This window comes from Brevibacterium sp. HMSC063G07 (assembly GCF_001810665.1).
Taxonomy (GTDB): Bacteria; Actinomycetota; Actinomycetes; order Actinomycetales; family Brevibacteriaceae; genus Brevibacterium.
Genome location: NZ_KV802363.1, coordinates 324,370 through 382,040, shown reverse-complemented (window position 1 = coordinate 382,040; position 57,671 = coordinate 324,370). Strand labels below are relative to the sequence as shown.

At 59.5% G+C, this 57,671-nt stretch carries 48 protein-coding genes and 1 pseudogene (1 of these 49 running past the window's edge); 23 read left to right on the top strand and 26 right to left on the bottom strand.

The annotated features are described in order from the left end of the window. The 4 genes in view from HMPREF2757_RS10235 to HMPREF2757_RS10225 are tightly spaced (at most 8 nt apart) and all read left to right on the top strand, a layout consistent with a single transcriptional unit that may run on beyond the window. Nucleotides 1-1,269, top strand: partial view of an aspartate aminotransferase family protein gene (locus HMPREF2757_RS10235; RefSeq protein ID WP_070576263.1) — the 3' portion only. Its footprint begins 72 nt before the window's first position; 1,269 of the gene's 1,341 nt are visible here — the last part of the coding sequence; the start codon falls outside the window, past its left edge; the stop codon is at nt 1,267-1,269. 8 nt (nt 1,270-1,277) lie between these two features. After that, complete coding sequence (locus HMPREF2757_RS11950; protein ID WP_176745926.1) at nt 1,278-1,436, top strand: hypothetical protein; 159 nt, start codon at nt 1,278-1,280, stop codon at nt 1,434-1,436. After that, nucleotides 1,433-3,097 carry a sodium/proline symporter gene (locus HMPREF2757_RS10230; protein ID WP_070576260.1) on the top strand — a complete coding sequence of 555 codons (1,665 nt, stop codon included), beginning with the start codon at nt 1,433-1,435 and terminating at the stop codon, nt 3,095-3,097. The genes HMPREF2757_RS11950 and HMPREF2757_RS10230 overlap by 4 nt, the downstream gene beginning before the upstream one ends. Next, entirely contained in the window at nt 3,090-3,668 is a 579-nt protein-coding gene (locus tag HMPREF2757_RS10225) for a hypothetical protein (protein WP_070576258.1), read from the top strand. Before HMPREF2757_RS10230 ends, HMPREF2757_RS10225 begins: the two co-directional genes overlap by 8 nt. A gap of 78 nt (nt 3,669-3,746) precedes the next feature. Here HMPREF2757_RS10225 and HMPREF2757_RS10220 read toward each other — a convergent pair whose 3' ends face one another. The 7 genes from HMPREF2757_RS10220 to HMPREF2757_RS10190 form a co-directional block, all read right to left on the bottom strand. After that, complete coding sequence (locus HMPREF2757_RS10220; protein ID WP_070576255.1) at nt 3,747-4,187, bottom strand: YtoQ family protein; 441 nt, start codon at nt 4,185-4,187, stop codon at nt 3,747-3,749. A 375-nt stretch (nt 4,188-4,562) separates the two neighbouring features. Further along, nucleotides 4,563-5,939 (bottom strand): NAD-dependent succinate-semialdehyde dehydrogenase, encoded by a 1,377-nt coding sequence (locus tag HMPREF2757_RS10215; protein ID WP_070576252.1) that lies wholly within the window; start codon nt 5,937-5,939, stop codon nt 4,563-4,565. A gap of 78 nt (nt 5,940-6,017) precedes the next feature. Then, nucleotides 6,018-7,415 carry an NAD(P)/FAD-dependent oxidoreductase gene (locus HMPREF2757_RS10210; RefSeq protein ID WP_070576249.1) on the bottom strand — a complete coding sequence of 466 codons (1,398 nt, stop codon included), beginning with the start codon at nt 7,413-7,415 and terminating at the stop codon, nt 6,018-6,020. Nucleotides 7,416-7,417: 2 nt separating this feature from the next. Beyond that, nucleotides 7,418-8,260 (bottom strand): ABC transporter permease, encoded by an 843-nt coding sequence (locus tag HMPREF2757_RS10205; protein ID WP_070576246.1) that lies wholly within the window; start codon nt 8,258-8,260, stop codon nt 7,418-7,420. Beyond that, complete coding sequence (locus HMPREF2757_RS10200; protein ID WP_070576243.1) at nt 8,257-9,186, bottom strand: ABC transporter permease; 930 nt, start codon at nt 9,184-9,186, stop codon at nt 8,257-8,259. Before HMPREF2757_RS10200 ends, HMPREF2757_RS10205 begins: the two co-directional genes overlap by 4 nt. Beyond that, the gene (locus HMPREF2757_RS10195; protein WP_256278313.1) at nt 9,183-10,256 is read right to left on the bottom strand and encodes a polyamine ABC transporter substrate-binding protein; all 1,074 of its coding nucleotides are present in this window, start codon (nt 10,254-10,256) and stop codon (nt 9,183-9,185) included. The genes HMPREF2757_RS10200 and HMPREF2757_RS10195 overlap by 4 nt, the downstream gene beginning before the upstream one ends. Nucleotides 10,257-10,359: 103 nt before the next feature. Next, nucleotides 10,360-11,532, bottom strand: coding sequence for an ABC transporter ATP-binding protein (locus tag HMPREF2757_RS10190; RefSeq protein ID WP_070576237.1), 1,173 nt, complete (start codon nt 11,530-11,532; stop codon nt 10,360-10,362). 277 nt (nt 11,533-11,809) lie between these two features. Here HMPREF2757_RS10190 and HMPREF2757_RS10185 point away from each other — a divergent pair, with 277 nt between their 5' ends. Next, nucleotides 11,810-12,283, top strand: coding sequence for an Lrp/AsnC family transcriptional regulator (locus HMPREF2757_RS10185; protein WP_070576234.1), 474 nt, complete (start codon nt 11,810-11,812; stop codon nt 12,281-12,283). A 26-nt stretch (nt 12,284-12,309) separates the two neighbouring features. Then, nucleotides 12,310-13,680, top strand: coding sequence for an aspartate aminotransferase family protein (locus tag HMPREF2757_RS10180; protein ID WP_070576231.1), 1,371 nt, complete (start codon nt 12,310-12,312; stop codon nt 13,678-13,680). A 401-nt stretch (nt 13,681-14,081) separates the two neighbouring features. Here the strand turns inward: HMPREF2757_RS10180 and HMPREF2757_RS10175 are convergent, their stop codons facing one another. The 5 genes from HMPREF2757_RS10175 to HMPREF2757_RS10155 form a co-directional block, all read right to left on the bottom strand. Continuing rightward, complete coding sequence (locus tag HMPREF2757_RS10175) at nt 14,082-15,485, bottom strand: GntP family permease (RefSeq protein WP_070576228.1); 1,404 nt, start codon at nt 15,483-15,485, stop codon at nt 14,082-14,084. Between the two features lie 26 nt (nt 15,486-15,511). Further along, on the bottom strand, nt 15,512-17,458 hold the full coding sequence (locus tag HMPREF2757_RS10170; RefSeq protein WP_218079096.1) for an IlvD/Edd family dehydratase: 1,947 nt from the start codon (nt 17,456-17,458) through the stop codon (nt 15,512-15,514). 181 nt (nt 17,459-17,639) lie between these two features. Then, complete coding sequence (locus HMPREF2757_RS10165; protein ID WP_070576225.1) at nt 17,640-18,347, bottom strand: GntR family transcriptional regulator; 708 nt, start codon at nt 18,345-18,347, stop codon at nt 17,640-17,642. Between the two features lie 128 nt (nt 18,348-18,475). Beyond that, entirely contained in the window at nt 18,476-19,222 is a 747-nt protein-coding gene (locus tag HMPREF2757_RS10160) for an SDR family NAD(P)-dependent oxidoreductase (protein ID WP_070576223.1), read from the bottom strand. Nucleotides 19,223-19,233: 11 nt separating this feature from the next. Then, nucleotides 19,234-20,082 carry a fumarylacetoacetate hydrolase family protein gene (locus HMPREF2757_RS10155; RefSeq protein ID WP_070576220.1) on the bottom strand — a complete coding sequence of 283 codons (849 nt, stop codon included), beginning with the start codon at nt 20,080-20,082 and terminating at the stop codon, nt 19,234-19,236. Between the two features lie 212 nt (nt 20,083-20,294). Between HMPREF2757_RS10155 and HMPREF2757_RS10150 the strand changes: the two genes are divergently transcribed. The 7 genes from HMPREF2757_RS10150 (at nt 20,295) to HMPREF2757_RS10120 (ending at nt 29,677) form a co-directional block, all read left to right on the top strand. Continuing rightward, the gene (locus HMPREF2757_RS10150; RefSeq protein ID WP_070576217.1) at nt 20,295-22,901 is read left to right on the top strand and encodes a UxaA family hydrolase; all 2,607 of its coding nucleotides are present in this window, start codon (nt 20,295-20,297) and stop codon (nt 22,899-22,901) included. Between the two features lie 64 nt (nt 22,902-22,965). Next, nucleotides 22,966-24,006 (top strand): Ldh family oxidoreductase, encoded by a 1,041-nt coding sequence (locus HMPREF2757_RS10145; RefSeq protein ID WP_070576214.1) that lies wholly within the window; start codon nt 22,966-22,968, stop codon nt 24,004-24,006. A 21-nt stretch (nt 24,007-24,027) separates the two neighbouring features. Then, nucleotides 24,028-25,089: a DctP family TRAP transporter solute-binding subunit gene (locus tag HMPREF2757_RS10140; RefSeq protein WP_070576210.1), complete on the top strand. Its 1,062-nt coding sequence runs from the start codon at nt 24,028-24,030 to the stop codon at nt 25,087-25,089. Next, the gene (locus HMPREF2757_RS10135) at nt 25,086-25,685 is read left to right on the top strand and encodes a TRAP transporter small permease (RefSeq protein ID WP_070576207.1); all 600 of its coding nucleotides are present in this window, start codon (nt 25,086-25,088) and stop codon (nt 25,683-25,685) included. The genes HMPREF2757_RS10140 and HMPREF2757_RS10135 overlap by 4 nt, the downstream gene beginning before the upstream one ends. Beyond that, complete coding sequence (locus HMPREF2757_RS10130) at nt 25,685-26,968, top strand: TRAP transporter large permease (RefSeq protein WP_070576204.1); 1,284 nt, start codon at nt 25,685-25,687, stop codon at nt 26,966-26,968. The genes HMPREF2757_RS10135 and HMPREF2757_RS10130 overlap by 1 nt, the downstream gene beginning before the upstream one ends. Before the next feature lie 110 nt (nt 26,969-27,078). Continuing rightward, on the top strand, nt 27,079-28,527 hold the full coding sequence (locus HMPREF2757_RS10125; protein ID WP_070576201.1) for an aldehyde dehydrogenase (NADP(+)): 1,449 nt from the start codon (nt 27,079-27,081) through the stop codon (nt 28,525-28,527). Further along, nucleotides 28,520-29,677 carry a fumarylacetoacetate hydrolase family protein gene (locus tag HMPREF2757_RS10120; RefSeq protein WP_070576198.1) on the top strand — a complete coding sequence of 386 codons (1,158 nt, stop codon included), beginning with the start codon at nt 28,520-28,522 and terminating at the stop codon, nt 29,675-29,677. Before HMPREF2757_RS10125 ends, HMPREF2757_RS10120 begins: the two co-directional genes overlap by 8 nt. A 102-nt stretch (nt 29,678-29,779) precedes the next feature. Here the strand turns inward: HMPREF2757_RS10120 and HMPREF2757_RS10115 are convergent, their stop codons facing one another. Continuing rightward, complete coding sequence (locus tag HMPREF2757_RS10115; RefSeq protein ID WP_083304240.1) at nt 29,780-31,183, bottom strand: MFS transporter; 1,404 nt, start codon at nt 31,181-31,183, stop codon at nt 29,780-29,782. 644 nt (nt 31,184-31,827) lie between these two features. On the opposite strand from HMPREF2757_RS10115, the gene HMPREF2757_RS11760 reads away from it, so the two are divergent. Both HMPREF2757_RS11760 and HMPREF2757_RS10110 read left to right on the top strand, forming a co-directional pair. Beyond that, the gene (locus HMPREF2757_RS11760; RefSeq protein WP_141750251.1) at nt 31,828-32,433 is read left to right on the top strand and encodes a hypothetical protein; all 606 of its coding nucleotides are present in this window, start codon (nt 31,828-31,830) and stop codon (nt 32,431-32,433) included. 222 nt (nt 32,434-32,655) lie between these two features. After that, on the top strand, nt 32,656-32,976 hold the full coding sequence (locus tag HMPREF2757_RS10110; RefSeq protein WP_070576195.1) for a hypothetical protein: 321 nt from the start codon (nt 32,656-32,658) through the stop codon (nt 32,974-32,976). A 39-nt stretch (nt 32,977-33,015) separates the two neighbouring features. Here HMPREF2757_RS10110 and HMPREF2757_RS10105 read toward each other — a convergent pair whose 3' ends face one another. After that, the gene (locus HMPREF2757_RS10105; protein ID WP_070576192.1) at nt 33,016-34,575 is read right to left on the bottom strand and encodes an outer membrane protein assembly factor BamB family protein; all 1,560 of its coding nucleotides are present in this window, start codon (nt 34,573-34,575) and stop codon (nt 33,016-33,018) included. A 271-nt stretch (nt 34,576-34,846) separates the two neighbouring features. On the opposite strand from HMPREF2757_RS10105, the gene HMPREF2757_RS10100 reads away from it, so the two are divergent. Then, nucleotides 34,847-36,226 carry a Fic family protein gene (locus HMPREF2757_RS10100; RefSeq protein ID WP_083304238.1) on the top strand — a complete coding sequence of 460 codons (1,380 nt, stop codon included), beginning with the start codon at nt 34,847-34,849 and terminating at the stop codon, nt 36,224-36,226. A gap of 27 nt (nt 36,227-36,253) precedes the next feature. Here the strand turns inward: HMPREF2757_RS10100 and HMPREF2757_RS10095 are convergent, their stop codons facing one another. From HMPREF2757_RS10095 to HMPREF2757_RS10085, 4 genes are all read right to left on the bottom strand, one after another. Further along, a complete protein-coding gene (locus HMPREF2757_RS10095; protein ID WP_256278312.1) occupies nt 36,254-36,838 on the bottom strand; it encodes an ATP-binding cassette domain-containing protein in 585 nt (194 codons plus the stop codon). Between the two features lie 65 nt (nt 36,839-36,903). Beyond that, nucleotides 36,904-37,500 carry an FtsX-like permease family protein gene (locus HMPREF2757_RS12165; RefSeq protein ID WP_256278311.1) on the bottom strand — a complete coding sequence of 199 codons (597 nt, stop codon included), beginning with the start codon at nt 37,498-37,500 and terminating at the stop codon, nt 36,904-36,906. 79 nt (nt 37,501-37,579) lie between these two features. After that, nucleotides 37,580-38,209 (bottom strand): hypothetical protein, encoded by a 630-nt coding sequence (locus HMPREF2757_RS12160; protein ID WP_256278310.1) that lies wholly within the window; start codon nt 38,207-38,209, stop codon nt 37,580-37,582. Next, the gene (locus HMPREF2757_RS10085) at nt 38,206-39,294 is read right to left on the bottom strand and encodes an FtsX-like permease family protein (protein ID WP_256278309.1); all 1,089 of its coding nucleotides are present in this window, start codon (nt 39,292-39,294) and stop codon (nt 38,206-38,208) included. Before HMPREF2757_RS10085 ends, HMPREF2757_RS12160 begins: the two co-directional genes overlap by 4 nt. Between HMPREF2757_RS10085 and HMPREF2757_RS12155 the strand changes: the two genes are divergently transcribed. The 3 genes and pseudogenes from HMPREF2757_RS12155 (at nt 39,295) to HMPREF2757_RS10075 (ending at nt 41,924) form a co-directional block, all read left to right on the top strand. Next, entirely contained in the window at nt 39,295-39,453 is a 159-nt protein-coding gene (locus HMPREF2757_RS12155) for a hypothetical protein (RefSeq protein ID WP_256278308.1), read from the top strand. A 425-nt stretch (nt 39,454-39,878) separates the two neighbouring features. Then, a complete protein-coding gene (locus tag HMPREF2757_RS10080; RefSeq protein WP_070576188.1) occupies nt 39,879-40,196 on the top strand; it encodes a nucleotide pyrophosphohydrolase in 318 nt (105 codons plus the stop codon). 267 nt (nt 40,197-40,463) lie between these two features. Beyond that, nucleotides 40,464-41,924: pseudogene (locus tag HMPREF2757_RS10075) on the top strand (DNA/RNA helicase domain-containing protein). A 446-nt stretch (nt 41,925-42,370) separates the two neighbouring features. Here HMPREF2757_RS10075 and HMPREF2757_RS10070 read toward each other — a convergent pair. From HMPREF2757_RS10070 to HMPREF2757_RS10045, 6 genes are all read right to left on the bottom strand, one after another. Then, entirely contained in the window at nt 42,371-43,537 is a 1,167-nt protein-coding gene (locus tag HMPREF2757_RS10070) for an AAA family ATPase (RefSeq protein ID WP_070576185.1), read from the bottom strand. 340 nt (nt 43,538-43,877) lie between these two features. After that, entirely contained in the window at nt 43,878-44,390 is a 513-nt protein-coding gene (locus tag HMPREF2757_RS12035; protein ID WP_218079095.1) for a restriction endonuclease, read from the bottom strand. A 72-nt stretch (nt 44,391-44,462) separates the two neighbouring features. Beyond that, complete coding sequence (locus HMPREF2757_RS12030) at nt 44,463-44,822, bottom strand: winged helix-turn-helix domain-containing protein (RefSeq protein WP_218079094.1); 360 nt, start codon at nt 44,820-44,822, stop codon at nt 44,463-44,465. A gap of 396 nt (nt 44,823-45,218) precedes the next feature. Then, a complete protein-coding gene (locus HMPREF2757_RS10060; RefSeq protein WP_141750250.1) occupies nt 45,219-45,584 on the bottom strand; it encodes a hypothetical protein in 366 nt (121 codons plus the stop codon). A gap of 78 nt (nt 45,585-45,662) precedes the next feature. Beyond that, nucleotides 45,663-46,043, bottom strand: coding sequence for an ACT domain-containing protein (locus HMPREF2757_RS10055; RefSeq protein ID WP_070576180.1), 381 nt, complete (start codon nt 46,041-46,043; stop codon nt 45,663-45,665). Nucleotides 46,044-46,665: 622 nt separating this feature from the next. Further along, nucleotides 46,666-48,240, bottom strand: coding sequence for a class I adenylate-forming enzyme family protein (locus HMPREF2757_RS10045; protein WP_070576175.1), 1,575 nt, complete (start codon nt 48,238-48,240; stop codon nt 46,666-46,668). A 156-nt stretch (nt 48,241-48,396) separates the two neighbouring features. Here HMPREF2757_RS10045 and HMPREF2757_RS10040 point away from each other — a divergent pair, with 156 nt between their 5' ends. The 4 genes from HMPREF2757_RS10040 to HMPREF2757_RS10025 all read left to right on the top strand — a co-directional run bounded on the left by HMPREF2757_RS10040 (nt 48,397) and on the right by HMPREF2757_RS10025 (nt 54,130). After that, complete coding sequence (locus HMPREF2757_RS10040; RefSeq protein ID WP_176745925.1) at nt 48,397-49,017, top strand: TetR/AcrR family transcriptional regulator; 621 nt, start codon at nt 48,397-48,399, stop codon at nt 49,015-49,017. 11 nt (nt 49,018-49,028) lie between these two features. Further along, nucleotides 49,029-50,735 carry a long-chain-fatty-acid--CoA ligase gene (locus HMPREF2757_RS10035; protein WP_070576172.1) on the top strand — a complete coding sequence of 569 codons (1,707 nt, stop codon included), beginning with the start codon at nt 49,029-49,031 and terminating at the stop codon, nt 50,733-50,735. 96 nt (nt 50,736-50,831) lie between these two features. Continuing rightward, nucleotides 50,832-52,022 carry an acyl-CoA dehydrogenase family protein gene (locus tag HMPREF2757_RS10030; protein WP_070576168.1) on the top strand — a complete coding sequence of 397 codons (1,191 nt, stop codon included), beginning with the start codon at nt 50,832-50,834 and terminating at the stop codon, nt 52,020-52,022. Nucleotides 52,023-52,570: 548 nt separating this feature from the next. Further along, a complete protein-coding gene (locus tag HMPREF2757_RS10025; RefSeq protein WP_070576166.1) occupies nt 52,571-54,130 on the top strand; it encodes an MFS transporter in 1,560 nt (519 codons plus the stop codon). Nucleotides 54,131-54,246: 116 nt separating this feature from the next. On the opposite strand, the gene HMPREF2757_RS10020 is transcribed toward HMPREF2757_RS10025, so the two are convergent. Then, complete coding sequence (locus HMPREF2757_RS10020; protein ID WP_070576161.1) at nt 54,247-55,284, bottom strand: glutathione S-transferase family protein; 1,038 nt, start codon at nt 55,282-55,284, stop codon at nt 54,247-54,249. 308 nt (nt 55,285-55,592) lie between these two features. After that, complete coding sequence (locus tag HMPREF2757_RS10015; protein WP_070576159.1) at nt 55,593-57,365, bottom strand: FCD domain-containing protein; 1,773 nt, start codon at nt 57,363-57,365, stop codon at nt 55,593-55,595. Nucleotides 57,366-57,671 lie beyond the last annotated feature (306 nt).

The window sequence follows — 57,671 nt, the reverse complement described above, 5'->3', positions numbered from 1 at the left end:
GCCCAGGCGCAGATCAATCCCATGACCGTCACGCGCGCCGAAGGTTCGCACGTGTGGGACGGCGAGGGCCGAAAGTTTCTGGACTTTTCGTCCCAGCTGGTCAACACGAACATCGGCCACCAGCACCCCAAGGTCATTCAGGCCATCAAAGACCAGGCTGATTCGATTGCCACGATTGCCCCGGCCCACGCGGTCAAGCCGCGCTCTGAGGCTGCCGCACTCATCACCGGCCTGGCGCCAGACGACATGGACTATGTGTTCTTCACCAACGGCGGGGCGGATGCGAACGAAAACGCCGTTCGCTTGGCGCGCCTGCACACTGGACGCCAAAAGGTGCTGTCGGCCTACCGCAGTTTCCACGGGGCCACGAGCCTGGCGGTGAACCTCACCGGCGACCCACGCCGCATTCCCAATGACACCCCGGGTGAGGGCGTTGTCCACTTCTTCCCGCCGCACACCTACCGTTCGCATTTCGGCACGGACAATGAACACGATGAAACCGAACGCGCTCTGCGCCACCTGGAAGACGTCATTGTGCTCGAAGGTGCGCAGAACATCGCAGCGCTCATCCTGGAGACGATTCCCGGCACCGCAGGCATCTACGCTCCCCCGCCGGGCTACCTGGAGGGCGTGCGAGAGCTGACCCGCAAGTACGGGATCATGTACATTGCCGACGAGGTGATGGCCGGCTTCGGTCGTTCCGGTTCGTGGTTCGCTTTTGAGCAGTTCAATGTCGTACCGGACCTCATCACCTTCGCCAAGGGTGTGAACTCCGGCTATGTGCCACTCGGCGGGGTCATCATGTCCAATGAGATCAAGCAGACCTTTGACGACCGCGTTTTCCCCGGAGGTCTCACGTATTCCGGTCACCCTCTGGCGACCGCGGCCGCGGCTGCGACAATCAAAACCATGCGGGAAGAGGAAATGGTCGAAAACGCCGCCCGGCTGGGAGAAGAAGTCATCCGGCCTGCGCTGGAGAAGATGCATGCCAACCACCCGTCGGTGGGTGATGTGCGCGGACGCGGCTGCTTCTGGGCCATTGAACTGGTCAAGAACAAGGAAACCCGCGAACCGCTGGCACCCTACGGGACGACGAGCGAAGCGATGAACGCCACGATCGCCAAAATCAAGGAGTACGGTGTTCTGCCTTTTGCCAACTTCAACCGCATTCACGTGGTGCCGCCGCTGAACACACCAGACGACGACGTTGTGGCAGGCCTGGACGCCATTGACCGCGCACTCGACGTGGCCGACTCATTCACGGAGTAAGGGGCACGATGTTCGGACTTCCTGTAACAACACTGCTCATCATCGTGGGCATCCCCCTGGGTTGGATTGCCTACACGCTCATCTTCTTCTTTTCATCATCACACTGGGGTGCCGAAGATGCGGAAGAAAGCGCACTCGGGACGCCTGAAGAAGGAGGTGCGCTGTGAGCATCGAACTGACATTCCTGCTGATCTACTTTGCCGCGATGATTGCGATCGGCGTGTGGACCATGCGGCGCAGCTCGACTGGCGAAGAGGGCTACCTCCTGGGTGGGCGCAGCCTGGGTCCGGCGGTGACGGCGCTTAGGCTGCAGTCGTCGTCGATGTCCGGCTACATGTTCCTCGGTGCGGGGTCACTCGGCTACACGCAGGGCTACTTCGGCATGTGGTACGCCATGGGCGACATCGGCGGTGGTGTGCTCAACCTGTCGATTCTGGGCAGGCGCATGCGGAAACTGTCGCAGATGCTCGGATCGCTGACTTCGATTGAGTATTTGGAGCACCGTTACCCGTCGGCGTGGACGCGGGCGGTGGCCGCACCGATCGCGCTGGCGTGCATGTTCCTGTACGTGCTGACACAGTTCATTGCCGGTGGGCGAGGGCTGGAAATGGTCACCGGAATTGACTTCAAGTGGTCGCTGCTCATTGCGATCGGCGTGATTGTTCTCTACACGTTCCTGGGCGGATACCTGGCTGTTGCGTATTCGGACTTCGCGCAGGCGATCATCATGCTGATCGGCATGCTGTGGATTCTCATTGCCACGCTCATGGCTGTCGGCGGTCTGACCGCGGGCAACGAGGCGGTCGGCGAGATCAACCCGAACCTGCTCACCATGTGGGGACCCGACGGCTTTGAGTCCGTCGAATGGGGTGTGATCATCGGTGCGCTGCTGATCTTTTCGATCGGCTACATGGGCTACCCGCACGTGAACGTCAGCCACATGGCCATGAAGAAGCCCTCGGTTGCGCGCACTGCGGCGCTGTACTCGACGGGCTTCAACCTGCTGTTCGTGCCGGCCCCGTACCTGGTTGGCGTTATGGCGCTGGTGCTGCTTCCGAACCTGTCGGATCCTGAACTGGCCGTGTTCGGAATTGCCGAGGCGGTGCTGCCGAACTTCGCTGTCGGCATCGTCATGGCTGCCATCATGGCAGCGATTATGTCGACAGCGGATGCGCTTCTTCTGCAGAGCGGCACGATTGCCTCGCACGATATTTTTGAGCGCTTCATCAGCCGCAGCGGTTCGCAGCGCCAGGCAGTGTGGGTTTCGCGCATCACGGTGCTGGTGCTTGCTGTGATCGGTTTCGCTGTTGCTTTGACGGGAGCGCCCGGTGTGGCTGACCTGGTCATCTTCGCCACCACGATTCTCGGCACGTCGTTTGTTCCGGCGTATGTTGCCGCCGTGTGGTGGAAGAAAGCGAACACTGCCGGAGCTATTTCGTCGATGATCGTCGGTGCTGTGGTTCCGGTTGTGTGGCAGCTGGGCGGTCTGACGGAGAAGACGTCAATCGACCCGATGGCAACGGTTGTTATCTCCGCGCTGACGCTTGTTGTGGTGTCACTTGCCACGCAGAAGGCCAACCCCGTGCCTGAGCACATTGTCGACGCTCTGAACGAAACTGCGAAGGTTGGGCCGATTCCGGCTCGCCTGGCCATGGGGCAGAACCCCGGTCTCGCCGCGCAGGTCCCGGTTGAGGATGAAGCTGGTGCTGGCGACGATGGTGCTGGCTCAACTGCCGCGGGCAGCGCCGGTCAGGTGACGGACGCTGACGGCTCCGATGGCGGTCAGGTGAGGAAGGCTGGCGAGGTGGAAGGCACCTCGCGTGACTGACCCGAACCTGGTGACGGGGTCAGCTGGGCTGCGTGCAGTCCGGCTGACCCCGTCGGTTTCGGCCGCTGAGGCCGAGGAGGTTGTTCGCCGCAGATTGGGCGGCGGGCAGGCTTCCGCGCGGCTGGTTCACCACCCGTTTTGGCATGTGCGGTTGTTGGTTCAGCGAGAGCGCGGGCGGTCGTTGGCGCGGCTGTTCGGGCGGGGTGACACTGGTGGTTTCGGCGCTGGTGGCGCGGCGAGTTCAGCGGCAGTCGACGTGCTTGTCGATGCCAGGGGCGGCACCTCGTTCATTGCGCACTTCCCGGTGGAGGGAACAGCGGTTGAGGCCAGCGGCGCTTTGGCAGAGGCTCCGTCTGAAGCGGTTGCGCGGCAGGCGCGCGACCTCGCTGCCGCAGCCCTGCGGAAGCGCTACCGGCTGGGCATGGTGTTCGACCTGGAGCCGGAAGAACCCCGCGGCGTGCTCAAACCCAATTGGGTGGTTGAGGCCCGCGGGCGCGGGATGAGCGCGCGGATGCTGGTCGACGGTTTCGATGGTTCCCATTGGGTCATCGAGGCGAAGAAGACCAACTGATCGTATTTACACGCAGTCGTTTTCACAGAGCCGTATTCACGCACAGTCGGGCACGGGGAATGTTGGAGTCTTGCGAGCTCAGGCTTTGAGTACGTAGCGGAGAGTTTCGACTACCTGTTCGGTGGTTTCACACCACGCCTGCGCGTCGGCGTCGACTTCTTTGAGCGGGTGGATGATGTCAGCATCGTGCAGTGTGATGTACGGCTTGCCCAGCCCTGCGGCGTAGCCCGCATCGAATGCGGCGTTCCACTGCTTGTATTTATCCCCAAAGCGCACAACAACTATGTCCGCTTTTTCAATGAGCGTGCGAGTGCGGATGGCGTTGACCTTGGCGGACTGGTTGTCACGCCAGAACTGGGAGTGGGTTTCAGCCAGGTGGTCACCAGCGGCGTCACTTGCCGGATGGTCGGTCACGGGTGCAGTGAACGTGATGTCGAGGCCTGCGCCTTTTGCGCCGCGTTCGATTTCTTCACGCCAGTCAGTGTGGATTTCACCGGACAGGTACACGTTGAACGTCATGGGGACTCCTTTGTCGAATGTGAGCTGGATTCGTCTGAACAGTCTGCCTGGACGGCTTGTCCATTAACTGTCTCACATTGCGCAACACGGCACGCCAACAGTCCAAAACCGGGCCAGCCCGACCCGGCGCTTCGGCACTCCACACCCGGCCCTCCACCTCGTCGGCCTTCGGCACTCAGCCCGGCGGCCCGACCCGGCGGCCTCCGGCACCTGGCCCGGCGGCCCAGCCCCACCTCGTCGGCCTCCAGCCAACCCAGACTCACGCGCTAATGCAGGTTTGCGCGGTAATGCGCTGCATTAAAGCGTGACTCTGCATTACCGCGTGCGCAAGGGCAGGTAAGGGGACGAGGTGGAGGTCGGCTGGGCAGGGCCTGGTTACTTCGCTACGAAGTACATCCGCTTATTGACGAACTCATCCATGCCAAGCGGTCCGAGCTCACGGCCAAAGCCTGAGCGCTTGACACCGCCAAATGGGAACTCCGCGCCCTCACCGGCGAAGGTGTTCACGTTCGACATGCCGACGTCAAGCTGCTGAGCTATCTTCTGTGCTCTGTCTTCATCACGTGAGAACACAGCCCCGCCGAGCCCGAACTCGGTGTCGTTTGCCAGCGCAAGGGCTTCTTCATCCGACGACACCCGATAGACGACAGCCACGGGGCCGAACAGCTCTTCCCTGTACGCAGCCATGTCCGATGTGACGTCGGTGATGACTGCCGGCGAAAAGTAAGCGGCCTCACCTCGCTCACCGCCCGCGTGCAGAGTTGCACCGTCTTTCACCGCCTGCTTGACCTGCTTGTCCAAGCGCTCCGCGGCAGCCAATGACGACAACGGGGTGTAGCTGTTCTCGTTTTCGTCTGCGGGCCCGCCCGGATACATATTCTCAGCGAGCGCTTTGAGCTCTTCAACGAACTCGTCGTAGATGTCATCCATAACGATCATTCGCTTGTTTGCGTTGCACACCTGGCCGGTGTTGATCAGCCGGGTTTCCCACGCTTCCTTGGCTGCGGCTTTGACATCGGCCGTATCGAGAATGACGTAGGGGTCTGAACCGCCCAATTCGAGTACAGCTTTCTTCAGGTGCTGGCCCGCTAAGGCTGCAACCGCTGCGCCTGCACGCTCGGAGCCCGTCAGGGAAACTCCTTGAACCCGTGGATCGGCAATGATGTCTGCCACTTGGTCGTGACTTGCAAAGACGTTGTTATATACGCCCCCGGGGACACCTGCATCGTGCATGATCTTTTGGATTGCCAGGGCAGACCGGGGGCAGATCTCTGCGTGTTTGAGGATGATCGTGTTGCCGAGCATGAAGTTCGGGGCGGCGAATCGTGCCACCTGATAGTAGGGGAAGTTCCACGGCATAATGCCCAGAAGCGCTCCGATTGGCCTGCGTTCGATGAAGGCTCGGCCGGACGCATTGGTCGGAATCTCCTGGTCAGCAGACAGTTCTTCAGCATTGTCTGCAAAGTACTGGAAGATCTCTGCACTGAATTCGGCTTCTTCGATGCCCTCAGACACGGGCTTGCCCATCTCTTCGGAGATGATTTCTGCCAGTTCCTGCTTGCGCTCGGCGAACAGCGCTGCAACTCGGTACACGATTTCTCCGCGCTCGGCCGTAGACATCTTGCGCCACGACTGGTACGCGTTATGTGCCTTGTCAAGCGCTGACTCGACCTCTGCACTCGACGCGCTGGTGAACTCTTCTACAACTTCTCCAGTTGCTGGATTCTGCACTCGGTAAGACGGTGAGCTCATAACGTTTCCTTTCTCGACGGCGTGCTTCGCTGCACGCAGCTTTGAGCTGTGGTTTCGACTGATTTCCGCGGCAGTCGGCTACGAAGCGAAGCCGACACCCATTGCATCGAGAACCCGCAGCAGCGGTCCTCGTTTGCCCTCGTTCTGATCGGATTTGATGAGAGCCTTCGTTGTGAGCTTCGCGCCAACCCACATAAAAGGCTCGGGCGGGAACGGCAATGGCTTCTTCTTGACCATCTCCAGTTCGGTAATCTCCGTCTTCGCTCCCGCCAACAAGTCGAGCATGACCTCAGCGCCGAATCGGGATGCGCCCACACCGAGCCCGGTGAAACCGGCTGTGTAGGCCACCTTGCCGCGAAAGGCGGTGTCGAAGAAGGCGAAGAATCGGGTCGAGGCGTCAATTGCCCCGCCCCAGGCGTGGGTGAACTTCGTGCCCTCAGCTTGAGGGAACGTTTCGAAGAAGTGCCGGGCAAGCGTTTCGAATGTCTCCTGCCTGGTGTAGAGCTTTGGCGACACTGCCCGCCCGTAGTAGTAGACCGCGTCCCAACCGCCGAACAGGATCCGGCCGTCGACTGTGCGGCGGTAGTAGTGGAACTGGTTTGCAGCGTCTGCGAGCCCTTCGCGCCCGGCCCAGCCTATTTCCGACCACTGTTCGTCGCTCAGCGGTTCTGTCATGAGGGCGTAGTCATAGATCGGCGCGGTATGCCATTTGACTCGATTCAGAAGAGCGGGAAAAGCGTTGGTGCCCAGAGCCACTTGGCGAGCGGTCACGGTGCCGTTGTCCGTGGTCAGCTTTACCGTGTTCCCTGCATTTTCCAAATTCCTGACGACAGAGTTCTCGTAGACTTCAACCCCGAGGTCACGGCAAACCCGCAGCAGACCCCAACAGAGCTTGGCCGGGTTGAGGATCGCGCACTCGCGTTCCATAAACAGTCCCGCTTTGTATGTGGGGGATTTGATAGACGCCTGAAGTTCTTCTTGCGACAGAAAGACGGCATCCTCATCCGGGTTGTGAGCTTCCCTGAGACCGGCGACCTGGTAGTCCTCCGTCGCAATGTCGATGAGGCCGGTGCGCTCGAAATCACAGTCGATCCCGTAGCGAGTGATGGCGGCTTCGATTTCGTCAAGGTTGCGGTAGCCAAGGCGAGTGAGCTGGGCGTTTTCATTTGGCAGGTGCTTTTCGCCGTTGTCCGCACCGTGAGTCAGACTCGCTTCGCAGAACCCGCCGTTACGGCCCGATGCTGCCCAGCCGACCGTGCCGCCTTCAAGAAGAACAACGTGTCGGTCGGGGTCGCGTTCTTTGGCAAGCAGGGCAGTCCAAAGTCCCGTGAAGCCCCCGCCGACAACAGCGAGATCACAGCTTCGGTTCGCTGATAGCGGGGCTGTTGCCTCGGGCCGTTCTGGGCTGTCTAGCCAAAATGCTTCGTTGGAGACGTCGGCAAGACTTGATCTGATCTGAGATTCCGAAACGGGCATTTTTACCTCACCATTGTTTTGACGATGTCGGTGGATGATTCACCTGAGCGCCGCAGGACCAGTCCCACGACCCCAAGGGCAATGAATGTCAGGACGAGCATGACGGTCGAAATTGCGGCCACTTCCGGCCGCAGCGCCACGCGCACGGCAGAGAAGATGTAGACCGGCCACGGCGTATAGCCCGGCTGTTGGACAAAGCTGGACAGAATTGTGTTGTCTAAGCTCAGAGTGAAGGACATAAGAGCACCAGCCAGAATCCCCGGGGCTGCAATCGGCAGCGTCACTCTGCGGAAAGTCGACCATGGCGTAGCCCCTAGGTCGGCCGCCGCCTCTTCCAGCGAGCGGTCTACTCCTGCCATACGCGTGCGGACAATGAACGTGACCACCGCTACGGAGAACATGGCATGCGAAACGGTCAGGCGCACGAGGCCGTTATTGAACACCCCTAAATGCGCGTCGACTCCCAGTGTTACAAACCACGGCAGAAAGGCGATGCCGTCAACGATCTCCGGCGTAACGAGAGTGACCGCCAACAGCGCAGTCAGCCCTGCAGCCCACCAGGTACCACCTCGTGCACGTGCCAGCGCGATTCCGCCCAGCGTGCCCAGCAGTGTCGCCAAAGCTGCTGACCCCACCGCCGCTTGAAGACTGGTCACCACAGAGGACACGATGACATCGTTGTTGATCCCCGACACATAGGCATCCAGGCCGAAGCCCTGCCAAGACGCCAACATGCGACCAGTGTTGAACGAATAGGCGACTATGACTGCGATGGGAGCGAACAGGTAGACGAATACGAGGACTCCCCAAATAAACAGCCCTGCGTTGCGAGCTGAACTTCTCATCGTGTTCCGCCTTTCAAAGCAGTGATTTCCTCAGCTTTGAGGTGCACCGAGTTGATTCGCTCCATCATCCGCCGTCCAAGGAACATCAATACCGCTCCGAGACCGAGGACCAGCAGTGTGGCAAGCATCAGAGTCACGGCCATTGCGGAACCGAGAGCCCAGTTCTGGGCCGTGTTGAACTGGTTCGCAATCAGCTGGCCAACCATCGAACCGTTCGCTCCGCCAAGCACGGTCGCCGTCACGTAGTCGCCGTTGAGCGGAATGAAGACAAGCAGGCAGCCAGACACCACACCCGGCATAGCCAGCGGCAAAGTCACTCGGAAGAAAGTTGACCAGGGCCCTGCGCCGAGGTCGTAGCTTGCCTCTCTCAGCTGTCTCCCGGCCGCATCCATTGCTACGAACAGCGGAAGAATCATCAACGGCAGGTAGTTGTAGACAACGCCGATCTGCACTGCTGCCCGCGTGTAGAGAATATCGAGGCCGCCTTCGCTGAGCCCGAGCGCTTGGAGCGCTTTTGACACAAAGCCTTCGCTCGACAGCATGATCTGCCATCCAAGGGTTCTGACCAAAAAGTTCGTCCAGAACGGAACCATGACCAAGGCCAAGAGCAGTCCTCGACGCTCCGGTCTGACCTTCACAGCCAGCCAGTACGAAAAGGGAACCGCAATCAGCAAGCAGATCAGAGTGCCGAGTATCGAAATCCGCAGCGTTGACAGGAAAGTCGACAGAGCCGAAGAAGACAGAGCCTCGCCGTAACGATCAAAGCTCAGCCTGTCCATTGCTACCGTCGTGAACGCATCTGGCTTATAGCCGAAGCTGTACCACAGCACGAGGGCCACCGGGATGACGAAGAAGAAAACAGCGTAGGCCCACGTGGGAAACGAGAGGGCCCCGGGGCCGAGGATTCGGGATGCTATGCGCTTCATGCTGAGCTCCTAGTCCTTGCGTCTGCATAGATATCGACCCTGGGCTGAATGCCCTTTCCTTCTTCTGAGGGAACCAGCCGATCCAGGATTGTTTGTTCTGGGAAGATCAGTTCGGGAAAGTCGAAGTCGCCCGCCGCCTCTTTCAGGCCCTTCGTCCCAACGTGATAGCCGATGTAGTCGACGTTTCGCAGCGCTGCTTCGGGAGTCAGCATGTAGTTGATGAACTCATACGCAGCATCTGGGTGGGGCGCCCCGGTTGCAATACACCAGTTGTCCATCCACAGGTTTGCAACCGGAGTGGGGAACACGAACTTCCAGCGGTCAGGGTCGTCGGCTTCTAAAAGCCCTTGGCGTGCATCTCCGTTGAATGCGTGCAGAAGACTCAGCCCGCCCTGGGCCATACCCTGGGCAACTGTGCTTGAATACGCGCGAATGTGAGGGGCGATGTCGTCGACGACAATCGACCGGGCCTGCTTCAGGACATCGGAGTCTTCTGTATTGACGTCCTCACCCATAGCTGCCAGCGCGATTGCGGTGAGTTCCCACGGGTCTTCGAGGACGGCAGTCCGGCCAGCGGCCTCTTTGCCCGCAGCGTCGATGAAGTCCTGCCAAGTAGTCAGGTCCCGTTTGATGACCGTTCGGTCGTATATGTAGCCAGTGGTTCCCCATGCCTTGCATATTGAATACCTGTTTCCAGGATCAAACTGCTGGTCGATGAAGTTCGGATCCATATTCGCAAAGTTGGGGATCCGGTCGAGGTCGAGCGGCTGAATGAGATTGTGCTCGATCATCAGCGGTATCCGCGAACCGGTTGGGACCACGATGTCGTAGCCGGAGGTGCCTCGACTGCCGGCAAGTTTAGCGACAAGTTCGTCGTTTGAGCCGTAGGAGTCGACCTGCACTCGAATGCTGACATTCTGTGAGAATGCCCTGATGTTCTCAGGGTCGTCGTAGTCGCCCCAGGAGTACAGGTTCAACTTGTCTTCGAGTCTGCCGTCAGGACGAGGGGAATCGGCCATCCTCCCGGTCTGCCCGCAGCCGGCCAGCCCAGCCAGGCCGACTAAGCCCATTCCACTCAGAAAAGCTCTTCGGCTCGGGTTGGCTGCGGCAGTCAGCTGCCTTTTGATTCGGCCAGCCTGCGACCGAGGTGCGAGAAACCGAACCGCGCGCTTGTCATCGTTCATGGCTGAACACCTGAACCTGGCCCGTTCCCCATGAAACACATACCTCTGCACCGGCAGCTGTCGCCTGGGCCGAAAGTGCGGACTCGCGGACCAGGATTTCGTGCCCGTCGAAAAGCCGGACTATGTACTGAACAACATCTCCGAGGAAGGACACTCCGACGACTTTGCCCTCGACCGCGTCCAGGAGGTCGTTGGCCGCAGCTCTGTTCTGCTGCCCGGCTGCGGTTGAATCATCCAGAGGAGTCAGCTTCATGTTCTCGGGGCGAATAGCGACTTCGACCGCGTCTCCCCTGCTGGCTCCCTCTGGGAGCTGAGCAGCTCGTGCAGTGATCTTCGAACGTGAGCTGCGCAGAACGGCAGTGTCACCTTCGATGGCTTCGATTTTCGCATCTACAAAATTCTGCTTGCCGATGAACCCTGCGACGAACCGGTTTGCCGGCTGAAGATAGATTTCTTCGGCATTGCCGATCTGCTGAATCTTCCCTCCGCTCAACACGACGATTCGGTCGCTCATCGCCAGCGCCTCTTCTTGATCGTGGGTGACGAAGACGAATGTTGTGCCGAGATCGGCGTGCAGGCGCTTGAGCTCAATCTGCATCTCTTCTCGAAGCTTTCTGTCCAGCGCCGACATCGGTTCATCGAGCAGAAGCACCTTGGGTCGATTGACTAAAGCGCGTGCGAGAGCCACACGCTGCTGCTGACCGCCGGACAGCTGACCTGGCCTGCGTTCAACGAAGCTCTCCATCTGGACCAACTGCAGGGACTGCACTACCCGTTCGCGAATCTCCTTTTTCGGAACCTTCTTTCGCTGGAGACCGAAGGCTACGTTGTCCGCCACGCTCATGTGAGGAAACAGTGCGTAGGACTGAAAGACCGTGTTGACTGGACGACGGTAGGCAGGCACCCCAACCAGGTTCTGACCGGAAAGGCACACCTGTCCCTCAGTAGGGTCCTCGAACCCGGCGATGATTCTCAGGAGAGTTGTCTTCCCGCAACCAGATGGTCCCAACAGCGAAAGGAACTCGCCGGATGCGACCGTCAGATCGAGGTCGTCCAGCGCAGTGTGGTCACCGAACCGCTTTGTAACTCCTCGGATTTCAAGTTGGCCGGCTTCTGCACATTCGGCATGGCGCGAAGCAGCTGCTTCAGTACTGGTTGTCATGCTTCCCCTCTTCTCTGGTGTCGCAGAAGGTTTCGCCCGTCACACCGGCAACTCTGCTGGTGAATAGGCCGTGGCTTTGCACTCTCGTCTCTGAGCGTCCAGAACAGACGTCATAGGACGCGGCGTGAGCTGCAACACAGCAACATCGAACACGGTACCGCGCAGAAAGCGCATGTGTCTACTGATTCAGTTGAAAACCAGAATCTTGCTATCGCTTTCGACAGTTTGATACTGTCATTAGTGCGCAATCGATTGCCGCTTTGCAGGAGATAAATGCATGGAACACCTCAAGGGAGCTGATCAGGAGTTAGAACTCGACAGCAAATCGAAGGCGATTATCGAAGCACTGCAGCAGGACGGCCGTCGCAGCTATGCAGAGATAGGCCGCGAAGTCGGGCTTTCAGAAGCCGCTGTTCGACAGCGCGCTGCGAAGCTCATCGTTGCGGGAGTCATGCAGATTGTCGCCGTCACCTCGCCCATGCAGCTGGGCTTCAAACGCCAGGCAATGATCGGCGTGAGGGTTCATGGGGACATAACCGAAACCGCCGAAGCGCTGAGCAAACTCCCCCAGGTTGACTACACGGTCGTGACCGCCGGAACGTACGACATCCTCATTGAAGTCGTCTGCGCGGACGACGATGAGCTTCTTAAAACCCTGCAGCAGCTGCGCGCCTTCGAATCGATCCAGTCAACAGAAACCATGATGTACCTCAAACTCTGGGACCAGAAGTACAACTGGGGCACCAGATAAGACGAGGCAAGAAAGCAAGGATTCCAATGTCAAACACTGACCTTCAAGCAGGCCTGCGCGATCACCTGTGGATGCACATGGCAAGCCACGAACACCTGTTCAGCGGCGGTCGCACACCGATCATCACCCACGGCGAAGGCCACCACGTGTGGGATGACAAGGGACACAAGCTCATTGACGGCCTGGCCGGACTGTTCACGGTGCAGGTGGGCTATGGGCGCGAAGAACTCGCCCAGGCTGCCTACGACCAGACCAAGAAGCTGGGTTTCTTCCCCCTGTGGTCCTATGCGCACGAACCAGCCATCGAACTGGCCACCCGCCTGGCCGCCTACGCACCGGGCGATCTCAACAGGGTGTTCTTCACCTCGGGCGGTGGTGACTCTGTCGAGTCCGCACTTAAGCTCGCCAAGAACTACTTCCGCCTGACCGGCAAGCCGGGCAAGCACAAGATCATTTCCCGGGCGACCGCCTACCACGGCACCCCACACGGTGCCCTGAGCGTGACCTCGCTGCCGGACCTGCGCAATCAGTTTGCACCGCTCGTGCCCGGTGCGCACAAGGTGCCGAACACCAACTTCTACCGCGCTGACGACCGCTTCGCCGGTGACGAAAAGGCATTCGGCCGCTGGGCTGCCGACCGTATTGAAGAAGCCATTGAGTTCGAAGGTGCGGATTCCGTTGCGGCGGTGTTCCTCGAACCCGTGCAGAACTCCGGCGGCTGCTTCCCGCCACCTCCGGGATACTTCGAGCGCGTGCGCGAAATCTGCGATGAACACGATGTTCTGCTGGTCTCGGATGAAACGATCTGCGCCTTTGGCCGCATCGGCTCGATGTTCGCATGCAACGACTTCGACTATGTGCCGGACATCATCACCACTGCCAAGGGCATCACCTCCGGCTATGCCCCGCTGGGCGCGATGGTCGCCTCCGACCGCCTGTTCGAACCCTTCGGCAAGGGCGGGGAAACTTTCTACCACGGCTACACCTTCGGCGGACACCCCGTTTCCTGCGCCGTGGCACTGGCCAACCTCGACGTCATGGAAAAGGACGGTCTGAACGACCGCGTGGCATCGAACTCACTGGCCTTCCGCAACACCCTTGAGAAGCTCACGGACCTCCCGATTGTCGGCGACGTCCGAGGTGAGGGTTACTTCTTCGGCATTGAACTGGTCAAGGACAAGGCCACCAAGGAAACGTTCACGGAAGAAGAGTGCGAGCGCGTCCTCAACGGCTTCGTGTCGCCGGCACTGTACGAACGCGGCCTGTACTGCCGAGCTGACGACCGCGGCGAACCCGTCATTCAGCTGGCTCCCCCGCTGACCTGCGGGCCCGAGGACTTCGAGGAAATGGAGCAGATCATCCGCTCCGTCCTCGTCGACGCAGCCGAAAAACTGTAAGAAGAACGGGGACGAGGTGCCGGTTGCGGCACCTCGGCAACCGGCGCCTTGGCGGGGGTCGGCAACTTGGCAATCGGCACCTCGGCGGCCAACCGACCCCTCGGCCGACTCCCCAGCCAGTCCAGACTCACGCTTTAATGCAGCCTCACGCGCAAATGCGCCGGATTAAAGCGTGGATCTGCATTTCCGCGCGAGAACACGCCAGTAAACGGACGAGGTGCCGCCCCGGTTTTCTATTCTGGCTTCGGCTTTTCGGCAACCGGCACCTCGGCGGTACACCCCAAGAGCACAACGACAGAGCCCACCTTCCGCAAACAGCAGCAGATGGGCTCTGTGTCATGTGACCAACTCAGACCAGATCGGCGGCTTCGCACCGCCCCTCACTGTCTGAGAAACAGCTGTCACACCATCGAGGCAACCGAGAACATCGCGAGTGCAAGAAGGAAGCCCACAAAGCCGACAACGGTTGTCAAGACTGTCCACGTTCGCAGCGTTTGGGCGGTCGACAGGCCAAAGAAACGGCTGACCAGCCAGAAGCCGGAGTCGTTGACGTGGCTGACTACTGATGATCCGCCAGCGGCTGCGGCGACGAGCGCGACAAGCTGCAGCGAATTGTAGTCACCGGAAAGGATTGCCGGCTGCATGAGGGCAGCAGCTGCCGTAAGAGAGACCGTTGCCGATCCCTGCGCGACACGAACAACTGCAGCCACAAGGAACGTTGCCACGACGATCGGCAGATGCATCGCGTCCATTGCCGCGGCAATCGCGTCACCGATTCCAGATGAGCGCAGCACACCTCCGAACATTCCACCCGCTCCGGTGACGAGGATGACGGAACAGACAGGCCCGAGGGCAGAATCAGTGACCAACTCCGTAAGTTTGCCGCTCTTGCCGCGCCCAACGCCCAGGATGAAAACTGCGATCATAACGGTGATTAGAAGCGCCACCGGCGTCTCGCCAATCATCCGCAGCGTCTGCACAGTCTGGTCTTCTCTATCGACAAGTCCAGCCGTCGACAAAGTGTTGAGCACCGTGTTGAAGGCAATTAGAGCCAGCGGGAGCACAAGCAAGAACACAACCACCATTGGGCTGGGGTTGGATTCAAACTTCTTAGTCATTTCGTTTTCGCGCTTCGAGCCCAGAATCTCAGGCACGGGCACCGACATCGACTTGGTCAAGGGCTGGGAGAAAAGTGCGGCGACAGCCCAGGTGACAATGACGAACACCAGACCCCAGATCACCATGAGGCCCTGGTCCGCACCGAACAGGTCGACTGCGGTCACGGGACCAGGATGGGGCGGAACGAAGATGTGCATGGACAGGAACGCAAGCACTGAAGGGAAGGCGATTGACAGGAAAGGCATGCTCAGGCGCCGCGCAACGGCGTAGATGATCGGCAGCATGAGCACCAGACCGGCATCGAAGAAGATGGGGAAGCCCATCAGCAGGCTGGCCACCGATACAGCCAGCGGCGCACGCTTCTCACCGAAAACCTGGATGAGGTTGTCCGTCAGCCGCTGTGCTCCACCACTCGCTTCTAGCAGTCGCCCTAGCATCGCGCCGAGGCCCACCAGCAGTGCAACGCTAGCCAAAGTGCCGCCGAAGCCAGACAGCATGACCGGCACAATATTTGCAGGCGTGATGCCTGTAGCAAGGGCGGTCAGGAGGCTCACCAGAACGAGTGCGACGAACGCGTGAATCCTAAAGGCGATGATTAGCAGAAGAAGAACGGCAACTGCTGCAGCCGCAACGCCAAGCAGCCCTCCCGTGGAGAGCTCCCACTGAAAGACGATTTCGTTATCCATTGATTGCCCTTTGGGTGGTCTAAAAGTCAGTGGTTCAGGCGCGGAATCGGGCCGGACTGCGCGATCTTCTGGTAAGCAACGGCAGGTTCCAGAACCATGCCGTCACCCAGCTGGCTCACCATGGATCGGCTGATCTCCTGCCACGGAGTTTGGCTGGCGGGGTACGCGTAGCCACCCGACGCTTCAAGCTCTGCTCTGCGGGATTCAAGTTCGGCTGCGTCGACCAGCAGGTCAACACGGCTGGTATTGAGATCAATTCGCAGACGGTCGCCCGTGCGCAGCAAAGCAAGAACAGCTCCCGGCGAAGCAGCCTCGGGAGAACAGTTGAGGATGGACGGTGAAGCTGAAGTACCCGACTGACGACCATCGCCGATGCAGGGCAGGCTCGTGACTCCCTCATTGATGAGGCGCGCAGGAGGATGCATGTTGACCACCTCGGCAGCTCCCGGGTAGCCGATTGCGCCTGTACCGCGCATGACGAGAATCGAGTGCTCATCCACGCCGAGCTCTGGGTCGTCAATCCGGGCGTGGTAGTCCTCAGGACCGTCGAACACAACGGCAGTGCCCTCAAAGGCGTTCGGGTCATCAGGGTTGGTGAGGTAGCGACTGCGGAACTCTTCACTGATGACAGAGGTCTTCATCACCCCGTTGTCGAACAGGTTGCCTGTCATCACCTGGAATCCAGCAGCCTCGACCAAAGGTTCGTCGATATCGCGTATGACATCCCGATCCATGACGACCGATTCACGACAGTTGTCGCCAATAGTGCGGCCATTGGCGGTAAGGGCGTCCTCGTAAATGAGCCCCTTCTTCATAAGCTCATTGATCACAGCTGGGACGCCACCGGCACGGAAGAACTCTTCTCCCAAGAATCGCCCTGCGGGCTGCATGTCCACCAGCAGAGGAACTTCATGGCCGTATGTCTGCCAGTCCTTGATGTCCAGCTCGACACCCAGGTGGCGCGCAATCGCAACCAGATGCCACGGCGCATTAGAAGAACCGCCGATGGCTGAGCACACGCGGATAGCGTTGATGAACGCTTCTCGCGTCATGATGTCCGAGGGTTTGCGGTCGGCGTAGGCCATCTCAACAATCCGACGGCCTGATTCGTAGGCAATTGCGGGGCGCTCTTGATACGGAGCGGGGATAGCAGAACAACCGGGCAGGCTCATACCGAGCGCTTCGCCTACGGCATTCATCGTCGAGGCCGTGCCCATGGTGTTGCAGTGCCCGATTGACGGCGAAGACTGCTTGACCATCTGCCAGTATTCGTTCTTATCGATCTTGCCGGCAGCAAAAAGGTCGCGCGCTTCCCACGAAATTGTGCCCGTACCCACCCGGCGGCCCTTGTACCAGCCGTTGAGCATGGGCCCACCGGACAGAACAATTGCCGGAATGTTTACGGTCGCGGCTGCCATGAGAAGGGCCGGCGTCGTCTTATCACACCCGGTTGTCAGCACCACAGCATCCAGCGGGTAGCCGTGGAGTGTTTCAACAAGCCCCAGGTATTGAAGGTTGCGGTCGAGTGCGGCAGTTGGGCGCTTACCCGTTTCTTGGATCGGGTGAACGGGGAATTCGAAACAGATTCCGCCAGCTTCGCGAATCCCTTCACGCACGCGCTTAGCCAGTTCAATGTGGTGACGGTTGCACGGGACAAGATCGCTGCCGGTCTGTGCAATTCCGATGATCGGCTTACCGGACTGCAGCTCTTCCTGGCTCAGCCCGTAGTTGAGGTATCGCTCGAGGATGAGGATTGTGGAATCAGGTTCGTTGGGGTTGTCGAACCACTCCTGAGACCGCCAGCGCAGTGGAACAGCTCCACCCTCATCGTGCGGAGTCTCACCAGCTGCGTCCCCACCATTCGCCGTACCGGCGTAGCCCTTCGGGTTGTATCCACTGGTATGAGTACCTGGATAGTCATGGACCCCAACCGAGAGGACACCTTCGTGCTTCGGCAACGTCTCCTTCGACATTGCTACCGCCTTCCATGAGAGCGGCTGGGCATTCACCCACCGCATCGTATACAGAACTCGATAATCCTATACGGAGGATGGGCCGAATGTAAGCTAGGTAACAGGACAAGATTTTGTCGGCTACTCTGCCTCACTCTTGGGCAAGATGCGGGCCTGACATTGCCGCCCGCTGACGCCTACCTCAGCGCGACGGGCGGATGCGCCCGGTAGGAACTGCCGCAACGGCGGCAGCATCGACCGACAGGTCTGACATCTGCGGAGCAAATCGCTTCAGCGAGTTCGTCAAATGCATCCGCATAAGCTCTTCAGCTCTATTGGGATCACACTGTGCGATGGCCTCACCAATCGCCCGGTGCTCATCGAGAGTGACACCGAAGTGCTCCCCGAGCGTGTCCGACCCTTCGATGTCGTCGCCGTACAGTCGGAACAGATGCAGCTGCGCGTGGAGACTTTCGAAAGCAGTGAAAAGGAATGAATTGCCAGTGGCCCGCTGAAGTGTTTTATGAAACAGCTCGTCATGCATTGCCAAATGAGTTCGGGATACATTTCCGCTGGCACGAAAATCGTCCACCAAGCTGACCAAGTCTTCGCCCGGGTTAGTCATTCGGTCCGAGGACAGCACCCTGGCCGACCAGGGCTCAAGAAGCATTCGCACTTCAAACATGTGCCGGAATTCCGTAGCGTCAAGAAGCGCGGTGGTGGAATAGCCGCGGCCGCGCACACGCTCAACCAGACCATCACCCTCAAGGTGATGAAGAGCCTCGCGCACAGGGGTCTGGGAGACACCGAGCTCACGCACCAGCGCATCGATGTTGACCTTGCTTCCAGGGCGAATATCGTTGCGAACGATTTTCTCCCTGATCAGGTCATATACCGATTCTGTTTCCACGCGAGTCCTCCACCTGGCGCTCTGACCAATCAAACTAGCTTTACCCGAAATAAAGCTTAAATTCCACCATTGAAAAGGGCTCGCGCCTGCCGGTGCCGGCAGGCGCGAGCCTACTGAGACCGCTTAGCTCAGCCGACAATCCGCAGGCTCGACAGGCCCGCATCGACCGTCAGGGACGTACCGGTTGTCGACCCGGCCCGAGGCGAGGCCAGATACGCAACCGCATCAGCCACCTCGTCTGCTGTCACCAGTCGGCCATGAGGCTGGCGCGACTTGAGCGCTTCAAGTTCCGCAGCCGGATCGTCAGCCTTGTCCAACAGTCGCTGAATCCACGGGGTATCTGCCGTCCCGGGGTGCACCGCGTTGAATCGGATGCCCTCCTTCAGGTAGTCGGCAGCCATCGCGGTGGTCAAAGAAGTCACAGCACCCTTCACTGTGCTGTAGAGGGCGCGCTTCACAAGCCCGGTGTGCGCGGCAACAGAGGCCGTGGTCACGACCGCCGCAGCATCTGACTCACGCAGAGTCGGCAGGGCCGCGCGAGTCACGCGCACCGTTCCCAGAACGTTGATTTCATAAACCCTGCGCCACTCGTCCAAGTCCCCGTCTTCGACGGTGCCCTGAGCGCCGATCGAGGCGTTGTTCACGAGAACGTCCAGGCCGCCAAGAGCCTCGACGGCCTGAGCTACGGAGCGCTCGACCTGTTCATCGTTGCTGATATCAGCCTGGAAGAACTCGACGCCTTCATCCGGTGACGGGTTGAGGTCGAGCACCGCAACCCGAGCACCTTCGCTTTTCAGGCGGCCGGCAATTGCAAGGCCGATACCGGACGAACCACCGGTCACCAGCGCTTTGAGTCCAGAAAAAGCTTCACTCATCACATAACTCCTCAGCTGTGCGCTACGCAGACTTGGCGCTGACGACCCAGACCGTCGATCTCCATTTCAACAACGTCCCCGTCCTTGAGGTAGGGGAAGCGTCCGGACAGTGCAACGCCCTCCGGGGTTCCCGTCAGAATGAGATCTCCCGGCTCGAGCGTCATGTACTGGCTGAGCTCCCAAACAATGTGGTCCACCGAGAAGATGAGGTCGGAGGTGTTTGAATCCTGACGGATTTCGCCGTTGACCCAGCTGCGCAGACCCAGATTCTTTTCATCAACTTCATCGGCTGTCACGAGCCACGGCCCCACCGGCGAGAAACCGGGCGCAGACTTGCCCTTGCCCCACTGACCACCGGAGAGCTCAAGCTGCCATTCCCGCTCAGAGAGGTCGTTGGCGAGCACGAAGCCGGCGATGTGATCACGCGACTGTTCCGGCGCCTCGAGATAGGAAGCGCGCTTGCCGATGACAACACCGAGCTCAACTTCCCAGTCGGTCTTGGTTGAGCCCTTCGGAATCGTCACCTGGTCATTCGGCCCGACCACGGTGTTGGGCAGTTTATTGAAGATAACCATGTTCTTCGGCGGCTCTGCACCAGATTCAGCCGCGTGCGCAGCGTAGTTCATACCAACGCAGATGACAGCCGACGGACGAGCAATGGGAGACCCAACCCGCTCGCCCGAAAAGCCCTCGAGCTCCTGAAGCTCGCCAGCAGCAAACGCGGCTCGGACCTTGTCGACACCGTTTGCAAGAAAATCTCCGTCAACGGCAGCCGTGTACGGCCGGATATCCAAAACCTTGTCGCCATCGAATACCACTGGGACCTCTTCGCCTACAGGTCCTACGTGCCCAAACTTCATGGCCCTTCTTTCTCTTGATGCCTTGATAAACGCTCTGCTGTCCCACGCGGCGCCTGGAGACAGCGCCGGCATCCAGTGGCCGCATGCATCAGCACGCCATCGACACTACAACCAACAGAGCAAAAATGCTATAGGAATTGCATAAATCCGATATCAGCGGTTCAATGGTTGCCAGATGACCAATGCGGACCCCATAAGCAATGGAGCAATTTATGGACCTCTCGCTGATCCTTCCTGACGACAAAGACAACGCCGCCGTCGCGGTCAGAGACATCCAGGCAGGCGAAACTCTTGAAGTAGCAGGAGATTCGATAACCGTGACCGCACCCGTGCTGACGGGACACCGGATCGCAGTCAAACCAATCCAGCAAGGCGAGCTCATCACTTCGTGGGGCATTCCATTCGGGGAGGCCACAGCTGCCATCGCCCCAGGCGATTACCTCTGCAATGAACGAATGCAGAGCGTGCTGCAGCATCGTGAGCCAGAGCTGTTCCCGAAGCCGCCGACAATCAACTTTGCAGATAGGGATACTGTCAGCGACCCTGAATCCGCTGGCGAACAGGCAATCAGGCACAACAGCACCGACCTTGCACAAGCGCTGACCTTTCCAGGCTTCAACCGCGGTGAAGCCCGAGGCTGGGGCACGCGCAACTACATCGCTGTTATCGGAGCCTCATCTCTGAGCACACAACTGGTCATCGACGCGGTTCACGAACTCAGGGCCCAGCACCCGGAGTCACCCGAAACCGGCTTTGACGGAATCGTCGCCGTAACTCACACAGAAGGGGGCACAGGCCGCCGCGAAAACAACCACCAGCTGGTCATTCGCACCCTGGCCGGATTCGCAGTCAACCCCAATGTCGGCGCCGCCATCGTCGTCAACCACCCCGAGTCCTCCATCGAGAACGCCGAGGTCCTCGAAGCACTGAACAACCTGCCGATCCCCTCCACCAGCTACACGGTTCGCTACTTCACGGCCACGGGGGACCTGTCTGAAGACATCGACGGCGTTGTGGCCACCGCAAACTCAGTGGTCTCCCGCGTAAAGCGAAGCGAAAGGGAAACCGCACCCATTTCAGCTCTGCGCCTCGCAATGCAGTGCGGAGGCTCAGACGCCTTTTCCGGGGTATCCGCGAACCCAGTGCTCGGGGAGGCATCCCACCTCATCGTGCGCTCGGGCGGAAGCGTCAACATCGCGGAAACTGATGAGCTCATCGGGTCGGAATCCCACACCCTGGACACTGTGTCATCAGCAGATGCCGCCCAAAAGTTCTCGGCGGTGCAGAAGAGATTCAAAGAATGGGCAGGCAGGCACGGGCACTCCGCGGAAGGCAACCCATCGGGCGGAAACCTCTATCGCGGCCTGTACAACATCACCTTGAAGTCGATTGGCGCCGCACGCAAGAAATCATCGAAAACGGCGCTCGACCACGTCATCGATTACGGCCAGCTGATGACCACACCCGGCTTCTATTTCATGGACTCCCCCGGCAACGACCTCGAGTCAATCGCTGGGCAAGTAGCCTCCGGCGCGAATGTCATTGCCTTCACCACAGGCAACGGCTCAATCACAAACTTCCCATTCGTACCGACCATCAAGATCGTCACCACGACTCAACGGTACGAAATGCTGGAGACCGAAATGGACTTCAACGCAGGGACCATTCTTGAGGGAGCGGACCTAGAAGCCGTCGGCGCAGAGCTCTTCGACCAGATCGTGGCGGCGGCGTCGGGCACTGCGACCAGCGGCGAGGCCACCGGCCAAACCCAGGTTCAGATCTGGCGCGCATGGGGCCTGGAAGAGGGCGAATCTTCGGCCGAATCGGCGTTTGAACCCACAGGCGCCCCAGCCGTCTCCATTTCGCCCGAGGATGCATTCACCAACGGCAGCCCTCCTGAGCTGAACCTCATTCTGCCAACCAGCCTGTGCTCGGGCCAGGTGGCTGAAAAGCTGGCACTCACGTACAACGAGGGCAACTCCCTTCACCGTGTTATCGCGCTCCCCCACACAGAGGGCTGCGGCGTGACAAGTGGTGAATCAGAAACGGTCTTCGCCCGAATCCTCCTGGGCTACGCGCAGCATCCGTCTATCCGCTCCACTGTATTTCTGGAGCACGGCTGCGAAAAGACACACAATGACTTCTTCCGCCAAGCGATGAACAACAGCGGATTGGATATCAACTCTGTGGGCTGGGCAAGCATTCAGCTGGGTGGAGGCATTCAGGGGGTGCAGTCCTCTATTGAGACACTCTTTGAAGGGGCTCAGTCGCCAGATTCCACCCCGCACGCGCTGACCATCGGCATCGTCAACCTCGCAGCCGCGGACGAGGGCGCCGCCCAGCTTTCAGCGCAGACAGTCTCGGAACTTGTTTCACGCGGCATCAGCGTGATCATTCCGGAGAACGACTGCACTGTGACCACAGAAGCAGGACGACAGAAACTGAAGGAGCTGCACGGCAACATTGATCTGCAGCCAACCCTGAAGTTCGGCGAACGCCCAACAAATCCCGGACTGCACATTATGCAGACTGAATCGACTGATTCACTGGAGATCTTCACCGGTCTCGGCGCGTCCGGATGCTCGGCCATCGTCAACTTTGCCGGGAAATACCCCCACCAGCCGCACCGCTTCATCCCCACGCTCCAAGTCGGGCAAACCGAAGGGACATGCGACCTCGGGTACGGCCCCAACCTCACCGCCGCATCAGTTGCCGACACCGCACAGCTGACCGTGCAGGGGCTTTACACACCGGTCATCGGAGCCCGACCCAATGTCGGCTTCCAGATCCCACGCGGGCAACTGGGTATTTCCATGTAAGAGGTATTGAACCCTCTCAAAAGTTCCTATAGGTTTAGCTAACTCCGTATAGGTAGGTGTAACAATGAAGTTTTCGACCAGCGAACTCATCCAGTTCGCAAAAGCCGCACTGCAGGCGCACAACGTCCCCGCTGAGGACGCGCAGATTACTGCTGTTTCGCTTGTCCAAGCGGATCAGCGAGGCATCACGAGCCATGGTTTGCTGCGCCTTCCGCTGTACGTGAAGGCCATCGTTGCCGGTGGGATCAATCCTGTTCCCAACGTAAAGATCGCAACCCCTGATGCGGCAACAACAACTATCGACGGCGATAACGGGCTTGGCCAGGTTGTGATGCGCGAAACCGTGAACTGGGCGGCGCAGTCCGCGCAGAACCACGGCGTATCCGTGGCTGCGGTCGAAAACTCCAGCCACTACGGGGCAGGAGCCTTCTGGACCGACCGACTGGCCGCTGCCGGGCTCGTCTCTTTCCTCACCTCCTCCACTGGGCCAGTCGTCGCCCCTTACGGAGGACGCGACAAGATTCTCGGCACCAACCCCTTGACTATTGCCATGCCATCAGCCGGCGCTCACCCACTGACGGTTGATATGGCAACGTCGGCAGGTGCGTACGGAAAGGTCATGGCCGCCAAACAGGCTGGAACACAGATTCCAGAAGGGTGGGCTGTCGACCGGGAAGGCAACCCCACGGTTGACCCAGCCGAAGCAGCCCAGGGCGCGCTGCTGCCATTCGGTGGACACAAGGGGTCAGGGCTGTCTGTCCTGCTAGAGGGGCTTGCCGCCGGACTGTCATCAGCCGCCTACGCCTTCCAGAAAGAAGACATCTGGGACAACCCAGCGTCGGCAATGAACAACGGCCACTTCCTCATCGCGATCAACCCTGGCCAGCTCAACGGCCGGGAAGCTGCAGAACAGAAAGTCGGGCAGCTGCAGACAGCCGTACAGGAATCCGGCCCCAACGCCGTAAGCCCCGGCCAATTCGAATACGACAACGAAGAAAGCAATGAGAACACACTGCAGCTGGCTGACTCCCAAGTCGCGCCTCTGCAAAAACTGGCAACCGAAATCGGCGTGGAGTTTCCACAGGAAACTTCCGATATCGCTTAAACCCCTGAGGAGGTACGCACGATGAAGTGCAGACTGCTTAAACCTCTTGCAGCCGGTCTTGCGGCGCTTGCGCTGACCGGCTGCTCACTGTTCGAACCTGTGGACATTTCAGACCTAGCTGACGAAGCACCTGAAGAAGGCGCAAAAGTCATCCGGCTGGCAAACGTGTACGAAAGCGCGCACCCGGCAAACTCGTGCGGCACTGCCACAATGAAAACGGAACTGTCCAAACACGGCATCGATCTGAAGGTCTATCCAGCTTCGCAGCTGGGTACCGAAGCAGAGCTTGTCGAGCAGGTCGCAACCGGCGCTTTGGACATTGGGATTTCTTCCGGGGCATTCTTCGGCGTTTGGTACCCAAAGGCCGAAGTGGTTGATGGCCCGTTCCTGTTCGAAGACGCCAACGAATACGACAGCGCCACTCGTGGGCAGGTTCTTTCAGACCTCTATGACGACATGGCTGAAGAAACCGATCTTCGAGTGTTCAGCTCCTGGTACTACGGAGCGCGCAACGTCACCGCCAACAAGCCAGTGCGCACCCCTGACGATTTCAAGGGTCTGAAGATCCGCACACCGGATGCGCGGCTGTACCTCCAGATGATCAACACCTTCGGCGGCACCGCTACACCAATGGCCCTGACCGAGGTCTACCTGGCACTCCAGCAGAACACCATCGATGCACAGGAAAACCCGCTTCCCACCATCGACTCCAATAAGTTCCAGGAGGTGCAGAGCACCGTCAGCATGACCAAGCACATCGTGCAGGGTATTCAGCTGGTCGCAAACGAAAGCTTCTTCGAAGGTCTAGAGCCTGAGGAAGCAGATGCTGTTCGCCAAGCGGCAGACAAAGCACGCCTCGCCAACTTCAAGTGCGTCACTGAATCCGAAGAAAACCTCCTCAGCACCTGGAAAAAGGACAAGACCATGGACGTCGTTGAGGACGTCGACGTTGAGGAGTTCCGCGGACGAATCAAGAAAGACCTGCTGCCCAAAGTCGCTTGGGCCGAAGAGTATGAAGCCATTCAGAAAGAACTGGCCTCTGGAAACGCACCCAAGCCAGCAGGAGCGGAGGAAACGCCATGACGGAACTAAAGCCACCCAGCACGTCAAACGAACCGTTGGCTGTTGGTGACGATCTTTCGCTCGAAGAGGACTACATCGAAAAGCGCAGCAAGTCCTACCGGTGGCTGATCAAAACCTACCGCGCAACATCGTGGGTGCTCATCACAGGGGTTTTTGTCACTGTCATGCTGCAGGTCATCACCCGCTACGTCTTGAAGTCGCCGCTGTCGTGGACAGAAGAATCAGCACGATTGCTGCTGGTGTGGTTGACCTTTACTGCAGCTGGCTACGTTTCAAGTCGACGCGCACACATTTCCGTCGACATCATCACCACCGTCCTGCCGAAGAAGCTGAGCGAAGCGATCGGCGTATTTGCAGACATCATGAGCATCGCTTCATCGATCATCATGCTCATCGCAGGAATCCTGTTGGTGAAAATCGTCATGCCGGTGACTCTGCCGGCCACTGGCCTGCCCACTTACCTTCTTTACAGCGCAGCGGTGGTCGGATTCGCCATCATGCTCGTTCACACCGCCATTGGCCTCTATCTAACCCTGTTCTATAAAGACGAAAGCCTGGACAGCGACAGCCCGGCAGGAAAACTGGAGGGAATCTGATGACACTCCTGATTATGTTCTTAGCCCTGCTGATTCTCCTGGCCCTGCGGGTTCCAGTGGCAGTGGCTCTGTTTGTGCCGTCTCTCTTCTACATTCTGTTCGTTGACCCGACAGCGAACCTCGCACTGGCAGCCCAGCAAAGCGTTTCGGGTGTATTCGATTTCGCCATTCTCGCTGTTCCCATGTTCGTTCTGCTGGGGAACCTGGCAAACGTATCCGGTGCAACTGACAAGCTGTACGACGCGGCGGTGTCCCTTCTTGGCCACGTTCGCGGTTCGCTGGGCTACGTCAACATCCTGACCAGCTTCGGGTTTTCGTGGATTTCCGGCGCGGCCATCTCTGACGCTGCGGCCATGGGCCGCATCCAAGTGCCGAGCATGATCCGCCGTGGCTACCCTGTTGGGTTCTCTCTCGGCCTCACGGGTGCGTCTTCCCTGATCGCACCCATGATGCCCCCGTCCATCCCCGCCATCATCTATGCGGTGACCGCCGGCGTTTCCGTCGGAGCACTGTTCATCGCCGGCATCGTGCCCGCAATTGTTCTAGTGCTCGCGCTCTCCGCGATGGTCTGGTGGTTGACGCGCAAACGCGAAGACCTGCGCCTGGAGAAAGCTTCGTGGTCTGAACGAGGTCGCTTGGTCCTGAAGGCACTCCCGGCAGCCGGTGCGGCAGTTGTGATCCTCGGTGGAATCCTTTCCGGTGTCTTCACGCCTACCGAAGCTTCCGCTGTCGGCGTCCTCTACATCGCGATCCTTGCCATCTGCTACGGCAACCTCGGATGGCGAAAGCTGCGGTATGCACTGACAACATCAGTCGAAACCACCGGCGGAATCCTGATTATCGTGGCCGCAGCCTCCCTATTCGGATGGGTTCTGGCACGCGAACAGGCACCTCAGCTTGCAGCGCAGCTGCTGCTGCAGATCACAGACCGTCCCATCGTGTTCCTCATCCTGATCAACATCCTTCTGCTCATTGTGGGCGCGGTGCTTGAACCGACGTCGGCGATCCTTATCCTTACGCCCGTTCTCGTCCCGGTGGCCGAAGCCTTTGGCCTTTCGCCCATCCACTTCGGAACGATGATGATCTTCAACCTGATGATCGGTTTGCTGACACCGCCGGTCGGGCTGGTGCTGTTCGTGCTGTCATCGGTGACGAAGCATCCGGTGACGACCGTCATCCGCGGATCGCTGCCGTTCTTCTTCCCGATGCTCGCGACCCTTATCCTGATCGCGGTAATACCCGCCCTCAGCCTGTGGCTGCCGGGGGTCTTGGGCCTTGCGTGATTTTCGCCAGCCCGCCAGCTGGAAGCGGGCGGGCTGGCAGCCACAGTTGAGGGACAGAGTCCCTGCTGATCCCGTTCTTCAATCTCACACACCAAAGAAAGGGTTAACTCATGAAAAGCCTCAACTCGGTTGATGCTGCCGTAGTCAAGGCAAACAGTGCATTCCACGCAGCTAAGCAGGCGGACCGGCAGACACGAGCCGCCTGGCTGAAAGCTGTCGGTGCTGCCCTAGCAGAACACCGCGACGAACTCGTGCCTCTTGCCATGAGCGAGTCCCACCTTCCTGAAGCCCGCCTGAAGGGCGAACTGACACGTACGATTTTCCAGTTGAACCTTCTCGCGACAGAAGCTGAGCGCGGCGAGTTCTTGGATGCAACAATTGACCACGCCGATCCCGAATGGGGCATGGGCCCTCGCCCTGACCTTCGTCGGATCAACGTTCCGATGGGTGTTATCGGCGTCTTCGGAGCTAGTAACTTCCCGTTTGCGTTCTCAGTGATCGGCGGCGACTCTGCTGCCGCACTGGCTGGCGGCAACGCAGTCGTACACAAGATCCACAGCGCTCATCGTGAGCTCGGCTGGAAGACTGCCGAAATCGTTAAGAGTGCGCTGAGCGCGGCCGGCGCTCCCGACGGGCTGTTTGAAACGATCGAGGGCCGTGAAGAAGGCACGGAACTGGTCAAACACCCACTGGTGAAGGCCGTTGGGTTCACCGGTTCTGTCGGCGGTGGACGTGCGCTCTATGACGTCGCCGCATCGCGCCCGAACCCCATCCCGTTCTACGGCGAGCTTGGTTCGCTCAACCCCGTTGTAATCACCGAACGCGCCTGGGATGAACGCGGCAGCGACATTCTGGCCGGCTTCGCCGGATCCGTGACGATGGGCGTCGGTCAGTTCTGCACGAAGCCAGGCCTGGTATTCGCCCCTCTGGCAGCTGAGGAAACTGTTAATGCGGAGCTCCCTGACCTCCTTGCACAGCAGGCTCTTGGCCCGGGCATGCTCACCGAGGGCATTCGGGATTCCTTCCTTTCTGCCTTTGAATCCGTTAAGAGCGTCGACAATGTGGAAACAGTTGTCGGCGCCGGCACCCAGAACCCGCCAAGCCCCGGTCTGCTGCAGATCAAGGCCGCCGATGTTGAAGCGGCTCGTCAGGTTCTGGAAACTGAAATGTTCGGCCCGGCAGCAGTCATCATCTACTACGCTTCACAGGCTGAGCTTCTTCAGGTGCTGGAGCTTCTCGAAGGTCAGCTCACTGGAACGCTGCAGACGGTCGACGGCGAAAACCCTGCAGAGGTCATCAGCATTCTGACTGAGAAGTGCGGACGTCTCCTGCGCAATGGCTGGCCCACGGGCGTCACCGTTTCTTACGCGCAGAATCATGGCGGCCCCTACCCGTCTTCTACGATCCAGTCCACGTCGGTCGGCACAGCTGCTGTCGGCAGGTTCCTGCGTCCCGTCGCATTCCAGGACTTTGAGCAGGCCGACTTGCCTGTTGAACTCCAGGACGGCAACCCGGCCAAAGTCTATCGTCGCGTAGACGGTGAGTGGACCATTGACTAAGAGCATTGTTGACCTGCTGCCTCAGGAGCAGGGCACTTTTGTCGGCCGAATCTACGATCCGGCACGCGAGAAACCCGTCCCGGTCGCGTACGCCAACAGCGGTTTCTTCGATCTCTCGAGCTACGCCTCGACCGTGTCGAGCCTGCTCGAACTGGACGACCTTGCCGAGATCATCGGTTCTGTCGTGCAGCAGGGCGAACCCACCTGGACCGCGTCGGACGTGGTTAGCGCCTACGGGATGTCTGAGGTCCGTCCGTCGCAGACGACCCTTCTTGCTCCGATTGACCTGCAGGTTGTGAAGGCGTGCGGGGTCACCTTTGCCGGTTCCATGATCGAGCGGGTGATCGAAGAGCGCGCTGGCGGCGATGTTGCACGCGCGGAAACCATCCGAGCGGAGGTAGCAGCTTCGATTGGCGCTGACATCGGCAATGTGAAGCCGGGCAGCGAGGAATCTGCGCGGGTCAAAGCCGCCTTGAAAGAAAAGGGCTGGTGGTCGCAGTACCTCGAGGTGGGGCTTGGGCCGGACCCTGAGGTCTTCACCAAGGCTCCCGTGCTGTCTTCGGTCGGCACCGGTGACCATATTGGGATTCCCAGGTTTTCCGAATGGAACAACCCGGAGCCGGAGCTGGCATTGCTCGTCACCGCCAGCGGTACAATTCGCGGCGCAACGCTTGCCAACGATGTGAACCTCCGTGACGTTGAAGGTCGCTCAGCGCTTTTGCTGGGCATGGCGAAGGACAACAACAGGTCGTGTGCCGTGGGTCCTCTCATTCGCGTCTTCGACGACAGTTTCACCATCGACGATGCGCGTTCCTTGCAGATTCACCTAAAAGTGACAGGCACGGACGGCTATGTTCTCGACGGTTTGAACTCGGTCGATCAGCTCAGCCGAACCTTTGAGGAATTGGTCTCAGCAGCACTTGGGGACCACCACCAGTACCCTGACGGTTTCCTCTTGATGACCGGCACGCTGTTTGCTCCGACCGAGGACAGGGACGAACCCGGAAACGGATTCACCCACAAGATCGGCGATCAAGTAGAGATCTCGAGCAGCGCCATTGGAAAGCTCGTCAACGAGGTAGGACAGTCTGAAGATCTGCCGCCGTGGCGGTACGGTCTTCGCGAGTTCTTTTCTGATCTATCGCGTTAAAGCGGTCGATTAAGCGAGACGAACAGCTTTCGCAGACTAGAGCCCACCTCCCGAAAACAGCGGGAGGTGGGCTCTGGCTTGTATTCGGTCGTGCTCGGGCCCCTACGCTTTCACCTCGTCTTTGGGTTTGGCCGTCGCAACAAAGACCGCAGCCAGCAGCTGTGTTGCTGCCATGTAGAGGGCCACGGGCACCCAGCTGCCGGTGGCGGCAAACAGGCTAGTTGAAATCAGCGGTGCTGGAGCCGATGAAATCAGTCCGCACAGCTGGTAGCTGATCGATGCGCCGGTGTAGCGGACGCGGGGTTCGAACAGCTCGGCGATGAAGCCCGACGATGTCGCGTACACGAACGAGTGCCCAATGGGGAACGCCAGCACCATCGCGGCGTAGGCGGCCCAGGTTTGACCGCTCATCATGAGCGCGAAGATCGGCACCGAAACGGCCGCGGTGACGAGAGAACCGACGATCATCATCTTCTTCTTACCGTGCTGATCAGCAAAAATGGCCACAAGCGGGATGGCGATGATGTCAAGCAGCGAACCGAATGCAATGGCCAGCAGCACGGTGCCGCGGCTCAAATCGGTTTCCGCCGGCGCAAGAGCCAGCAGGTACACGGTGACCAGGTAGAACAGGGTGTTCGAACCGACCAGCGTGAAAATGCCGACGAGCAGTGAGTGTTTGTGGTCGCGGAACATCTCCAGGGCGGGGACGACGGCGTGCGATTCGTCTTCGTGCATTTTCTGCATGTCCGGGGAGTCTTCGAGCTTCAGACGAATGACGAAGCCGACCAGCACCAGCAGTGCGGACACGAGGAACGGGATGCGCCAACCCCAGGTGAGGAACTGCTCGTCGGGCATCATCTGCACCAGAAAGAACGCACCGGAGCTCAGCAGCGAACCGGCGGGCACACCGGCCTGCGGCCACGAACCGTAGAACGCCCGCTTGTGCCTAGGCGCGTGTTCGACGGCCATCAGAACGGCACCGCCCCATTCACCGCCAACACCGAAGCCCTGAATCAGCCGGAGGACCACCAGCAGGATGGGTGCGGCAATGCCGATCGTGGTGTAGCCGGGCAGCAGGCCGATCGCGACCGTCGCTCCACCCATCATCAGCAGCGACAGCACGAGCATCTGTTTGCGCCCGATCCTGTCGCCGAAGTGCCCGAACACCAGACCACCCACGGGCCGGGCGATAAACGCCACTGCGAAAGTCGCCAGCGCGCTCAGCTGGCTGGCTACCGGGCTGAGGCTGGGGAAGAACTGGTCGTTGAGCACCAGCACGGCCGCGGTGCCGAAAAGGAAGTAGTCGTACCACTCGATCGCGGTGCCGACAAAGCTGGCAAAGGCAACTTTGGCCGGGCTTTCCGGGGTTTTCGCACCTGCCGAGGTGCCGGCGTGGTTGGCTGCCGAGGTGCCGGTGCGGTCAACTGCCGAGGCGCCGGCCGGGCCGCCGGACTGGGAGCCTTCTGCGGGCGGCACTCCGCCGGAGGAATTGAGCTTGTCGCTCATCTTTGAGCCTCTTTCTGTAAGTCCATGCATCTACCAGGCTGGACTGACTATTCGCTTTGCGCATAGTGATGTGGCCGCAGTCACGCTACATGATGTGCGCTGACATGCATTGGCCAGCCTAACCCCGGAGCTGTTAGCTCGGCCGGTTAAGGGCGCAGTCGTACTATTAAAGTTTGCGACCAGACGGAGAAACTGCAACCGGAAACAAGATGCGCAAGCTTCGAAGAAATTCTTCAGTTAGTCACAAGCACCTGGCATTAAGCCGCCTGCGGTGACACGAACAACCGGTCGCCCGCGTCTTGACCACACACGCCCAGCTAATCAATCGAACGCTCCCCCCCCCCAATCAGCCGGGATAGGGAAGTAAACCGTCACATGCGATCACGACCGTTTCAACCCGGAAACCAAAGCAGTCGTGACCGACAGAATCCGAGTCGGACCTTAATGCCACCGGATCAGAAACATTTCAGCGGATACCCAATTAGAGGTCTTGACATAACCCTGGAAGCTAATAGAATCCTATTTTTAGAGGGCTCGAATAACGAAATTAACGGCCACTTGAACAACACGAAGGAAGAACCATGATTAGACGCCCCAGGAGTCTCCGCCAATCACACACAGAGAGAAGCAGCCCCACTTATATTTTGATCGCAACCAAGCTTTCCGATCAGTCGATCTCCAAGCCGTATTCAGCCGCCACTCCGAGAGCTACATATGCCCCTCAGTCTGAACGTGGATCAAACGCTAAACCTCCCCCTGAATCTTCCCCCGCGAAAAAGGATCCACGGACTAAAAAAATCCTACTAGCCTTCGCGCTCACCTTCGCACCCGCCCTTCTAACAATTACGGCAATGCTCTGGTGCATCGTAACGATCAGTAGTCACGAACCTGTTGAAGAAATACTGAAATCCATAGCGATCTTCACTGCCGCTGGCGCCCTCCTGGGTGGGATTGGGCTTATATTTAGCTCTTCATCGCCTACCTTCAAAGGAAAGACTAGAAGCTGTATTGATACAGCCGCCAGAACGCTTCAGCTGCTCGGATTTGCTTGCGCCTACCCATCTCTAATGTTCGTGACAGCTAGCCAAGCAAAAAATGAGGCAGGAAACTTTTTTACTTCCGCCTTAATAAGCGCAGTCGTGATAATGATAATCTGCTCGATACTGCTTATGGTGTTTTCTATTGTTCACATAGTGCTCACCGAAAAATCTAAATCGAACGACGGTCACTCCACATCTACAGAGATCTAGACCTGCCACCAGCATTGCAACTCATGTCGGAGACCGCGCCTGGGCTTGGGGCAGGGAAGCCCCCGACCGGACCCAACGAAGCCCTTGACGGCGCGCCGTCGAGTACAATGAGCCCACTCGAACAACGCAGCGCCCGCCCACATACTCGGGGTACTGCACTCCCCTGGCTGGCACCTCGGCTTTCGTCCCGGTGCCTTGGCAGAACAGAAAGATTGGTCCGCTTTGTCTGAATCGGCTTCGAATTCCTCGCACGGCAACAACGGTGCCGTCAACATTCCCGACAACATGGAGGCTGCACCGCGTCTGGTCGCCTACGATCACGACAACAGGCGACCGATGTTCGCGTTCATCCTGTACATTCTGGCCGCGCTCATGATGGTCGTTGCGCTTGTTGTCGGCACTGACGCAAGTGACCCGCTGCGCGCCGCTCCGCTCTGGGGCTCTGCAGTCATGGTCGGCGGACTCGGTGTTGTTGCGCAGCTGCTGCAGCGTCTGTGCCAGATCCTCAAGGACATTCGCGCGGAACTTCAGAGCCGTCGGTGAGGTTCCGCAGTTCAGCTTCGCGCTAGCCGCTGCCGAACTTCAGCCCGACTGGGACCTCAGCACTCGGAACTTGGTTTGGCCGTTGGGCTTATCGCCGCCATCGATCTTCAACGCGACAGCAGAATCGGTCATCGACAGCCAGCCCAGACGCAGCTCGCCAGCCGAACCTTCACCCGCACCAACGCCTTCGCGCCACAGTTCTTCACCGGTGCTGGCATCGACGGCCACAGCTGCATCACCCTGACCGAACACCACGGCGTCCGCACAGGCCACATACCCGGCATCACGGGCAGCGGAGCCTGCATCCGCCTCGGCGGGGGCTGACCAGAGGACCTCACCGTCGGTCATGGAAACCGCATCGAGTGTGTTGGCGGGGCTCGGCACGAGCCCGTACAGCTTCCCGTCCTTGGTGATTCCGGCCGGTGATTCGTGCGGCAGGCCGGTGCCGATCGCGCCCTGCGAGAACTCGTCGCTCACGGGTTTGCGCTGCACGCCTTCGAGTTCCCCTCCGGTGAGGTTGTCGCCGACTTCTGCGAAGACCGCGCCTTCTTCTGTTGCTTTGTAGCAGTACTTCTTGCCGCCGAGTTCGTGCATACCGCCGGCAATGCAGTCGGCACCGTCGGCGTCAGCGTTGATTGTGCCGGCGGGGTCGTTAGCGGCGTCGACGTCCGACCATTCTTTGACGGTGTAGATGTCGTAGGTCGCCGAATATTCTTCGTCCAACCGCTCAATACCGTAGTTGTCGGCGTCAACGGCGGACAGCTGGTAGATATTGCCGATGGCATCAGGGTTGACGTCCCCATCGAGCCTGGTCACAACCGCAACCTGGGCTTTGCCGTCTTTCAGGGAGGTCCGCTGCAGAACCCGCTTGTCAGGGGTCGAGCCCACATGTGTCAGGTATTCGCTGGTGGGGTCGACGGTCGGCATACTGACCTGGCTGCCCTTGGGCAGGGCGGGCGACTGCCACTGAGGTTTGATCTCTTGAGCTCCCGAGGTGCCTTCTGGCAGCTGCAAGCCCACGACTGCCGGTGACTCACCTGAGCAGCCGGCTATCTCCTGTGCATCCTGGCTGAGGCCGTCGAGCGCAAGCACGATCGTGTCGGAATCGGTGACGGGTTTGTCGTCAAGAAGCCAGTACGCCTTGGCGGAGCATTTGCCCAGCGAACTCGGGTCGAAGGTCCACAGTTCTTCACCGTCTGCCGTGTTGAGACCGTGGATTTTCCCTGTTTCAGGGTCTTGGTAGACGAGGGTGTCGCCCTTGATGTAGGACTCGGGACCGGGAACGCCAGCGTCGGCCGGTGGGACGAGGACAGGTTTGGACCACAGCTTTTTGCCTTCGCTGTTATAGGCGCGCATCTCTTGGAATGTGCCGCCGTAGAACACTGCGATGTCGTCACTGGAAGCGAATACTGTTGCCCCGCCCTCATCGAACTGCTGCCACGGTCCCCATTCGAGTTTGGGCTCCTCTTTTTCCTGGCCGGCAGAGCTGCTGGAGTCATCGGAGCCGCCGAGGCCGACAGACCCTCCACACGCGGCGAGGACGAGCGAACTTGCAAAGACGACAGCCACGGTGGCGCGTAGGGACCGGCGACGAATCATGGTGCTCCTTGAGTTGCTGTTGCCGGGCGGCAACGCCCTCATAGTAGCCAAAAAGTTCGGTTTTCAGACTGGTGCGAGCGCGGGTCGCTGAGGTGCCGGTCGCCGAGGTGGATGCCCAGATGAGCGCCGGGCGGCCGGTTGGGATGTGCACTGGGGCTAAGCGCAGTCAAGGATCGCCCGTAGCCTTAGCCAAAAACGAAAACGGCCCAAGGATAATGCTTATCCTTGGGTAAATTGCCGGTTTGTCCAAGGATACGCATTATCCTTAGACATGACAGCGCTGAAGGAAAGACTAGTGCTTGTGTCGTGGACGGCTCGGGAGTGGACTCCTCCTGACAGTGCGCGGCGTCCTCGTGAACGATGGCAGGGAACCTATTGGGCGTATCAGCCGTTTTCGCTCACTGAACCTGAGTGGCACATTGACCCTTCGGTGGCAGCGGAAGCCGGTCGGGTTGAGCGGCGGATCCGTAGCCTGAAGTTTCACGAGGCCGCGGGCAAGCTCGAAGCGGTGTCGCGGTATCTGCTGCGCAGCGAAGCGATCTCCAGTTCCCATATCGAGGGGCTGCGGTCTAATGCGCGGAACATTGTGTTTGAGGAGCTCAAACGGCTCGAGCGCACTGCGAAGGGCACAGCTGCGAACACCACAGCAGATTCCCGGCATGCATCGACCGCAGCCGAGGTTGCCGACAATATTGCCGCTGTGACCAGCGCTGTTGAACGTTTGGGTACGGCTGAGCGCATCACGTGGGCCGATATCGAGAAGCTGCAGTTGGAACTGCTGCCCAGCCTGAGCACGCAGGGCATTCGTGACAGGCAGAACTGGGTTGGCGGAAGTGACATTCACCCCGGCCAGGCGGAATTCATTCCTCCCACAGAACATGCGCTGGTCCCCGCGGTTGAGGATCTTGTTGAGTTCATGAGCGGAGCTGCGACGGGCTGCCTGATTCAGGCGGGCCTTGTGCATGCGCAGTTCGAAACGCTGCACCCCTTTGCTGATGGCAATGGGCGCATTGGGCGAGCGCTCATTCACACGGTGTTTGTCCGCGGTGGTCTGACGGACGGGTTTGTGCTGCCCATCAGTCAGGTGCTGCTGACCCGTTCAGATGAGTACGTCACGGGACTCATGGCCTTCCGCGGCATCCCGCATGGCGCCGAACTTGCCACGAGCGATGAACCGGTCCGTGAGCTGAGCATCAGCGAAGGCATCAATGCCTGGCTTCGGCATTTCATTTCCGCGGCGGATGAGGCTGTCGATCTGGCACTTGCCCTTAAGGATGAGCTTGATGAATTCGATCGCGATAGCCGCGCTCTCATCACCGCCTATGCGGAGCGGACCGGAACGCGGATTCCGCGCACCGATTCATCGGTGTGGAAAATCCTCGATGTCCTGCCGAAGCTTCCGGCACTGACTGTCGATGTGGCTGCTCGGCTGACCGGGACAAGCTCCACATCAGCACAGAATGCTCTTGAGCATCTTGTGGCCACTGGCATTCTTGACCGGCACAGCATCGGCAAGGGCAAACGCGGTTTCGTGTCCAATGACCTTTTCGATCTGCTCAACTCAACTCTGCGGAAGTGGGCAAGCACCCGATTCGATACGCGCATCAGCAAACCGAACCGGCCTACCCCAGGCAGTCCCGGCAAGAAGTAATCCCAGCCGTAACACCACCTCGTCCGTCTATGCCTTTTTGCGTTCGACGAGCTTGCGCTGTTCTAGGCGCAGGGTGACGTCGGCTGATCGTGCAAGCTGCTTCGAATGGGTGACCACGATGACGCATTTGCCCTGCGCATGGGCTGCATCCCGCAGAATCTCAATAACCCCTTCCGCAGTTTCCTCATCGAGGTTGCCAGTGGGTTCATCAGCCAGGATGACAGGAGCAGAGGAAACCAGGGCTCGGCCGATGACCACTCGCTGCTGCTGACCACCAGACAGCGCCAGCACGTTGCGCTTCGCAGCAGCGGCATCGATGCCCAAGCGGGTGAGGTCGTCAATGCTTGCCTTGGGATTGACCAGGCGCAGGTTCTCCAGAGGTGTCAGATAGTCGATGAGGTTGTAATTCTGGAACACCAGCGCAATCTGGTCTTTGCGGTGGCGGGTGTACCCGGTTTCAGCGATGTCGTCACCGTCAAACCGGACAGTCCCCTGACTGGGTGCATCAAGCCCGGCCAACAGGTTCAACATGGTAGTTTTGCCAGCGCCGGACGAACCGACGATCGCGTAGAACGTGCCCTCTTCGAAGTCATAGGTGACGTTGCTCAGCACCCGCTTGGCAGAGTTGGCCTAGCTGAAATTGACGTGATCAAGCTGCATGATGGCCATGATGTTTCCTAACTGAGTTTTGCAAGAATTTGTTTGGGGCGCGGCATAGCAAGCGGCAGGACTCCCACGGACACTCCGATGAGCACAATGACGGCTCCCAGCGCCAACGCCAGGACAACATCACCGGCTCCGGTGCTCGGCTGAAGCGACGACAGCGCCTCGCCACCTACCTGGGCGAAGACCGCCTGTCCCAACCGGGAGGAAAGAAGCGTCCCGACCACCGCAGCAATCACTGCCGCGACACCGGCGAAAATGCCCGCTTCAATCGCGAACTGCGACAGCACATTGCCTTTGCTTTTGCCCAGGGACAAAAGGATGCCGATTTCGTGAATCCGCCCGCGCGCCCAGAATGTACTCACCAGCGTGAGCACGCACGCGCCGGCCACGCACAGGCCCAGAAGCAGGATTCCCAGCAGTCGGTCCACCCCAGTAATCGCCTGGAGAACAGGAGCGAACTGTGCCGAGTTGTCCTCCATGGTCAGCTCCGGTGCGATGCCCTTGGCAGCTTCGAGCGCTTCCGGCAGCTGCTGCGCGGTCTGCGTGAAATAGCGGCCCGTGGTCAGAGGCGCGCCGAGCTTCTGCGCCGATGCGAGGTCAACAAACACGTGGTTCTCGGATGCCCCGGACGGCAGGCCCGTGGGGTTATCGGTTTTGCCTTCGAGGATGCCAGCAACCGTGACCTCCTCACCATCGCGGGTGAGAGTCAGCTTGCCCCCCCCCCACCCCGAGGTTGTTGTGGTCGGCGAACTCGCGGTGAATGTTCGCCTTCCCAACGCCAGCCTTCGAACCACTATCCGCGCCAGCCCGCGACTCCCCCGCACCCACGTGCTCTCCTTCGACAAGCTTGCACAGCTTGCCCTGGAATGCCGGGTTGAGCGAGGAATCGCTGGTGCCGGGCACACTGACATCACCGGCGAACTGCGGGTCCAGCTGAACTCCGCTGGCACCCAACACCGGCTGTGCGCCTTTGGGCCTGGCCAAGGCGGCTGCCTCAAGACTGTGCCGCGCCACCTGGGGGCAGGGCTGCCAAACGCTCGGCCACCTCCCGGTCGATTCCCGCGGAACCTCCCGAGGTGCCTCATCTGAGCCGGCCTCCACCTCGTCAGCGGTCTCGCCTGCCGAACCAGCCCCAGTTGCCGTGAATCCGGCGCCGACGTTGGTGTTGATGGCGTTTTTGACCTCAGTCATGGTGGAGCGGACGCCGGATTGGGCGACGAGTGCTGTGAAGACCACGGTCATGATGAGGGTCATGAGCAGGGTGCGGCCGGGTTTGCGGGTGACGCAGCGGATTGCGCGCGCCCAGGGGCTGGTCATGTGGCGTCCGCCAGGATTGCGCGGGGGCTCTTGCGCATCATCGGCACAGCGCTAATCGCAACGACAACGGCGATAACCACAACACAGATAATCGCGGCCTGAAGAACCGAGCCAGATGTCAGTCCCACTGTCAGGCTGTCGAGTGTTTGGGCGGATGCGGAAGATTCCATGTCGGCACCGAACTGTCCGGCTTGGGCCATGTCCTGGGCCGCAGACTTGTTGACGCTGGCCAGGGTGGTCTCACCCATCCATTGGGCGAATCGGCCGGCGGCGAAGTACGCGGCGACAAATGCCGGGACCGCGATCATGAGCATTTCGGTGAAGTACTGTGCGGCGATGCTGGTTTTTGTCACCCCGATGGACAGCAGTGTGCCGGTTTCCCTGTTCCGGTCGCGCAGCCACAGGAACAGGACCAGCGCGACGACCGCGGCGGCAACGATCGTGGCGGCAACGGTGGTGTTGCGCATGATGCTCTTGATGCCGTCGACTGCTCCGATGACGCCCGAAAGGTACTGGGCGGATGGCGAGATCTGGTAGTTCTGCCAGTCGATGCCCTGACCTTTTGCGGCTTCGGTTACCTGGTCGAGGTCGGCGTCTTTGCTGATGAAGAAGTTCGCGTCCTGGTAGATCTCGTTTTCCGGCGTGAACTTGTACAGCGCGCGTGTGGTCTCGAGGTCGGTGAACACGGTGTTGGCGAAAAGCTCATGGCGTGTTGCTGCCGGGCGGGGGTTGTCGCCGAATACGAGGCCCACGATTTCAGTTGTGACCTCTTCTGTGGATTGGCGTTCGTTGTCGACGTCGTACTTGTTGCCCTTCAGCGTGAGTTTGCTGCCCACGGTGAGGTTGTTAGCTTTGGCGAGGTCTTCGTGGATGACGGCTTTGTTCTCATCTTCCGGCTTCAGGTGGCGGCCTTCGATGAGTTTCAGTGTGCCGCTGCGGAAATTGTTGTCGATTTCGCTGTTGTTGACGCCCCACGCGTTGACGGCGTTGCCGAATTGTTCCTCACGCTGCTTGTCGTAGTCGTCGTGGTCGAGTTTCTGCACTTTCGCGCACACGAGGTCAGCGGTGACGTTCTGGCGGGCCACATGCGATTCGACACCCTCCAGACCCGCGATTTTGTCGATTTCAGCGGGTTTGACGGTGCCGGCACCTCGTGGTTTTCCGAAGTTGTGCTGGGGATTCTTCTCAAGGACGAACCCGCGGCCAGTCTTTGCTTCGATTTCGCCTTACACGTGGTCGGCTGAGCGGGTGACAGCACTGGCGGCTATGCCCACGGAGGCCATGATGGCCCGGACAGCAAAGATGATGAGTGTTCTTACTGGCTTGCGAACACAGTAGCGCCAGGCTCTCCCTACGAACGTCAAAACTTCCCTTCCCGTTACAGCGGCAGCGCCCACGCGCGGGTTGTGGTGCGCTGCCGAAAAGATCCTGGAAGAACGTACTACCGGAGTCTGGACTGAATCTGACAACCCGATGCGCCGGTCCTGTGGGATGACGAGGTGGAGGTGGGGTATGCGGGCTATCTGCGGGTTTGCGTGGGGTCGAGGAAGCTTCACTAAGCCAGCTCCCGCACTACGAAGAAACATCCCCACCACAGCCCAGCAGCGAGCTAAACCAGCAGACACCGCAAACAATCCGCACGGATTACCCCATCAGGTAGCCTCGGACTATGGACGAAAGAGTATTTCACGAGCTACGGAAACTCGCAAAAGACCGCGGGTGGGAACAGTTTCATACGCCCGAAAACCTGGCGCAATCCATTGCAATCGAAGCGGGCGAGTTACTCGAGCTCTTCCAATGGGGGAAAACACCTGACGCCGAACGGCTTCGGGAAGAGGTAGCTGACGTACTGACCTACTGCTATTTCTTGGCAATGAGGATCGATGAGGACCCCTCAGAGCTGATCTTGACCAAGCTCGAAGAGACAGTTGAGAAATACCCCAGAGACAAGTTCTACGGCAGACATGAAAAGTACAATGAACTCTGAAATTGTCACTTATGAGTCAAACCCAGATTCACATAATGAATGGGGCATACTGACCGCAATTCTTAAAAACCATGCGACGAACTGGCCCATTGTATATACCCTGGACAACGATCGCCAAATTTACATCGGCGAAACCGGAAGCGCGCTACGCCGCCTAAGCGAGCATTCAAAGAATAAAGATAATCGAAGCTTGCTCGAGCCCATATAGTCCACAACACGCAGTTCAATAAGTCGGCATCATTAGACCTAGAGTCCCTCTTGATCCAAATGTTCGCAGCCGATAACAAATACGACGTTATCAACGCAACAGGCGGCCTGATCAATGGTGATTACTATGACCGAGAGCGCTACAACGACGAGTTTCGAAAGATTTTCGAGCAGTTTCGAGACCTGGGGATGTTTAACCACACCTGGGATTCTATTCGCAACAGCGACTTGTTCAAATGGTCACCTTTCAAGGCACTCACAGAAGACCAGCACATCGCCGTGGGACAAATGGTCGAAGGCATTTTGGCATCTATCAGGTCTAATGCCCAGACTGAGTCAGTAGTCTCGGGAGGACCAGGCACCGGAAAGACGATCGTTGCCGTGCATGTTCTTAAGCTGCTAGTCGATATCACGGAACGACGCCGACCACTCAAAGATGACGAAAGTTGGGACTTTTCCAAATTCTTCACTGAAGAAAACGCCGACCTGCTAGAAGGGTTTACATTCGGATTCGTCATACCCCAACAGTCGCTACGTGAAACCATGGGCAAAGTATTTAAAGCCACTTTAGGCTTAAACAAGGCTATGCTCGTCAGCCCTTTCAAAGTTGGCGCCGGTAAAGAATTTTATGACCTGCTCATCGTCGACGAGGCTCACCGCCTTGGGGTTCGAGCACCGCAGGCAAACGGGTCATTGAATAACAGGTTCGCTGACAACAACAGGAATCTTTTTGGTAGTGACGATGTCAGATTCACGCAGCTCGACTGGATCCGGAAACGGTCCAACCATCGCATCCTTATGCTCGACAGTGGTCAGAGCATTCGTCCGTCAGATTTGGACAACCCGCTGATTGAAGACATCGTCGCTACAGCAAAGAAATCCAACAATTTCTACCCTTTGCGAACCCAGATGCGAGTAAAGGCTGGTTCTGACTACGAAAAATTCATTCGCGAGATGCTATCGGGAGTGGCTACGGACATTCCCGACTTTGGCGACTACGATTTTCGGTTCTTCGATTCGATTGAGGAGATGGAAGCTCAGGTTCGCAAACGTGACGCCACCGGCGGGTTTGCTCGTCTTGTCGCGGGCTACGCCTGACCGTGGCAAAGCAAGAGGGATCCGTCAAAATTCGATATTGAAATCGGCGGACGGTCCTACCATTGGAACCAAACGGATAAGGACTGGATCAACTCGTCTAACTCCATCGACGAAGTCGGGTCGATCCACACTACCCAGGGTTACGACCTCAACTACACCGGTGTGATCATCGGCCAAGACCTCAGGATGGATTCTCGTACCAAGGAAGTCTTCTTCGACAAGTCACACTATTTCGATCGAGGCGGCATGAAAATGCCTACCCGTGCAAAGGATACCGGAGAGAAAGCCGACTTTCTGAGCTTTGTGCAGAACATCTATACCGTTCTGCTGACCCGAGGTATCAACGGAACGTACCTCTACGTCTGCGACCCAACGCTAAGGGACTATATAGGCGCGCTTTTTGCCAAACGTCCCATGGCGTAGCTCTGGGAGACACCTATCTGAGGCTGCATGATCCTGCCGACCATACGTCGCCCCAACACCAAGCCTGGGCTCGTGCCCTACGTACTCACCGCAACAGAGCTGGAGTCCGGCCGGTGCTTTATCCTGCACCTACTGTGTTCACGCGGAAAGCCCGTTGGAAAAGGGTGATCACGTTTGCACCTTGGCGGAATATGGGCAGCCCTGGGCCTGATTTGGCTGCTCGTCATCACGCGTGGTTTCCGTCGCCCCACCCTGCAAGCGGAACTGGAAGATGCATAGAAACCTAACCTCCACATCGTGAGTGGATGGTGTGCCCGGCAAATCCTTCCGAGCACACCCGACTAGACCAACTTCACTCAGCCGCCTCATAACGGGACGCTTGATGACGGGATTTCACGGCCACCGACCCCCTCTTTGTGAAAGTTTATGATTTTTATGATGGCGCGTCAGGACGAGCCCTCACGCTCCAGGATGTATTCGCGCGTGTAGGGCGTCGTAAACGTCACAACGCCTCGCGCAGGCGACTCGATGACACCTGCGGCCAACAGTCGGTTGCGGTAGGTGCCTGCATTGCGGGGGTCCATGTTCATGCGTTTGGCCACTTCGGCGGTCATGGACGCCCTTTCGTCTGCAGACATGGCGTACAGATAGTCGCGGTCGCGACTGGAAAGCCCAGCGAATGTGGGTTCGTGAATCTGCCGGTACATGACCCGCTGAGCGTCCGCTGCCGCTTGGCGCACGTGCGAGATCGTAATGACGTCTTCACTCCCTGCGAGTTTGAATGCTTCATCGCCGATCAGCTGCACTAGGTACGGATACCTACCGGAAGCCGCGACAGCTTGCTCTAGAGCCTGCTTCGACATCGATTTGCCCGTTTTTTCCAAAGGGCGGGTGAGCCCTTCTCGAGCCCCGGCCTCCGTTAGAAGCCCCAGGTCGATGCGCTCCGCACGCCGCAGGTACGTCGACACACGGTCATTCACCAGGTCATCGATGGAGGCAGGCAGGCCCGCGCCGACGAATGCAACGGGAGCTCGTTCGGAAACAGCGGCACTTAGGGCATCCGTAACCTGACGCAGCTCGTCGATATTTGACCTGTGCACCTCATCCAAAGTGACCAGCAGTCCTGAGCCTCGCTCCGCAAGTGCTTCAACTGCACGTATGAGCTGGTGCTGGAAATCGGGAGTTACGGGGAAACGGTCTTCACTTGTGGTGGAAACGCTGCCGCCGAAACCCATGACGCTGAATCCTCCCCCGGTGATGCGCATGCTCGACTGCGATTCCCAATCGAGCGTCGCCATAGCTTCAGGGATTCGAGCCTCGGTCAACCGCTGAACAACACCTGGGCTGGCCTGGTCCTGAGCACATATCCAACCACGCGACTGTGCGACCTTTTGAAACACCTTCAACATCACACTCTTGCCCATACCGCGCTGTCCGGTGATGAGAGTGGCCTGCCCGCGAGCCCCGGGGCCCTCATCAAGCATCCGTGCGAAAGCATCAACCAGCTGCTGTCGATCAGCCAAGCGGGGTGGAATCACCCCGAAGGTCGGGGTGAATGGTGAGCGCACGTAATCGGCATCGGGAACCGGCGGAATGTCGAATGCATCAGTCATGTGCCACTCTCACGATCGCTTATGAAAGTTTATGATAATTATGATAGCGGCTCTGACGTGACTCGGTGATCCTGCGCGAGGAGCGGCGGGGCGCCAACCAGACAGGCACCCGCAGTGTTCGAGCAGAGCAAGAGTGGCTGGTGCCAGACAGGGCTCAAACGTCGTGCTGGGCTTGGCGATTGTTCTGTTCTCGACCTTCCCTCAACCCGTCACATGGCTGCCCGAAGTGCTCTACCAGGGATAGGACACCTACGGCTCAGCTGAATAACGAAAACAGTTCCCCATTGAAATGACCCAGTGGGCAGCTGTTTTCGTTGATCGCTATGGATCGAGCGTGCCGCTACAACAGTTCGTCCTCAAAGAAGTCATCGTCGATTTCATACAGCGTGAACTGGTGAGCTTTTTGAACTGCAACCCCGTAGTCGAGCATGAGCTCCGTTAGCCGGATTCCGTCAATGAGCACGATCTTGCCGTGACGGTACCCTTCGGCCGTTCGCCTTGCTTTGTCTTGGAAACTCGACGTTGTAATGAATACGCCCAAATTGGCACCTTGTGCATCGAGAGATCTGATGAACGTGCGGATATCAGGGTCACCGACTTTATTGTTGTCGGCGTAACGCTTCGCCTGAATGTAGACATTGGTCAATCCAAGCGCATCTTGACGAATGACTCCGTCGATTCCTTCATCGTGAGATCGTCCCACATGCTGCTTCGCGCCGTGCGTTCCGCCATAACCAAGGGCCCACAGGAGTTCGATTACAGCCCGTTCGAAAAACTCAGGGGACGATGACTGCAGGCGCTTACGCAAATCAGTCTCGATACTCGCATTAAACGCTTTCTCGTGAGTGCGCATAGCCTCTACCGGGTCTTCGGCAGGCTCAATTTCACTTTCGGTCGCACTATGCCCGTCTTTGATCTGACGGCGCTACGCCACCTCTTCCTTGTACTCACGCCACGTGTCCCACTCGAGCATGTCCGTTTCGCTATATTCACGCAAAGAGCGCCGGTCGACGGTCTTTCCATACTCAGTGATCTTGTAACGGCCCCGCTTAGGCCGATCCACCAACCCCGACTTGGCAAACGATGAAAGCGCCCAGCCAATCCGATTCCTGTATCGCAGCTGCCCCGATTCCAAGGTTTCTTGCATTTGGTCTCGCGACAAGCCGGCCAGCGTGGAAACCATTTCATTAAGTTCCCGACGGCCACGCTCCTGGCCGTCAGCTAGAGCACGCAAGACAAGTGGGCGGAATTCATCAACAGAAGGAATATCGCTAGCCATCTTCATCGCTTTCCACTACTCGTTTAAGCAAGATTAAGGCCAGCCTATCCGCGCCCGTCCCCCTCCCACAGGCTCGACACAGATTCGCACCACCTCCTGCCAGCAGACGGCTGCCTTAACCCGCGACCCTCAGCCAGCAGGGAAGGTTCGGGGGAGGGGGATCGGTCGAGGACCTGCGCCTAGCTGAAACGCTTGCCTTTTCGTCGATGGTGGTGCGCCAGATCTATGCCGCACCCTGCCGTCAGCTCCAGCTTGAACTGTTCAAACAGCCGAGCAATTTCCATGTTTTCAGCATTGCGCTCCTCGACCTGAGTCGCGTCAAATGTCGTCAGCGAAACCTCGTCGACCTGCTAGTCCAGGAGTGGCGAATGTAGGCAGTCAGCCACCCCGCCATCCGTCAGATCAGCGCAGGTCACTGGTCGACGGCAAACGCGACGGATAGTCGTCGCTGAAACTGGAGAACTCCAACCAGCCGATAATCCCGCCAGTCACAAACAGGTTCGCCTGCCAAGGCGTACCGTTGACATCCATCACCAAGACAACGTGTTGCTCGGTTGAAGCACCGTCGACATCGTCAGCCCCGCCCTTGCGGTTCTGATACGCGAAATCAAGGCACGGGCAATTGTCCACCTCGCACCCGGACTCAACCATCAGGTCGTCAACCTGATCGGCTAGCTTCGCCCGGTCGATGTCCGACGCAGGATCGGCCCACCCGTACTCACAGATGTGCTGGACAAAGCGGATTTCCTCTTGTGTCAGTGCACGCACCGGACCACCACCTTCGGCCTCGTGAAGCCCAATCCGCACCGTCTGCCTCCGGGAGCGAATCAAAGCAACTATGACGAGCTATCTGTTCTTCGTGGGCAGTGCGGCCAACAGCGCTTGAGCCTGCTCAGCCTTATCTTCCGGTACCAGCAGATGGTCGTGGTAGTAACCAGCGATCACATTGCAGGCGATACCAGCGTCAGCCAAGACAGTGGAAACAAGCGCGGTCAGCCCGACTGACGTCAAAGCCGAATGCACATCCAGCGTCAAGCACGTGAACCTCTCAATGCGGACGTCCACCATGGCCGGGGCAACAGCGTATGAGCCTTCATCCTCATTGATAACAGCCAGCACCTCGGCCAGGTTCGCAACCTCCTCAACCGGCAGGTAGACGTACGTACCGCGGTTAAGAACACGCAGTGATTTCAGAATGTCGTCGAGATCAGTAAGCCCTACATTCATGGCACAGATCATATTCCCTCAGCACGCTGACTTGGCACGCTCTGTCAACACGGAAACCAAGCCCGGCAAGGCGAACGACCCTGCAACCACCCAATGACAGCCTCCACTCCGAGGTAAACAATGGTCATCTGTTGGCAAGAATGTCCAGCGTTTCGCGCCAATCGGCACGAGCCTGATTCAGAAGCCTGTCGACATCCGCCGCTCTCGCATCGACGGCGCAGACTCCAGGTTTTCTGGGCCCTCCACCGCGAAGAGACTGCCCGGTGCACTCGCGCGTGACAGCAGATTCCGAAGCAGTTTCGCCTTTTGCACGGCCACCTTCTGGGCCGTCCAAAGCCTCTGGCCGTCGTCCCTCACTGTTACTCATCAGCAACTCACTACCTTCACCGGACTGCCCAACCTACACTTCCCCAGCCGACGCAAGCGTTTCAGAACAAACCATAAGCGGCGGGGTACCTTGCATTCTAGGGATCGCAAGCGGACCTGGCGCTGGTTTATGAAAGGCAACCTCTCTGACTTAGTCATCAACGCGGCGCCACACCAGCGAAGGGGCATCCCAGGAAAACCCGGAACGCCCCTTCACCCCTCACGAGCCACCTACCGGACCTCACCCTTCAGCGACTCACTCCCCCGCGGATTCGCTCCTCACGGCATCGCGCAACCGGTGCTTGAGAATCTTGCCCGACGGGTTGCGCGGAATATCCCTGTACAGAACCTTCCTGGGCAGCTTGAACTTCGAGAGCGTCTGCGCTGCATGTTCGCGAATCGACTCCAGCATGGGCGGGTTCTCCGGATCAGCCGGCACGATCACCGCAACAACGGTCTCCCCGTACACCTCGTGAAGATCACCCACAACAGCCACATCCAGAACACCGGGGTGACCAGAGACAGCGTTTTCCACCTCGGCAGAATAGATGTTCTTCCCACCGGAGATGATCATGTCCTTCATCCGGTCAACCAGCGTCATGTAGCCGTCAGATTCACGTTTGGCCAGGTCACCGGTGTGCAGCCAGCCATCCCGGATGGTCTTCGCGGTCTCTTCCGGCTTGTTCCAGTAGCCCTTCATCATCGATTCGGACTGCAGGATCATTTCGCCGACCTCACCTTCGGCAACATCATTGCCCTCAGGGTCGACAATCCGGTACACACCATTCGGGTTGGCCCCACGGCCCGAAGCCCACGGGCGCTCCAGAATCTCCTCGTGCGTGAGCACCGCACCACCGGGACCGCCCTCAGTCAAGCCCGTGCCCTGAGTCAGCCGAGCATTCGGGAACGCATCAATCACCCTGGTGACCAGCGAGCCCGGCATGGGCGCCGCCCCGTAGAAGATCCGCTGCATCGACGAAACATCAATGCTCTCCAGACCCGGCACCCGCAGCATGAGCGCCAACATGGTCGGCACCGCAAACGTGAACGTGCACTTGTGCTTCTCAATTGCATTAAGCGCATCCTGCGGATCGAACGTCGGGCGGATAACCACCGCACCGGCAGCCAGAATCGTGGGGAACAGAACATTCGTCAACGGCGCCGAGTGGTACATCGGCGCAATCATCAACACTCGCTCACCCTCGTGCAGCCCCGTGCTCAGCCCCAAGGACATACCGGCCCAAATGGCCGCGTGATGATCCAGGACCGCTCCCTTGGGATTGCCCGTAGTTCCCGAGGTGTAGAGAATCAGCGCATTATCGCCCTCCTCTACCGCTGTGCCCAGGTTGGTGTCGTCGGCTTGGTCACTGAGGGCGAGCGCGTCTGTGAACCGATCGGCACCCGGGGTCGAGGGGTCAACAGGGCCGAGGCTCAGGCCGATGGGGGCTTCGGTGGTTTCCTCTCCCTCGCCCAGGTGCTCGAAAGCATCCGCTGACGGCTTGGCGAGCGCCGGGTGGGCAACAAAAGCCTTCGCACCGGAGTCACGTAGGAAATACGCCAGCTCCGGCCCCGTGGACTGCGGGTTTGCCGGCGACAGCACTGCCCCGAGCTTGAACACCGCATAGGCAGCAACCACGAAGTACGGACTGTTGATGCTGTTGAGCACCACCCGGTCGCCCTTGCCCACACCGTGATCAGCCAGCACTCGGGCGAACTGATTGGCCGCCGCGTTCAGCTGCGGATAGGACAGGGTGAGTTCGTCGCTGATGAGCGCTGTGGCTTCGGGCCTGCGCTGTGCTGTGCGTTCAAGAATGTGGGACAAGTGGGCCATGGGTGATCCTTTCGCGTCTTTGAGATCGGCAGCCTGACCTACGGGGGCTCTAGCGCAGAACCCCTGTTGTTCTCCAAGTGTATTGGTTATTATCCAGTTGGAGAAGAGTCTAAAAGTGAACTCCAACCACAGCCCCACACACGAGAGGACGCACACGTGGCTGACCTGACACACGGCGATATGTCCTCCAAAGCGCGCATCCGCACTGCCGCGCTCAAACTGTTCGCAGCCCACGGCCACCACGCGGTGTCGCTGCGCCAAATAGCCGAAGCCACCCCCATAGCCCACGGCTCCGTCGTCCACCATTTCGGCAGCAAAGCCGGGCTCATCCGGGCAATCGAGGACGATATCCTCGCCCGCCTGAGGGAAGCCCTCGACGACCTCCCACCCGACATCAGCACCGCCGATGAACTGCGCCGGATCCGCGATGCCAATGTGGAACGTCTGCTGGAAGCCAACCCCGAAATCGTCGACTACACCCGCCGTGTCCTGCTGGCCCCGGGAGCGGATGCCGAGGGCACCTCGGGCCTGTCCCACCGAATAACGGAGCTGACCCGCGACGTGGTCCGGGGCGCCCGCAGTGCCGGCTTTTCCACCTCGACCCAGCCTGAAGCAGTCCAAGTAGCCGAACTTTTGGTGCGCTACCTGGGCCGACTCTTCCTGGTGCCCATGCTTGACCACATTTGGGACGGCCTCGAAGACTCAGAAGGACTGCCGCCGCGCAGCACCACCGACCTCACTGTCCGCGTGACCTACACCAGCGACAAACAGGAATGAAGGAGACAACGATGTCTGCCATCCACCCGCCAAGCCCATTCGGCACCAACAAGAAAATCGTCAAAGGTCGCCCCTCCACCATGGGCGACGACGTTCCGCTCAACACCACCCAGCTGATCCGACACGCCGCCCGCTCCCAGCCGAACCGCGAAATCGTCTACCGCAGCGGGGAAGAATGGAAGCGCTGCACCTACGCCAAGACCTACCGCAGCATAAGCAGGCTGGCCTCCGCAATGTCCGACAAGCTGGGCGTGAAGCCGGGCGACACCGTCGGCGTGCTCGACTGGAACTCCCTCAACCACTTCGAGCTCTACTGGGCGATTCCCGGAATCGCCGCGGTCATGCTCCAGATGAACATCCGCCTGGCCGCCGAAGACCTCGCCTACATCGTCGAAGATGCAGGCGCATCCGTCATCTTCGTCGACACCACCCTCCTGCCCGTGGCCCACTCCTTCGAAGCCAGAACCCCCGGCGTGAAGAAGTGGGTCGTCATGAGCTCCGATGGAGCTCCCATCAACCCTGACGAGGTGGAGCTCACCAACTGGACCAGCCTCACCAACCTCGTGGACGGGGCTGATGAGGACTACGACTTCCCGCTGATTGACGAAAGCTCAGCGTTTGCCGCCTGCTACACAACCGGCACCACCGGCCGGCCGAAGGGCGTTTTCTATTCGCACCGCTCAGTTGTTCTGCACTCGTACATGCTTGCACTGGAAGTGGGCATTGAACCCAGTGACGCCGTCATGGTCATCACGCCCATGTTTCACGCATCCGGTTGGAGCTGGCCGCAGGCATCCGTGCTGCGCCGCACCAAGATCGTGCTGCCGGGGCGCTATTCCGCAGACGACCTCGGCGATCTCACACAAGTGCTCATCGACGAAGACGTCACCGTCGCCAACGGCGCACCGGCCATCCTGTCGCCCATGCTGGACTACATCAAGAGCCTGGACGAAATGCCCGACCTTTCACGCCTGCGCTTAGGCTGCGGAGCATCGGAACCGCCGCTGAGCATGATGCGCGGCTTCAAAGAACTGGTCGGGGCAGAAACCATCCAGGCCTACGGGGCAACAGAAACCAGCCCGATTGCCACCGTCAACCGGTTCACACCCGAAGCGCTGCAGAAATACGACGAAGAAGAACTGTGGGAGCTCAAACGCAAACAGGGCTACCCCGTGCCGAACATCGAAATCCGACTGCTGGACGGCATCGGCAACGACGTCCCCTGGGACGGCGAAAGCGTCGGCGAAATCTGCCTGCGCGGGCCCTGGGTGACCACAAGCTACAACGGCATGAGTGAACAAGAACTCGAAGGCCGATTCGTCGACGGCTACTGGCGCTCAGGCGATGTCGGGTCGATTGACCCCGATGGCTACCTCAAACTGACCGACCGCATCAAAGACGTCATCAAATCCGGCGGCGAATGGATCTCATCCATCGACATGGAAAACCTGCTGCTGAGCCACCCCGGCATCGCCGATTCCGTCGTCGTGGGAATCGCCCACCCCAAATGGACCGAACGGCCCCTGGTGCTCGCGGTAGCCAAAGACCCCGACAACCCGCCGAGCCTCGAATCTATTCACGAACACCTGTCCGGCACATTCGCGTCATGGCAAATGCCCGACGCCGTCGAATTCATCGACGAACTGCCGCGCACATCAGTCGGCAAACTCAACAAAAAGCTCATCCGCGAACAGTACGCCGACTACTACACCCCCTGACCGGAAGCCGCCGGCAGGTGAGCGTGAGAGCGCGAGCCGACCGGCGCCTCGTAGACCAGCAGACACAACAGAACACCACGCAGAAAAGGAGCACACATGATCCTGGATAACTACCGCGGAACCTGGGAAGACGAAGAGATCAGCGAACTGCGCAAACTGACCCGCGAATTCATTGCCAACGAAATCACACCCCACCAGGAACGGTTTGCGCAGCAGCACCGCGTTGACCGCGAGGTTTGGCGCAAGGCCGGACAGGCGGGGCTGCTGTGCATCTCCGTGCCCGAAGAATACGGCGGCGGTGGCGGCGACTTCCGGCACGAGGCGGTGGTCCTGCACGAACAGGGGCTCGCCTTTGATGACGCGTGGGGCTACTCCGTGCACTCGTCCATCTGCGCGCACTACATCCTCGAATACGGCACCGAAGAGCAGAAAAGGGCCTGGCTGCCGAAACTGGCCTCTGGCGAGTACGTTGCCGCAATCGCCATGACCGAACCCGGCACCGGATCCGACCTCCAGGCCGTGCGCACAAAAGCAGTCCGCGACGGTGACGAATGGGTTATCAACGGCTCAAAGACGTTCATCACCAACGGCACCCACTGCGACCTGGTGATCATCGTGGCCCGCACCTCGGACGAACCGGGCGCGAAGGGGATTTCGCTCATCGTCGCTGAAGTTGGCGGCGAAGACGTTGTTGGGGAATCCGGCACGTGGGCGCCTGGATTTGAACGCGGCCGTGTGCTCGACAAAATGGGCATGCGCGGACAGGACACGCGCGAACTCTTCTTCACCGACATGCGCGTGCCCGTTGGCAACGTTCTTGGGGGCGAAGCCGGCGAAGGCAAGGGCTTCTACCAGCTGATGAACCAGCTGCCGCAGGAACGCCTGGCGATTGCCGTCGGCGGTGCCGGAGTTGCCGAAGCCGCAGTACGCGCGGGCATTGCGTATGCGAAGGACCGCGAGGCTTTCGGTATGCCGATCGTGAAATTCCAGAACACGAAGTTCGTGCTGGCCGAAGCCTCCACTGAAGCGCTGGCTGTTCGGACGTTTGTTGACCACGCCATTGCCGAACACACTGCCGGTGAGCTCTCCACCGAAAAGGCCTCCGCGGCCAAGTACTGGGCCACCGACATGCAGAACACCATCGTCGACAAAGTGCTGCAGGTATTCGGCGGATACGGCTTCATGAACGAATACCCCATCGCCCGGGCCTACGCATCGTCCCGAGTGCAGAAGATCTACGGCGGCACAAACGAAATCATGAAGGAACTCATCGGCCGCGGACTGTGAACCGGTGAGTTCGGCACCGGGGAGGGTGGCGTTGGCACTTCGGCGAGTCTCCAACGTCACCCGGGCCGGCTGGTGGTGAGTTCGTCCCTAAGGCGAGTTTGGCCAGCCGCACCGGCCCGGCGCCTCGTGAGCCTTTCCCTACTCACCAGTTCTGCAGATTAGGTGGAAAACGGAGGCGAAATCGCGATTTTTCCCTCCGTTTTCCACCTAGACAGCAGAGTTCACTCGGCCACGCAGCTGAGGCGAGCCCCACCTCCGACCCTGTCCAAATACTGGACTGGGTATTCCCTTTCACCCCTCTGAACGTTTAGTGTTTTCGCTTAGTCGCCGTTAACTGAACAGCGCTGTTCAGCCCTTCGGCGGCTAAGCGAAAACATCGCAGCCATGCGCGAACACCACCGCGTCACGGCGCCAACCACTTAGAACAGACTGAAGCTGACACACACTTCAGCAAGCCTGACAACAGAAGAGATATACGGAACCAACTAGGCACCTCGACAACGGAGCCGAGGCGATCTCGCTCTTTCCGCACTATCCAAGGGACTTCCATGTCTACTCCAACCCGCAACAGTCCACGTCCGCCGCGCGCCGACGGCAAAGACCGCTTCACCCGAGACCAGCGCCGGGCCCTCCTCGGCGCGTCGGTCGGAAACACCATCGAGTTCTACGACTTCACCGTCTACGGAGTTCTCGCCGTGTACATCGGCCAGCACTTCTTTCCCGAAGCCGAACCGTCAGTGCAGCTGCTGTCGTCATTCGCCGTGTTCGGCCTCGCATTCTTGGCCCGGCCGATCGGTTCGATCATCCTGGGCCCGCTGGCAGACAGGATCGGCCGCAAACCCGTCCTGATCATGGCGCTGTCCGGTATCGCACTGGCCTCATTCGGGATCGGCATTCTGCCCACCTACGAGACCATTGGAATCCTCGCACCGATTGCGCTCGTAGCGCTGCGCTTTCTGCAGGGCCTATCAGCCGGAGGTGAGTACGGCTCAGGTTCAACATTCATGGCTGAATACTCCCCGCGCGGCCGCCGAGGCTTGGGTGTTGTGTGGATCGTGGTCTCAACGACTGCCGGTGTTCTTCTGGGAACCCTGACCGTCACCGGTTTGACGCTCGTGATGGGCACGGCGGGCATGGCCGACTGGGGTTGGCGCATTCCGTTCATCCTCGCGCTGCCCTTGGGCCTGATCGGCTGGTACATCCGCCAGAAGATCGACGAGTCCCCCGAGTTCCAGATGATGGAAGCCACCGAGCAGAAGACAAAGTCACCGCTGACTGAGTCGCTCAAGATGTGGCAGAACATGCTCATCATCTTCGGCATCGGCGCCATGCACGCAACCGCCTACTACTCGGTTTTCACCTACATGCCGACCTACATCGGCGTGGTCAACGGCCACGGCCAGGAAATCGCCCTGGTCTCGAACATCGTGACCGGACTCGTATCTATCGGCGTCATCATCGCGGCAGCCGTCTGGTCCGACCGCGTGGGCCGCAAGACCGTGCTGCTGGTCGGAGCAGGCACATACGTCCTGATCGCGTGGCCCGCCTACGCAATCGTCCCGATGCTCAACGCCTGGGGTGCCATTGGCGTACACATCCTGCTGGGCGCGTCCGTAGCCGTCTTCATGGGCGCCAGCGCCGTCATCATGACCGAGCTGTTCCCGGCGAAGATCCGCGCTTCGGGCATGTCCCTGGGCTACAACATCCCGGCCGCCGTATTCGGAGGCGGAGCCCCCTTCGTGGCCACCTTCCTCATTGCGCAGACCGGAATCACATCTTCGGCCGCCTGGTACGTCATGGCAATTGCGGTGCTCGCACTGGTCAGCGCCACAGTACTGAACCCGAAGAAGCACCTCTACGACGACTCCGAACTCGCTGAGGAGTACGAAAAGGTCATCGCCGAGGAGCAGTCCGACGGCAGCCTGCAGCACGTTGTCGTCGACGCCGACGGCGACCGTGTAAGCGCAGACGGAGCTGCCGGCGCAGCTGGGGTTCCTGGCACGGAGGCGGGTGCAGGGAGCCCGGTCGATGTTCCGCCTCGCCTAGAGGCGGAAGTCGAACAGGCCCTCGAGGACGTCGACGTCAGCCGACGTCGCGCACTCGACTGACAACCGACCGACTAAGGTTTGAGAACTCACGAGGCGGGGGTCGGCTCTACGGAAGCTGACCCCCGCCTCGGGTGTTAGGTAGGGCCTCGACGGAATGGTGAGTTCGGAACTGAAAATCACCCCACCGGCTGCGGCGCTGTGCCGTCGCCCCAAGGGCGGTCCGACAGTGCCTCACGCCCGTGCGGTTCCATCCACATCGAAGTGTCCGGACCCAACGGCACAATGCCGGTCGGGTTTACCGACTTCTGCACGATGTAGTAGTGATCCTTGATCTGCTGGAAGTCAATTGTGTCACCAAAACCGGGCATCTGATACAAGTCACGGGCATACGCCCACAGCGCCGGAAAGTCGCGCAGCTGCTGACGATTGCACTTGAAGTGCGAGTAATACACAACGTCAAACCGCGCGAGCGTCGTAAACAGACGAACATCCGCCTCGGTAATCGAGTCACCCATCAGGAAACGCTGACCTGTCAGGCGCCCCTCAAGCCGGTCCAAAGCTGTGAACAGACGCTCGAAGGCCTCGTCATAAGCCTCCTGCGATCCCGCGAAACCACAGCGGTACACACCGTTGTTGACCTCGGTGAACACCCAGTGCATCAGCTGGTCCATCTCGCCCTGCAGCGCTTCAGGGTATAGATCCGGCGCGCCTTCCCGGTGGAACGCGGTCCATTCCGTCGAGAAATCCAAGGTGATCTGATTGAAGTCGTTCGTGACCACCTCGCCGCTTTCCACTTCGACAATTGCCGGAACAGTAATCCCCCGCGGATAGTCGGGGAAGCGCGCAAAGTAGGCCTGCTGCAGCCGCTCGATGCCGAGCACCGGGTCGACGCCACCCTCGTCCAGATCGAAAGTCCAGGAACGCTCATCGTGCGTCGGTCCAGCCAACGCCAGCGTAATCGCGTCTTCCAAACCCAGCAGCCTGCGCACAATCAGCGTGCGATTCGCCCACGGACACGCCTTCGCCGCCGCCAGGCGATACCGCCCAGCCTCGACAGACCACAGAATCTGGTCGTCGTGCTTTTTCGGCGTGCCTACCGGGTCGGCCACAATGCGGTCGTCTATGTAGCCCATGTCTCGCTCAAACGCCTTGTCCTTGGACACGTAAACGCCCGGCTTCGAGTGTTCTGGGTGCAGCTTTTCGCGATCGGTCATGTTCCGATTGCCACATTGCCTATTTTAACTTTCAACCAATAACGGGGTCCCTTTTGGCTGGCCCTCCCGCCTTGCGCCTGGTCAGCGGATGCTGAACCCAAGCCTTAGCGAGGTGACGGCGGGAGGTGAGGGTCGGCTGGCCAGCTGGTCCGGCACCTCGGAGGCCTTTGCCTACTCGGCAGTTCTGCTAATTAGGTGGAAGACGGAGGCGAAATCGCACTTTTCGCCTCCGTTTTCCACCTAGACAGCAGAGTTCACCCGGATGGTTGGCCCACCTGACTGGCACCGCTGTCAGGCCGCGCCACGCCCTACTCAACCAGGCTCTGCCACGCGGCAACATCGAAGCGGCGCAGACCGGCGACGGACGACATGTGCCGCACCGCGTTTTCGATCTTGCTTCGCCACACCGCGATCGCCTGGTCGGCTCGGCCCTTGCGCACCGCCGCAAGAATCGCAGCGTTGTCCGAACGGATCTTCGCCGCAGCCGGCTCATAATCCACACGCAAAATCGCAATGAGCAACCGCAGCCTCTGCCCCAGCGAATCAAAAACATCTGCCGTGTGCTCCAAGCCTGAAGCCTCCGCAAGCCCTTGCTGAAACTGCAAATCCAGCCGATCCACCGACCGCGGGCCCAAGGAATCATCCTCCTCGAGCCGCGACAGCGCCCTATCCGCAATATGCAGGGACCCCTTGGCCTGCTCCGCACGAGATACCGCCCCTCTCACGCTCGACTGGCTCACGGTTCGCTGGCTGGGGCTCGGGTGGCCGGCTGTGGGTTTGTGGGTGCCGGAAGCTCCGGCGGGCGTGCGTCCGGCCGTGGATTGGCGGGAGGCTCTACCTGCTGAGGCGCCCCGCAACACCACGACACCCACCGCATACCGCGCGGCGTAAAGGTCAAGCACACTCTCACCGGACACGACCGGCAAGCGGAACACATTGCCCGCACGCTCAAGCACGCCGTTCATCTGCAGTTCGCCCAATCCGCGCACGATCTCCTTCTGAGCAACGCCCATCCGCAGGGCCAAATGGCGAACAGACACCTGATCACCAGCCTGGAGACTGCGTTCGCGCAGATCGGCTTCAAGCTCTGCCACCAAGGTCCGCCGCCACACACTGTCACCGACTTCGCGCCACGGGTGCAGAACCGGGTCCTGGCTTTCGCGGTCTGACTTGGCTGGAGTTCCCGCAGAGCCCGAGGCGCCAGAAAGTGAGTCAAAAGCCAATCCACTTTGCGCTGTTTCTATTGGTCTGCGCCAGAAGAAAGTGTTGACGTCAGCGGCAACTGCATCGGCAAGGAACTCCAGAACATCAAACGGCACACCGCCTGCTCCGGGCACACCCGCAGAGCCAGTCTCACGGACCCACGCAAGCCCGCCGTCCAGCTCCTGCACACTGACCTGCCCACCGCCCATGCGCACCAGCACGCCGGCGACCGCACCTGCGAAAGCGTCAAAGTCATCGAACTGCCGCACCTGGGCAGAGCCGTCTGGGGCGGCAATGTGAATGCTGAACAGCTCTCGGTCCGACCACTGCCGCAAAGCCGCCAAGAAGGCCCACCCTCGCCGACGCCTGTTCACCGAACCCCACTCGGGACGCGATGATGCCTCGGAAGTGCGAGCGGAGTCCCCAGAAGCATCAGCGGTCTTGGTGCTCGGGCGGACCTTCTGAGTTCCCACCTCGGGACCATCAGGGATGGCACTCTCCCCCGTCCTGAAGATGAGCGTCAAGCGGCTGTCTTCCACCCGGATTTCGTCGATGAAAACACAGGCCGGCTGTGTGTCCGCGTGCGATGTGCTGTCAGCATTGCCAGCCGCAGCCTGTACACCTTTCGCCACAGTGCCCACCGAGCCCGAAGCCTCGCCATCAGGCGCACCTTCCAACCATCGGCAAGCGCGCGAAACGAGGGTTTGCGAAAGGCCCAGCTCTTCGGCCAGCCCACGCGTGCCGTACACCTGCCCGACAACATCGCGCCCGGCCAGCGCCAAAGCCCGCGCAACAGCCCGGTTCGCCCGCGACTGCTTTTCAGGCCGCCCTATGCGCGCCCGCTGAGCCTCTTGTTCCTGCCGGTCAGCTTGTTCCATCCCGGCCCGCCTGTTCCCGCCTGTCCGGTTGCACCTTCCGAACCGGTCGCTCATACCCTGCGCCTGACACGTGACCTCCTTTGCACACGGCTTCTCTTGCGAAACCTTCGCCCGCCGAGGTGCCACGCGCCTTCCCGCGCCCCGGTTTCGTAGGGCTCCCCTCACCCGGGCACAGCTGACTTTTGACTCAGATTACTTTCACCCGCTCACTGTTGCCAGCAGCTCAACAGCAGAATGTCGACAAACGGCCCATGCACCGTGGCATGCGCCATCACCGGAAAGCACAGCCTTTCCGGCGGCTTAAGC

Bases quoted from the DNA above. Each gene is read 5' to 3' on its own strand.
- HMPREF2757_RS10100 (WP_083304238.1), top strand. From the start codon at position 34,847: ATGACAGCGCTGAAGGAAAGACTAGTGCTTGTGTCGTGGACGGCTCGG.
- HMPREF2757_RS10200 (WP_070576243.1), bottom strand. From the start codon at position 9,186: ATGAAGCGCATAGCATCCCGAATCCTCGGCCCCGGGGCCCTCTCGTTT.
- HMPREF2757_RS10035 (WP_070576172.1), top strand. From the start codon at position 49,029: ATGTCTGCCATCCACCCGCCAAGCCCATTCGGCACCAACAAGAAAATC.
- HMPREF2757_RS10220 (WP_070576255.1), bottom strand. From the start codon at position 4,187: ATGACGTTCAACGTGTACCTGTCCGGTGAAATCCACACTGACTGGCGT.
- HMPREF2757_RS10015 (WP_070576159.1), bottom strand. From the start codon at position 57,365: ATGGAACAAGCTGACCGGCAGGAACAAGAGGCTCAGCGGGCGCGCATA.
- HMPREF2757_RS10045 (WP_070576175.1), bottom strand. From the start codon at position 48,240: ATGGCCCACTTGTCCCACATTCTTGAACGCACAGCACAGCGCAGGCCC.
- HMPREF2757_RS12155 (WP_256278308.1), top strand. From the start codon at position 39,295: ATGCGATTCGACACCCTCCAGACCCGCGATTTTGTCGATTTCAGCGGG.
- HMPREF2757_RS10150 (WP_070576217.1), top strand. From the start codon at position 20,295: ATGGACCTCTCGCTGATCCTTCCTGACGACAAAGACAACGCCGCCGTC.
- HMPREF2757_RS10125 (WP_070576201.1), top strand. From the start codon at position 27,079: ATGAAAAGCCTCAACTCGGTTGATGCTGCCGTAGTCAAGGCAAACAGT.
- HMPREF2757_RS10195 (WP_256278313.1), bottom strand. From the start codon at position 10,256: ATGGGCTTAGTCGGCCTGGCTGGGCTGGCCGGCTGCGGGCAGACCGGG.
- HMPREF2757_RS10020 (WP_070576161.1), bottom strand. From the start codon at position 55,284: ATGACCGATCGCGAAAAGCTGCACCCAGAACACTCGAAGCCGGGCGTT.
- HMPREF2757_RS10155 (WP_070576220.1), bottom strand. From the start codon at position 20,082: ATGAAGTTTGGGCACGTAGGACCTGTAGGCGAAGAGGTCCCAGTGGTA.
- HMPREF2757_RS12030 (WP_218079094.1), bottom strand. From the start codon at position 44,822: ATGAAGATGGCTAGCGATATTCCTTCTGTTGATGAATTCCGCCCACTT.
- HMPREF2757_RS12035 (WP_218079095.1), bottom strand. From the start codon at position 44,390: ATGCGCACTCACGAGAAAGCGTTTAATGCGAGTATCGAGACTGATTTG.
- HMPREF2757_RS10030 (WP_070576168.1), top strand. From the start codon at position 50,832: ATGATCCTGGATAACTACCGCGGAACCTGGGAAGACGAAGAGATCAGC.
- HMPREF2757_RS10055 (WP_070576180.1), bottom strand. From the start codon at position 46,043: ATGAATGTAGGGCTTACTGATCTCGACGACATTCTGAAATCACTGCGT.
- HMPREF2757_RS10210 (WP_070576249.1), bottom strand. From the start codon at position 7,415: ATGCCCGTTTCGGAATCTCAGATCAGATCAAGTCTTGCCGACGTCTCC.
- HMPREF2757_RS11950 (WP_176745926.1), top strand. From the start codon at position 1,278: ATGTTCGGACTTCCTGTAACAACACTGCTCATCATCGTGGGCATCCCC.
- HMPREF2757_RS10180 (WP_070576231.1), top strand. From the start codon at position 12,310: ATGTCAAACACTGACCTTCAAGCAGGCCTGCGCGATCACCTGTGGATG.
- HMPREF2757_RS10190 (WP_070576237.1), bottom strand. From the start codon at position 11,532: ATGACAACCAGTACTGAAGCAGCTGCTTCGCGCCATGCCGAATGTGCA.
- HMPREF2757_RS10215 (WP_070576252.1), bottom strand. From the start codon at position 5,939: ATGAGCTCACCGTCTTACCGAGTGCAGAATCCAGCAACTGGAGAAGTT.
- HMPREF2757_RS10205 (WP_070576246.1), bottom strand. From the start codon at position 8,260: ATGAGAAGTTCAGCTCGCAACGCAGGGCTGTTTATTTGGGGAGTCCTC.
- HMPREF2757_RS10160 (WP_070576223.1), bottom strand. From the start codon at position 19,222: ATGAGTGAAGCTTTTTCTGGACTCAAAGCGCTGGTGACCGGTGGTTCG.
- HMPREF2757_RS12160 (WP_256278310.1), bottom strand. From the start codon at position 38,209: ATGACCAGCCCCTGGGCGCGCGCAATCCGCTGCGTCACCCGCAAACCC.
- HMPREF2757_RS10105 (WP_070576192.1), bottom strand. From the start codon at position 34,575: ATGATTCGTCGCCGGTCCCTACGCGCCACCGTGGCTGTCGTCTTTGCA.
- HMPREF2757_RS10070 (WP_070576185.1), bottom strand. From the start codon at position 43,537: ATGACTGATGCATTCGACATTCCGCCGGTTCCCGATGCCGATTACGTG.
- HMPREF2757_RS10145 (WP_070576214.1), top strand. From the start codon at position 22,966: ATGAAGTTTTCGACCAGCGAACTCATCCAGTTCGCAAAAGCCGCACTG.
- HMPREF2757_RS10170 (WP_218079096.1), bottom strand. From the start codon at position 17,458: ATGTCGAAGGAGACGTTGCCGAAGCACGAAGGTGTCCTCTCGGTTGGG.
- HMPREF2757_RS10025 (WP_070576166.1), top strand. From the start codon at position 52,571: ATGTCTACTCCAACCCGCAACAGTCCACGTCCGCCGCGCGCCGACGGC.
- HMPREF2757_RS10135 (WP_070576207.1), top strand. From the start codon at position 25,086: ATGACGGAACTAAAGCCACCCAGCACGTCAAACGAACCGTTGGCTGTT.
- HMPREF2757_RS10115 (WP_083304240.1), bottom strand. From the start codon at position 31,183: ATGAGCGACAAGCTCAATTCCTCCGGCGGAGTGCCGCCCGCAGAAGGC.
- HMPREF2757_RS10175 (WP_070576228.1), bottom strand. From the start codon at position 15,485: ATGGATAACGAAATCGTCTTTCAGTGGGAGCTCTCCACGGGAGGGCTG.
- HMPREF2757_RS10080 (WP_070576188.1), top strand. From the start codon at position 39,879: ATGGACGAAAGAGTATTTCACGAGCTACGGAAACTCGCAAAAGACCGC.
- HMPREF2757_RS10185 (WP_070576234.1), top strand. From the start codon at position 11,810: ATGGAACACCTCAAGGGAGCTGATCAGGAGTTAGAACTCGACAGCAAA.
- HMPREF2757_RS10140 (WP_070576210.1), top strand. From the start codon at position 24,028: ATGAAGTGCAGACTGCTTAAACCTCTTGCAGCCGGTCTTGCGGCGCTT.
- HMPREF2757_RS10130 (WP_070576204.1), top strand. From the start codon at position 25,685: ATGACACTCCTGATTATGTTCTTAGCCCTGCTGATTCTCCTGGCCCTG.